Annotated in this window: 55 protein-coding genes and 3 pseudogenes (2 of these 58 only partly in view); 22 read left to right on the top strand and 36 right to left on the bottom strand. The window is 68.0% G+C overall.

Annotation, left to right across the window (positions count from 1 at the left end):
• The 5 genes and pseudogenes from P4826_RS19725 to P4826_RS10455 form a co-directional block, all read right to left on the bottom strand.
• Window positions 1-392: the 5' portion of an ATP-binding cassette domain-containing protein gene (locus P4826_RS19725; protein ID WP_425605262.1), read on the bottom strand. The gene continues 115 nt to the left of window position 1, outside the view; the window shows 392 of its 507 coding nt (coding positions 1-392); its start codon is at window positions 390-392; its stop codon lies beyond the left edge, outside the window.
• A pseudogene (locus tag P4826_RS19720) lies at window positions 378-758 on the bottom strand (ATP-binding cassette domain-containing protein); the annotation flags it as partial. The gene P4826_RS19725 and the pseudogene P4826_RS19720, both read right to left, overlap by 15 nt.
• 173 nt (window positions 759-931) lie before the next feature.
• The gene (locus P4826_RS10465) at window positions 932-2,641 is read right to left on the bottom strand and encodes a tannase/feruloyl esterase family alpha/beta hydrolase (protein ID WP_317700357.1); all 1,710 of its coding nucleotides are present in this window, start codon (window positions 2,639-2,641) and stop codon (window positions 932-934) included.
• Window positions 2,642-2,820: 179 nt separating this feature from the next.
• Entirely contained in the window at window positions 2,821-4,317 is a 1,497-nt protein-coding gene (locus P4826_RS10460; protein WP_317700356.1) for an AMP nucleosidase, read from the bottom strand.
• A gap of 25 nt (window positions 4,318-4,342) precedes the next feature.
• Window positions 4,343-6,448 (bottom strand): putative bifunctional diguanylate cyclase/phosphodiesterase, encoded by a 2,106-nt coding sequence (locus P4826_RS10455; protein ID WP_317700355.1) that lies wholly within the window; start codon window positions 6,446-6,448, stop codon window positions 4,343-4,345.
• A 77-nt stretch (window positions 6,449-6,525) separates the two neighbouring features.
• Between P4826_RS10455 and P4826_RS10450 the strand changes: the two genes are divergently transcribed.
• The 4 genes from P4826_RS10450 to P4826_RS10435 all read left to right on the top strand — a co-directional run bounded on the left by P4826_RS10450 (window position 6,526) and on the right by P4826_RS10435 (window position 9,684).
• Window positions 6,526-7,476, top strand: a complete 951-nt coding sequence (locus P4826_RS10450; protein ID WP_317700354.1) for a cation diffusion facilitator family transporter — start codon at window positions 6,526-6,528, stop codon at window positions 7,474-7,476.
• Window positions 7,473-7,925, top strand: a complete 453-nt coding sequence (dtd, locus tag P4826_RS10445) for a D-aminoacyl-tRNA deacylase (RefSeq protein ID WP_317700353.1) — start codon at window positions 7,473-7,475, stop codon at window positions 7,923-7,925. Before P4826_RS10450 ends, dtd begins: the two co-directional genes overlap by 4 nt.
• 167 nt (window positions 7,926-8,092) lie before the next feature.
• Window positions 8,093-8,440 (top strand): helix-turn-helix domain-containing protein, encoded by a 348-nt coding sequence (locus tag P4826_RS10440; RefSeq protein ID WP_317700352.1) that lies wholly within the window; start codon window positions 8,093-8,095, stop codon window positions 8,438-8,440.
• Window positions 8,437-9,684: a type II toxin-antitoxin system HipA family toxin gene (locus P4826_RS10435; protein WP_317700351.1), complete on the top strand. Its 1,248-nt coding sequence runs from the start codon at window positions 8,437-8,439 to the stop codon at window positions 9,682-9,684. The genes P4826_RS10440 and P4826_RS10435 overlap by 4 nt, the downstream gene beginning before the upstream one ends.
• A gap of 67 nt (window positions 9,685-9,751) precedes the next feature.
• Here P4826_RS10435 and P4826_RS10430 read toward each other — a convergent pair whose 3' ends face one another.
• The 3 genes from P4826_RS10430 to P4826_RS10420 form a co-directional block, all read right to left on the bottom strand.
• Window positions 9,752-10,498, bottom strand: a complete 747-nt coding sequence (locus P4826_RS10430; protein WP_317700350.1) for a sulfite exporter TauE/SafE family protein — start codon at window positions 10,496-10,498, stop codon at window positions 9,752-9,754.
• Window positions 10,499-10,582: 84 nt separating this feature from the next.
• Window positions 10,583-11,041 carry an rRNA maturation RNase YbeY gene (ybeY, locus tag P4826_RS10425; protein ID WP_317700349.1) on the bottom strand — a complete coding sequence of 153 codons (459 nt, stop codon included), beginning with the start codon at window positions 11,039-11,041 and terminating at the stop codon, window positions 10,583-10,585.
• Between the two features lie 51 nt (window positions 11,042-11,092).
• The gene (locus P4826_RS10420) at window positions 11,093-12,043 is read right to left on the bottom strand and encodes a PhoH family protein (RefSeq protein ID WP_317700348.1); all 951 of its coding nucleotides are present in this window, start codon (window positions 12,041-12,043) and stop codon (window positions 11,093-11,095) included.
• A gap of 47 nt (window positions 12,044-12,090) precedes the next feature.
• Here P4826_RS10420 and ruvA point away from each other — a divergent pair, with 47 nt between their 5' ends.
• Entirely contained in the window at window positions 12,091-12,663 is a 573-nt protein-coding gene (ruvA, locus tag P4826_RS10415; RefSeq protein WP_317700347.1) for a Holliday junction branch migration protein RuvA, read from the top strand.
• Between the two features lie 66 nt (window positions 12,664-12,729).
• Window positions 12,730-14,166 carry an endoproteinase ArgC gene (locus P4826_RS10410; RefSeq protein WP_317700346.1) on the top strand — a complete coding sequence of 479 codons (1,437 nt, stop codon included), beginning with the start codon at window positions 12,730-12,732 and terminating at the stop codon, window positions 14,164-14,166.
• 6 nt (window positions 14,167-14,172) lie between these two features.
• Here P4826_RS10410 and P4826_RS10405 read toward each other — a convergent pair whose 3' ends face one another.
• The 4 genes from P4826_RS10405 to P4826_RS10390 form a co-directional block, all read right to left on the bottom strand.
• Window positions 14,173-17,028 (bottom strand): Hsp70 family protein, encoded by a 2,856-nt coding sequence (locus P4826_RS10405; RefSeq protein WP_317700345.1) that lies wholly within the window; start codon window positions 17,026-17,028, stop codon window positions 14,173-14,175.
• 16 nt (window positions 17,029-17,044) lie between these two features.
• Complete coding sequence (locus tag P4826_RS10400; protein ID WP_317700344.1) at window positions 17,045-17,929, bottom strand: amino acid ABC transporter substrate-binding protein; 885 nt, start codon at window positions 17,927-17,929, stop codon at window positions 17,045-17,047.
• Between the two features lie 115 nt (window positions 17,930-18,044).
• Window positions 18,045-19,928, bottom strand: a complete 1,884-nt coding sequence (locus tag P4826_RS10395; RefSeq protein ID WP_317700343.1) for an Hsp70 family protein — start codon at window positions 19,926-19,928, stop codon at window positions 18,045-18,047.
• Window positions 19,925-20,542 (bottom strand): DUF2760 domain-containing protein, encoded by a 618-nt coding sequence (locus P4826_RS10390; RefSeq protein WP_317700342.1) that lies wholly within the window; start codon window positions 20,540-20,542, stop codon window positions 19,925-19,927. The genes P4826_RS10395 and P4826_RS10390 overlap by 4 nt, the downstream gene beginning before the upstream one ends.
• Window positions 20,543-20,658: 116 nt before the next feature.
• On the opposite strand from P4826_RS10390, the gene P4826_RS10385 reads away from it, so the two are divergent.
• A complete protein-coding gene (locus tag P4826_RS10385; RefSeq protein ID WP_317700341.1) occupies window positions 20,659-20,820 on the top strand; it encodes a hypothetical protein in 162 nt (53 codons plus the stop codon).
• Window positions 20,821-21,059: 239 nt separating this feature from the next.
• Window positions 21,060-22,385, top strand: coding sequence for a trypsin-like serine peptidase (locus P4826_RS10380; protein ID WP_317700340.1), 1,326 nt, complete (start codon window positions 21,060-21,062; stop codon window positions 22,383-22,385).
• Between the two features lie 87 nt (window positions 22,386-22,472).
• On the opposite strand, the gene P4826_RS10375 is transcribed toward P4826_RS10380, so the two are convergent.
• On the bottom strand, window positions 22,473-23,024 hold the full coding sequence (locus P4826_RS10375; protein WP_317700339.1) for a hypothetical protein: 552 nt from the start codon (window positions 23,022-23,024) through the stop codon (window positions 22,473-22,475).
• A gap of 182 nt (window positions 23,025-23,206) precedes the next feature.
• Here P4826_RS10375 and ruvB point away from each other — a divergent pair, with 182 nt between their 5' ends.
• Both ruvB and P4826_RS10365 read left to right on the top strand, forming a co-directional pair.
• Window positions 23,207-24,265 carry a Holliday junction branch migration DNA helicase RuvB gene (ruvB, locus tag P4826_RS10370; protein WP_317700338.1) on the top strand — a complete coding sequence of 353 codons (1,059 nt, stop codon included), beginning with the start codon at window positions 23,207-23,209 and terminating at the stop codon, window positions 24,263-24,265.
• A gap of 38 nt (window positions 24,266-24,303) precedes the next feature.
• Window positions 24,304-24,897, top strand: a complete 594-nt coding sequence (locus tag P4826_RS10365; protein ID WP_317700337.1) for a Uma2 family endonuclease — start codon at window positions 24,304-24,306, stop codon at window positions 24,895-24,897.
• 39 nt (window positions 24,898-24,936) lie between these two features.
• Here the strand turns inward: P4826_RS10365 and P4826_RS10360 are convergent, their stop codons facing one another.
• Window positions 24,937-25,974 (bottom strand): sulfate ABC transporter substrate-binding protein, encoded by a 1,038-nt coding sequence (locus tag P4826_RS10360; protein ID WP_317700336.1) that lies wholly within the window; start codon window positions 25,972-25,974, stop codon window positions 24,937-24,939.
• 325 nt (window positions 25,975-26,299) lie between these two features.
• On the opposite strand from P4826_RS10360, the gene P4826_RS10355 reads away from it, so the two are divergent.
• The 3 genes and pseudogenes from P4826_RS10355 to P4826_RS10345 all read left to right on the top strand — a co-directional run.
• The gene (locus tag P4826_RS10355; RefSeq protein ID WP_425605161.1) at window positions 26,300-26,431 is read left to right on the top strand and encodes a DNA-binding protein; all 132 of its coding nucleotides are present in this window, start codon (window positions 26,300-26,302) and stop codon (window positions 26,429-26,431) included.
• 133 nt (window positions 26,432-26,564) lie between these two features.
• Window positions 26,565-26,741 (top strand): hypothetical protein, encoded by a 177-nt coding sequence (locus tag P4826_RS10350; RefSeq protein ID WP_317700335.1) that lies wholly within the window; start codon window positions 26,565-26,567, stop codon window positions 26,739-26,741.
• A 282-nt stretch (window positions 26,742-27,023) separates the two neighbouring features.
• Window positions 27,024-27,971: pseudogene (locus P4826_RS10345) on the top strand (IS5 family transposase); the annotation flags it as partial.
• 35 nt (window positions 27,972-28,006) lie between these two features.
• Here the strand turns inward: P4826_RS10345 and P4826_RS10340 are convergent.
• From P4826_RS10340 to P4826_RS10310, 7 genes are all read right to left on the bottom strand, one after another.
• Window positions 28,007-28,651: a histidine phosphatase family protein gene (locus P4826_RS10340; protein ID WP_317700333.1), complete on the bottom strand. Its 645-nt coding sequence runs from the start codon at window positions 28,649-28,651 to the stop codon at window positions 28,007-28,009.
• A 16-nt stretch (window positions 28,652-28,667) separates the two neighbouring features.
• Window positions 28,668-29,132 carry a YjjA family protein gene (locus tag P4826_RS10335; protein WP_317700332.1) on the bottom strand — a complete coding sequence of 155 codons (465 nt, stop codon included), beginning with the start codon at window positions 29,130-29,132 and terminating at the stop codon, window positions 28,668-28,670.
• Between the two features lie 99 nt (window positions 29,133-29,231).
• Complete coding sequence (locus P4826_RS10330) at window positions 29,232-29,903, bottom strand: DUF4136 domain-containing protein (RefSeq protein ID WP_317700331.1); 672 nt, start codon at window positions 29,901-29,903, stop codon at window positions 29,232-29,234.
• A gap of 33 nt (window positions 29,904-29,936) precedes the next feature.
• Complete coding sequence (ttcA, locus tag P4826_RS10325; RefSeq protein ID WP_317700330.1) at window positions 29,937-30,884, bottom strand: tRNA 2-thiocytidine(32) synthetase TtcA; 948 nt, start codon at window positions 30,882-30,884, stop codon at window positions 29,937-29,939.
• Window positions 30,885-30,889: 5 nt separating this feature from the next.
• Window positions 30,890-31,282 (bottom strand): dihydroneopterin aldolase, encoded by a 393-nt coding sequence (locus P4826_RS10320; RefSeq protein ID WP_317700329.1) that lies wholly within the window; start codon window positions 31,280-31,282, stop codon window positions 30,890-30,892.
• 4 nt (window positions 31,283-31,286) lie between these two features.
• Entirely contained in the window at window positions 31,287-31,700 is a 414-nt protein-coding gene (locus P4826_RS10315; RefSeq protein ID WP_317700328.1) for a dihydroneopterin aldolase, read from the bottom strand.
• A complete protein-coding gene (locus P4826_RS10310) occupies window positions 31,697-32,491 on the bottom strand; it encodes an SDR family oxidoreductase (RefSeq protein WP_317700327.1) in 795 nt (264 codons plus the stop codon). The genes P4826_RS10315 and P4826_RS10310 overlap by 4 nt, the downstream gene beginning before the upstream one ends.
• Window positions 32,492-32,657: 166 nt before the next feature.
• Here P4826_RS10310 and P4826_RS10305 point away from each other — a divergent pair, with 166 nt between their 5' ends.
• From P4826_RS10305 to trxC, 4 genes are read left to right on the top strand one after another with little or no spacing between them, the layout of a single operon-like run.
• Window positions 32,658-33,743: a class I SAM-dependent methyltransferase gene (locus P4826_RS10305; RefSeq protein ID WP_317700326.1), complete on the top strand. Its 1,086-nt coding sequence runs from the start codon at window positions 32,658-32,660 to the stop codon at window positions 33,741-33,743.
• 18 nt (window positions 33,744-33,761) lie between these two features.
• Complete coding sequence (locus P4826_RS10300; RefSeq protein WP_317700325.1) at window positions 33,762-34,160, top strand: VOC family protein; 399 nt, start codon at window positions 33,762-33,764, stop codon at window positions 34,158-34,160.
• Window positions 34,161-34,355, top strand: a complete 195-nt coding sequence (locus P4826_RS10295) for a DUF2905 domain-containing protein (RefSeq protein ID WP_317700324.1) — start codon at window positions 34,161-34,163, stop codon at window positions 34,353-34,355.
• Window positions 34,356-34,415: 60 nt separating this feature from the next.
• Entirely contained in the window at window positions 34,416-34,856 is a 441-nt protein-coding gene (gene trxC, locus P4826_RS10290; protein WP_317700323.1) for a thioredoxin TrxC, read from the top strand.
• On the opposite strand, the gene P4826_RS10285 is transcribed toward trxC, so the two are convergent.
• Window positions 34,845-36,095, bottom strand: coding sequence for a multifunctional CCA addition/repair protein (locus P4826_RS10285; protein WP_317700322.1), 1,251 nt, complete (start codon window positions 36,093-36,095; stop codon window positions 34,845-34,847). The genes trxC and P4826_RS10285 overlap by 12 nt on opposite strands.
• A gap of 41 nt (window positions 36,096-36,136) precedes the next feature.
• On the opposite strand from P4826_RS10285, the gene P4826_RS10280 reads away from it, so the two are divergent.
• Both P4826_RS10280 and P4826_RS10275 read left to right on the top strand, forming a co-directional pair.
• Entirely contained in the window at window positions 36,137-37,030 is an 894-nt protein-coding gene (locus tag P4826_RS10280; protein WP_317700321.1) for an LOTUS domain-containing protein, read from the top strand.
• A gap of 35 nt (window positions 37,031-37,065) precedes the next feature.
• Window positions 37,066-37,527: a hypothetical protein gene (locus P4826_RS10275; RefSeq protein WP_317700320.1), complete on the top strand. Its 462-nt coding sequence runs from the start codon at window positions 37,066-37,068 to the stop codon at window positions 37,525-37,527.
• A gap of 85 nt (window positions 37,528-37,612) precedes the next feature.
• Here P4826_RS10275 and P4826_RS10270 read toward each other — a convergent pair whose 3' ends face one another.
• From P4826_RS10270 to P4826_RS10255, 5 genes and pseudogenes are all read right to left on the bottom strand, one after another.
• On the bottom strand, window positions 37,613-37,819 hold the full coding sequence (locus tag P4826_RS10270) for a hypothetical protein (protein WP_317700319.1): 207 nt from the start codon (window positions 37,817-37,819) through the stop codon (window positions 37,613-37,615).
• A gap of 83 nt (window positions 37,820-37,902) precedes the next feature.
• Window positions 37,903-38,187 (bottom strand): annotated as a pseudogene (locus tag P4826_RS19715) (heme-binding beta-barrel domain-containing protein); the annotation flags it as partial.
• Window positions 38,188-38,286: 99 nt separating this feature from the next.
• The gene (locus P4826_RS10265) at window positions 38,287-39,057 is read right to left on the bottom strand and encodes a metallophosphoesterase (protein ID WP_317700318.1); all 771 of its coding nucleotides are present in this window, start codon (window positions 39,055-39,057) and stop codon (window positions 38,287-38,289) included.
• A gap of 13 nt (window positions 39,058-39,070) precedes the next feature.
• Window positions 39,071-39,757 (bottom strand): glutathione S-transferase family protein, encoded by a 687-nt coding sequence (locus P4826_RS10260; protein WP_317700317.1) that lies wholly within the window; start codon window positions 39,755-39,757, stop codon window positions 39,071-39,073.
• 78 nt (window positions 39,758-39,835) lie between these two features.
• A complete protein-coding gene (locus P4826_RS10255) occupies window positions 39,836-40,408 on the bottom strand; it encodes a 5-formyltetrahydrofolate cyclo-ligase (protein ID WP_317700316.1) in 573 nt (190 codons plus the stop codon).
• Window positions 40,409-40,423: 15 nt separating this feature from the next.
• Here P4826_RS10255 and P4826_RS10250 point away from each other — a divergent pair, with 15 nt between their 5' ends.
• A complete protein-coding gene (locus P4826_RS10250; protein ID WP_317700315.1) occupies window positions 40,424-42,406 on the top strand; it encodes a lytic transglycosylase domain-containing protein in 1,983 nt (660 codons plus the stop codon).
• A 54-nt stretch (window positions 42,407-42,460) separates the two neighbouring features.
• Here the strand turns inward: P4826_RS10250 and P4826_RS10245 are convergent, their stop codons facing one another.
• The 6 genes from P4826_RS10245 to P4826_RS10220 all read right to left on the bottom strand — a co-directional run bounded on the left by P4826_RS10245 (window position 42,461) and on the right by P4826_RS10220 (window position 48,707).
• Window positions 42,461-42,988 carry a cytochrome b/b6 domain-containing protein gene (locus tag P4826_RS10245; protein ID WP_317700314.1) on the bottom strand — a complete coding sequence of 176 codons (528 nt, stop codon included), beginning with the start codon at window positions 42,986-42,988 and terminating at the stop codon, window positions 42,461-42,463.
• A complete protein-coding gene (locus P4826_RS10240; RefSeq protein ID WP_317700313.1) occupies window positions 42,988-43,257 on the bottom strand; it encodes a PepSY domain-containing protein in 270 nt (89 codons plus the stop codon). Before P4826_RS10240 ends, P4826_RS10245 begins: the two co-directional genes overlap by 1 nt.
• A 17-nt stretch (window positions 43,258-43,274) precedes the next feature.
• The gene (locus P4826_RS10235) at window positions 43,275-43,958 is read right to left on the bottom strand and encodes a Fe2+-dependent dioxygenase (RefSeq protein WP_317700312.1); all 684 of its coding nucleotides are present in this window, start codon (window positions 43,956-43,958) and stop codon (window positions 43,275-43,277) included.
• Entirely contained in the window at window positions 43,952-45,040 is a 1,089-nt protein-coding gene (locus P4826_RS10230; RefSeq protein WP_317700311.1) for an alpha-hydroxy acid oxidase, read from the bottom strand. Before P4826_RS10230 ends, P4826_RS10235 begins: the two co-directional genes overlap by 7 nt.
• A 283-nt stretch (window positions 45,041-45,323) precedes the next feature.
• Window positions 45,324-47,609, bottom strand: coding sequence for a TonB-dependent receptor (locus tag P4826_RS10225; protein WP_317700310.1), 2,286 nt, complete (start codon window positions 47,607-47,609; stop codon window positions 45,324-45,326).
• A 174-nt stretch (window positions 47,610-47,783) separates the two neighbouring features.
• Window positions 47,784-48,707, bottom strand: coding sequence for an esterase/lipase family protein (locus P4826_RS10220; RefSeq protein ID WP_317700309.1), 924 nt, complete (start codon window positions 48,705-48,707; stop codon window positions 47,784-47,786).
• Window positions 48,708-48,800: 93 nt separating this feature from the next.
• Between P4826_RS10220 and P4826_RS10215 the strand changes: the two genes are divergently transcribed.
• Window positions 48,801-50,486 carry an AMP-binding protein gene (locus P4826_RS10215; RefSeq protein WP_317700308.1) on the top strand — a complete coding sequence of 562 codons (1,686 nt, stop codon included), beginning with the start codon at window positions 48,801-48,803 and terminating at the stop codon, window positions 50,484-50,486.
• 25 nt (window positions 50,487-50,511) lie between these two features.
• Complete coding sequence (locus P4826_RS10210; RefSeq protein ID WP_317700307.1) at window positions 50,512-51,438, top strand: MBL fold metallo-hydrolase; 927 nt, start codon at window positions 50,512-50,514, stop codon at window positions 51,436-51,438.
• Between the two features lie 75 nt (window positions 51,439-51,513).
• Here the strand turns inward: P4826_RS10210 and P4826_RS10205 are convergent, their stop codons facing one another.
• The 3 genes in view from P4826_RS10205 to flhF are tightly spaced (at most 4 nt apart) and all read right to left on the bottom strand, a layout consistent with a single transcriptional unit that may run on beyond the window.
• Window positions 51,514-52,230 carry an RNA polymerase sigma factor FliA gene (locus P4826_RS10205; protein WP_317700306.1) on the bottom strand — a complete coding sequence of 239 codons (717 nt, stop codon included), beginning with the start codon at window positions 52,228-52,230 and terminating at the stop codon, window positions 51,514-51,516.
• A 4-nt stretch (window positions 52,231-52,234) separates the two neighbouring features.
• Window positions 52,235-53,035, bottom strand: coding sequence for a hypothetical protein (locus P4826_RS10200; protein WP_317700305.1), 801 nt, complete (start codon window positions 53,033-53,035; stop codon window positions 52,235-52,237).
• Window positions 53,025-54,583, bottom strand: the 3' portion of a protein-coding gene (gene flhF / locus P4826_RS10195) for a flagellar biosynthesis GTPase FlhF (RefSeq protein WP_317700304.1). Its footprint extends 49 nt past the window's final position; only the last 1,559 of its 1,608 coding nucleotides appear in the window; its start codon lies beyond the right edge, outside the window; it ends in the stop codon at window positions 53,025-53,027. Before flhF ends, P4826_RS10200 begins: the two co-directional genes overlap by 11 nt.

Below are 54,583 nucleotides of genomic sequence, written 5' to 3'. Positions count from 1 at the left end.
CGCGCATCCTGGGTGTAGAAGAACACCGTCTCGCCGCTGACCTCGATGCGCGCCGCCAGCGGGCGCAGCCGGGCGTCATGTGCCAGGGCCAGCGCGCCGTTGCCGTAGGCCTCGACCACCTCGCGTTCCAGGTGCTCGGCGATCAGCTCGCGCGGGCGGCCCTCGGCGATCTTGCGGCCATGGTCGAGCACCAGCAGGCGCGAGCACAAGCGCTCGGCCTCGTCCATGAAATGCGTGGTCAGCAGGATGGACTTGCCCTGCTGCAGCAGCGTTTGCAGCCGCTCCCACATCAGGTGGCGCGCCTGCGGGTCCAGGCCCGTGGTGGGCTCGTCCAGCAGCAACAGGCGTGGGTCGTTGACCAGGGCGCGCGCCAGCGACAGGCGCCGGCGCATGCCGCCCGAGAGCTGGCCCGGGCGCGCGTCGGCCTTGGGCGCGAGCGCGGCAAACTCCAGCAGCGGCGCGATGCGCGCGTCCATGGCTGCACCCTTGAGGCCAAAGTAGCGCCCGAACACGCGCAGGTTCTCGGCGCAGCTGAAATCGGGGTCCAGGCTGTCGAACTGTGCCACCACGCCCAGCTGCGCCTTGATGGCCAGCGCGTCACGCGGCATGGCCAGCGGCGCGGCGCCATGGCCGGGGTGGAAGTGCACGCTGCCGGCGTCGGGTGCGGTGAGCCCCAGGCAGATGCGTATGGTGGTGGTCTTGCCCGCGCCGTTGGGGCCGATCACGCCCAGGCATTCGCCGGGCGCGATGGTGAACGACACGCCGTCCACCACGGTGGCGGCGCCGTAGCGCTTGCGCAGGTTCTGGGCTTCGAAGAGCACGCTCATGCCCGTGATTGTGGGGGAAAGCGGCGCGCCTGGTGTTTGAAGCAAAAATAGCTGTTTGCGCCCATCCACCAAGCGCAAACAGCTATTGTTTTAATAGCTTTCTGTCAGTTGGTCACGCAGCTGAAGCTCTCGGCCTTGTTCACGTCGCCGCTGCCGCCATAGCGCGGCCAGCTGGGGTATTCGCACAGCGGCCGGGTGCGGCCGGGGACGCCGGCGGTGTCGCTCACCACCTGGGCGGTGGGCGCCTGGCCCTGGGTGACCCAGGCGTCCAGGGCCTTGAGTGAGTCCCAGTTGGCGTTGAAGGCCGTGCTGGCGGCATGGCCGTAGCCCGGCACCTCGTAGTAGCGGGCAAAGTTCCTCACCGCCGCTTCGCCCATGGTTTGCTTCAGGCGCTCGTAGTACTGGGCGGTGGCGCGCGTGCTCACCAGCACATCGGCGGTGCCATGGGCCATCAAGAGCTTGCCGCCGCGCTGGTTGAAGGCCGCCAGGTTGGTGCTGTTGATGTCCTGCAGCCGGGTCAGATCGTTGATGCGCGTGGCCCAGGCGCCGGGGTTTTGCGGGTCGAGCGAGAGCGAATCAAAGCCCGCGTCGCGCGTCACGAAGTAGCGCACCCATTGATCCCAGAATACGGCCCAGTAGGGTGCGCTCAAGGGCGCCGGGCTGGCCGGGGGCGTCGTGTTCATGGCCAGCAGGGTCACGGTGGGCTGCAGCGGGCTGCTGCCGTCCTCGCCCAGTTCGGCGCCCCAGACGTTGAAGCCCGGGTACTGCGTCTCGCCGCTGCCCAGCGGGCTGGCGAAGGTGATGGCGCTGTTGTAGACCTTGAGCGCGGCGATCATGGCGTCGGACAGGCAGCCATCGCCCTCGTTGGCGCCGCTGGCGCAGCGCAGCGCCTTGCCGTTGTGTTGCGCCGTCGCCGGGTCGAACTGGGCGTTGCAGGCGTTGACGTTGCTGATGAGGCCATCGGAGACGCCGTCCAGACCATCGCATTGGGCCAGGGCCGCCTGGCGCACAAGCTTGCGCTGGGCAAGGCTGGGGTAGGCGCCGGGCTGGGCGAAGGCGCGGCTCAGGCGGCCGAATTGCAGGTCCAGGCTGGCGGCGTTCCAGGCCGGGTACCAGGAGATGACGCCGTCCCATTCGGCCGGCCATTTCTGCGCCACGGCCAGGGCCTCGCGCCCGCCGGTGGAGCCGCCGATGAAGTAGCGCCGCTCGGGCTTGCGGCCATAAAAGCGCGTGACGAGCACGTCGGCCACGTCGCTGACTTTCTTCAGCGCCGCGCCGGAGAAGTTGGCCACGGCCTCGTCATTCGTGCCAAAGCTGCCGTCGCGGCTGCCGGCGGCGCCCGCCTGGTGGCCGGAGTCGCTGGCGAACACGGCGTAGCCCTGGCTTAACAAGGGGTAGGGGGCCTGGGCCGCTGGTGCCGCGGCGTAGGTGTAGAGGCTGGGGATGCTGCCGTTGTAGCCGCCGCCGCCAATCATGACCACCTTGCCATTCCATTCCTTGGGCAGAAGCAGTCCCATTTTGATAGCTGGCGCCGCTGTATCCACGGGCGAAATGGCGATGTTTGCGCGTATCGACGCGGGGGGCTGCGCTCCGGTGGCGGCGGTGGGTGTCTCCACCGAGGTGACGGCCGCGCCCGTGGTCGGCAGGCCGATCTGGGCGGCGGCGACCTTCTGCCCCGCCAGATCCTTGCTGGAGCGGTCGAAGTCGAAGTGGTCCGAGCCGCCACAGGCGGCCAGAGCCAGTGCCGCGCCGGCCGTGGCCAGCAGCCGCATGCGGCGTGTCGATGGGGGGTGGAAGGCGAAGGCTTGCTGCATCTGCTTGTCTCCTTTGAAATGTGGCGGGCCGGGCGCATGCCGGCCGGCGGCCATTCTTGGAGTGATGCAGCACCCCGGGCAAGCGGGGTTTGCCGTTACGTAGTTCTCCATACCCCAAAATTGATGGGGTATGGTTTGGCTTCAAACGCTTGTCAGTTGTGCGCGGATAGCTATCAAAATTACTGAAACGCCACCTCGGCAAAGCTACGCAGCTTGCGGCTGTGCAGGCGCTGCGGGCCGCCGGCGCGCAGGATGTCGATGGCGCGCATGCCAATGCGCAGGTGCTGATCCACGCGCTCGCGGTAGAAATGGTTGGCCATGCCGGGCAGCTTGATCTCGCCGTGCAGCGGCTTGTCGCTGACGCACAGCAGGGTGCCGTAGGGCACGCGGAAGCGAAAGCCGTTGGCGGCTATGGTTGCGCTTTCCATGTCCAGTGCCACGGCGCGGCTTTGGCTGAAGCGGCGCTGGGGCAGGTTGTCGGGCAGCAGCTCCCAGTTGCGGTTGTCGGTGCTGGCCACGGTGCCGGTGCGCATGATGCCCTTGAGGTCGGTGCCGGCCATCTGCGTCACATCGGCCACGGCCTGCTGCAGCGCGACCTGGATCTCGGCCAGAGCCGGGATGGGCACCCACAGCGGCAGTTCGGCGTCCAGCACATGGTCTTCGCGCACATAGGCATGGGCCAGCACGTAGTCACCGAGCTGCTGGCTGTTACGCAATCCGGCGCAGTGGCCCAGCATCATCCAGGCATGCGGGCGCAGCACGGCGATATGGTCGGTGATGGTCTTGGCGTTGGCCGGGCCGACGCCGATGTTGACCATGGTGATGCCGCTGTTGTCGGCGCGCACCAGGTGGTAGGCGGGCATCTGCGGCAGGCGCGGCGGCGGCGTGCCGAGTTCGTCGCCGGCCTCGGGCGACAGGCCGGTGCGGCGCGTGACCACGTTGCCGGGCTCGATGAAGGCGATGTAGTCGCTGTCTGCCTTAGCCATCTCGGCATGGCCCAGGCGCACGAACTCGTCGATGTAGAACTGGTAGTTGGTGAACAGCACGAAGTTCTGGAACCATTCGGGAAGCGTGCCGGTGTAGTGGCGCAGGCGGTGCAGCGAGTAATCCACGCGCGGGCCGGTGAACAGCGCCAGCGGCTGGGCCTCGCCCGCGCGCGGCGTCCAGGTGCCGTTGGCGATGCCGTCGTCCATGGCGCCCAGATCCGGCAGGTCGAACAGGTCGCGCATCAGCGTGCGCCGCTCGGGGCTGAGCTGGCCCTCGATATGGTCATGCTCGGCAAACGAGAAATGCACCGGGATCGGCTGCTGGCTCAAACCCACCTCCAGCTCCACCCCGTGGCTGGCCTGCAGCAGGCGGAACTGCTCCAGGTAATAGTCGGCAAACAGATCCGGGCGGGTGAGCGTGGTCTCGTAGTCGCCCGGCCCCTCGATGAAGCCGTAGGCCAGCTGCGTGGCGGCGCGCGCCACGCTGGTGATCTGCACGCGCACATAGGGGTAGCAGGCGCGCACATGGCCGGTGGGCGATTCACCGGTGACAAAGCGCTGCATGGCGGCGCGCAGGTGCTCGATCTGCTGCTGGTAGATCTGCTGCACCCGGGCCAGGGCGGCGGCGGGGTCGCTGTGCAGCGTGGCTTCGGAGAAGGGGGCGGTGATGGGTGGGGGGATGCAGGCCATGGGCATGATTGTCCATGGCCCGCTGTCACGCTTCTGTCATGGTTTGCGCGGGCGGCTGCATCTGCAGCCAGGCATGCGCGCTGCCCGCATCCATGGGTGCGGCAATGCCAAAGCCCTGGGCCAGCTCGCAACCCAGGCGCTGCAGCAGGCCCAGCTGCTCGGGCGTCTCCACGCCCTCGGCCACCGACTGCAGCTGCAGGCTGCGCGCCAGCTGCACGATGGCGGTGACGATGGCCACGTCCTCGCCGTCGCTGGGGGTGTCGATGACGAAGGATCGATCCACCTTGATCTTGTCCAGCGGGTAGCGTTTGAGGTAGGCCAGCGACGAGTAGCCGGTGCCGAAGTCGTCCACCGTCACGCCCACGCCCAGGGCCCGCAGCTCGTCCAGCGTGGTGCGCGCCTGCTCGGGCTGCTGCATCAGCGTGGTCTCGGTGATCTCGATCTCCAGGTACTGCGCGTCCAGGCCGGTGTCGGCCAGCACCTGCTTGATTTCACCGACGAGGTCGCGCTGGCGAAACTCCATGGCCGACACGTTCACCGCCACCGGCACGCGCGCCAGTCCCTCGTCCTGCCAGGCCTTGATTTGGCGGCAGGCCTCGCGCAGCACCCAGCGGCCTATGGGGGTGACCAGGCCGCGCGACTCGGCCAGGGGGATGAACTCGTCCGGCCCCAGCAGGCCGCGTTCGGGGTGCTGCCAGCGCACCAGGGCCTCGAAGCCCGTCAGCCGCCCGGTGCTGACCTCGATCTGCGGCTGGTAGTGCAGGCGCAGCGCGTCCTGCGGCACGGCCGCGCGCAGCAGGTGCTCCTGCTGCAGCGCCTCGGCCGGCTGCCCCAGCATGTAGGGCGCGTAGAACAGGTGCGTGCCGCGCCCGCCCTCCTTGGCGTAGTGCATGGCGGCGGCGGCGTGGCGCAGTAGCTCGTCGGGGCTGTAGCCGTCCTCGGGCAGCATGCTGATGCCTACCGTGGCCGAGATCGACAGCTGCGTGCCGCCAATCTCATACGCGGCGCTCAGGCGCCGGATCAGCGCATCGGACATGTCGGCCGCCGAGCCGCGGTAGCGCAGGTCTGGCAGCAGCACCACGAACTGGTCGCCGCCGGCGCGGGCGATGAAGTCGTTGCCGTTCACGCCCTCCTGCAGGCGCCGCGCCATCTCGCACAGCAGCCGGTCGCCGGCCTCGTGGCCCAGCGAGTCGTTGACGGTCTTGAAATGATCCAGGTCGATGAACAGCACAGCCATGCGCGCCTGGCGCTGCTCGGCCTCCACGGCCTCGCGCGCCAGCTGGCGCATCAGGTGGCGGCGGTTGGGCAGCTGGGTCAGGGTGTCGTGCTGGGCCAGAAAGCGGGCATGCTCCTGCTCCTCGCGCCGCGCCGTGATGTCGCGCATGATGACCACGCGCTGCGTGCCATCCTGCTGCGGCAGGGTCTTGCCCACGGCCTCTATGGGAATGGCGCGACCGCTCTTGTGGTTCAGCGCCAGCTCGTACGGGTGTTCGCGCGCGCGGCGCGTGTACTCCATGGACACCGCGCGGTACTCGGGCAGGATGAAGTCGAAAATCGAGCGGCCCAGGACTTCGGCCAGCGTGTAGCCGGTCATGCGCAGGGCGGCGGCGTTGGCGTCCAGGATGTTGCCGTCCCGATGGAACACCAGACCCTCCTCAGTGACCTCGGCAAACCGGCGCATGCGCTCCTCGCTCTGGCGCAAGGCGTTTTCGGCCTGGCGGTGGCGGCTGATGTCGTTCACCAGCACCATCAGGCCGACGACGGCCGGCTGGCCATTGCGCATGCGCTGGTAGGGGTGCAGGCTGAACTCCAGCATGCGCATGCTGCCGTCGCTCTGCTGGCGTTGGCAGACATGCTGCACGGCCTCGCCGGCGAGTGCGCGCTGCACACAGGGTTGCATTTGTTGCCAGGTTTCGCTGTCCAGCACCTCTTGTGCCGAGGTGCCGGGCAGGCTGTCCAGCGCCCGGCCGACATAGTCGGCAAAACGCTGGTTGGCAAAGCTGCAGCGCAGTTGGTGGGCGTCGTAATACGCCAGCATCACCGGCACCGTGTCGGCCACCAGGCGCAGCAGCGTATCGCAGGCGTGGCTACCCGTGCCGGTCAAGTCCGAGGTGGAGGAGGTCGGTGACATGGGTGGTGGGCGGTGTAACCGCCATTTATAGCGGATTGCCGGCGCTTTGACGATGTGGCAAGTGCATACTTTGCGCCATGCCACCTACTGTTACCGGATTGTTGCAAGTCCCTGCCTGGATGACGCCGCACAACCTGCTGCGCGCCTCGGTGGGCGTGGCGCTGCTGACCATCGTCCTCAAGACCCTGGCCTGGTGGGTCAGCGGCTCTGTGGGGCTGTTGTCGGATGCGCTCGAATCCTTTGTGAACCTGGCCGGCGCGCTGTTCGCCCTCACCATGGTCACGGTGGCGCAGCAGCCGCCGGACGCCGAGCACCCCTATGGCCACCACAAGGCGGAGTATTTCTCGGCAGGCTTCGAGGGCATCCTCATCGTCGGCGCCAGCATGGCCATCCTGTGGGCGGCCGCGCTGCGCCTGCTGCACCCGCAGCCGCTGGAGCAGCTGGGCTGGGGCCTGGGCCTGTCCCTGGTCAGCACGGCCTGCAACGGCCTGCTGGCCTGGGCCATGTTCCGCTCGGCGCGCGTCTACCGCTCGGTGGCGCTGGTGGGGGATGCGCGCCATCTCATCACCGATGTCTGGACCTCGGTGGGCGTGGTCGTCGGCCTGGTGGCCGCCGGTGCCACCGGCTGGCTGTGGCTCGATCCGCTGGTGGCCATTGGCGTGGCGCTGAACATCCTGAAGGAGGGCGTGCAGCTGGTCTGGCGCTCGGCCCAGGCTCTGATGGACGAGGCCGTGGAGCAGGAGCTGCTGGCACAGATCGAGGCCGCGCTGCAGCGCCACGCGCAGGCCGCGGGTGGCCATGTGTACTTCGACAACCTGACCTCGCGCCGGGCCGGCGCGCGCAGTTTTCTCGACCTGCACATGCATGTGCCGGCGCATTGGACGCTGGGCCGCGCCGCCGCCGCGCGCGCCGCCGTCGAGGCCGAGCTGATGGACATGGTGCCCGGCCTGTACGCCACCATTGAGCTGCTGCCCGAGGGTGCGGAAACCGTTTTTGAGCAAACCGAGGCACAGGAGAAGGCGACGTGATGGGACTGTTGCAGCGCGTGCGCCAGGCGCGCGTGGAGGTGGCGGGCGAGGTGGTGGGCCAGATCGGCCCCGGCCTGCTGGCCCTGGTATGCGCCGAGCAGGGCGACGGCGAGGCCGAGGCCGACCGCCTGCTGGCCAAGCTGCTCAAGCTGCGCATCTTTGCCGACGCCGCCGGCAAGATGAATCTGAGCCTGCAGGACGTGGCTGGCGGCCTGCTCATCGTCAGCCAATTCACCCTGGCCGCCGATACCACCAGCGGCAACCGCCCGGGCTTCAGCCAGGCCGCCACCCCGGCCGAGGGCGAGCGCCTGTACGACTACTTCGTCGCCCAGGCGCGCGCCGTTCACCCGCAGGTGGCCACGGGCCGCTTTGGCGCCGACATGCAGGTGCACCTGGTCAATGACGGGCCGGTGACGATACCGCTGCGCATGGTGCCGACAGGCACTTGATTGCTATTCAAAATATAGCTTGATGCGCTTTATCCACAAGTGCTTGAGGCACTTTTGCTGCGCGGCCTGCTGCTGTGGCAATTGTCTTAAACAAACATATATATGTGGTTTTTTCGCTTTGCACTAACATATATGCAATGTCAAAGCGATCTTCTAGCCTGGTTGCCATGCCGCCCGCCGTGCTGGCGCAGCTGCGCGCGCTGGGCGAGAACCTGGCCATTGCGCGCAAGCGCCGGCGCGAGAGCGTGAAGTCGTGGGCGCAGCGCATCGGTGTCTCGGAGCCCACGCTGGCGCGCATGGAAAAGGGCGACCCCAGCGTCTCCATGGGCGTGTATGCGACGGCCCTGTGGCTGATGGGGCGCTCGCCGGCGCTGCCCGAATGCGCCGCGCCCGAGCATGACCGCGGCGCGCTGGAAGACGCCGTGCGTGCCGCCCGGGCGCGCTCGGTGCGCCGGCGGCCGTCGCTCTACGGCGCGGCGCCCAAACCCCCGGCGGATGAAGGCGGAACGCCATGACGGCCTTTGACCTGCAGCACTACCAGCCTGGCGAGCAGCTCTACCTGTGGTGGCTGGCCAACCCGGCGGCGCCGCGCCTGATCGGTGAGCTGCGCATGGCGCGCAGCCTCAAGGGCGTGTCGCTGGTCTATGCGCCAGCGTGGCTGGCCAGCGGCTTTGCGCTCAGCGAAGACCTGCCGTTGATGCCGGGAGAGTTCTTCCCGCACGATAAGGAAAGCGCCGCCGGCGCCGTCGACGACGCCCGGCCCGACCGCTGGGGCGAGCGCGTCATCCGCATGCTGGACAAGCCGCCGCGCCTGGCCGTGCTCGACTTCTTGTTCTTTGCCGGCGACGAGCGCTTTGGCGCCCTGGGCGTGTCCGTCTCGGCCAGCGACTACCTGGCGCGCGTCACCGGCCCGCTGCCGCGCCTGGCCGATGCGCAGGAAGTGCACAAGCTGGTGGCGCAGATTCTGGCTGGCGAACCCGTGGCGCCAGACAGGCGGCGCCTGATCGCGCCGGGCGCCACCCTGGGCGGCGCACGCCCCAAGGCGCTGCTGGAGCTGGACGGCCACCCCTGGGTGATCAAGTTCAACGAGCCGGGCGAGGCCGTCGACATGCCGCTGGTCGAGCACGCCGCCATGACGCTGGCGGCGCACGCGGGCATACACGCCGCGCCCACGCGACCCGTGCCGCTGCAGCGGGGCCACGCCGTGGCCGTGCGCCGCTTCGACCGCGTGGGGGGGCTGCGCCGCCACGCACTTTCGGCCAACGTGGCGCTCAAGGCCGCGGGCGAGGCGCCGGGCTACCCCGAGCTGGCCCAGTGGCTGCGCCGGCGCGGCGTTACGGCAGGCGGGCACAACCTGCAGCAGATGCACGAGCTGTTTCGCCGCATGGTCTTCAACATCCTCATCGACAACACCGACGACCACGAGAAGAACCACGCGCTGCTGATGACCGACAGCGGCGAGTACATCCTGTCGCCCGCGTTCGACGTGTTGCCCTCGGGTCAGGCGCTGGGCTATCAGCAGATGCGCGTGGGCGCGGCGGGCGCGGATGCCACGCTGGACAACGCCCTGTCGCAATGCGCGCAGTTTGGCCTGAAGCGGCCCGAGGCCGTGGCCCAGCTGCGGCAGGTGTGCGCGGTCGTGCAGGGCTGGCAGGCGCACTTTGCCAGCGTGGGCGTGACGGTGGCCGACATCGAATCGCTGGCGGGCCAGATCGACCGGCCGTTTTTGCGCGACCAGCGGCTGGCATTTCAGCGCTGATGCTCTGTAAACAATAGCTTTCAGCGCTTGTGTATTGGCGCTGATGGCCGGTTTTTATTTGGGGAGGCTACTGCTTCCAGAAAAACAGCCCCGCCATCACCAGCCCGGTGGCGACTATGCCCCAGCGCAGCGCCGGCGCCGGCAGGCGGCGCGCCACGCGGGCGCCCCAGTAGCCGCCCAGGGTGGCGGCAATCATCATGATGAGCGCCTGCTGCCACTGCACGATGCCGCCGGCGGCGTAGATGGCCACGGCGATGGCGGTGAGCAGGGCCGAGACCAGGTTCTTCATGCCGTTCATGGCGTTGAGCTGGGTCTGGCCCAGCAGGCCGAACAGTGCCAGCAGCAAGATGCCCAGGCCACCGTTGAAGTAGCCGCCGTAGGCCGCCACGGCCAGCGTGCCCAGGCCGGCCTTGGTGGCGCTGGCCGGGTGCGCGCCGGCGCCCAGCCACTGGCGCAGCTGCGGGCCAAAGGCAAACAGCGCGGTGGCGGCGAGCAGCAGCCAGGGGATGATCTTCTTGAAGGTGGCGTCGGGCGTGACCAGCAGCAGCGCCGCCCCGGCCGAGCCGCCGACGAGCGACAGCAGCACCACGGCGCGCATCGACAGCCCCGGCGGCGGCGCCATGTCCTCGCGAAAGCCCCAGGCGCTGGCCATGTAGCCGGGCAGCAGTGCCACGGTGCCGGTGGCGTTGGCGACCACCGGCGGCACACCGGTGAAGACCAAGGCTGGCAGCGTCAAAAAGCTGCCGCCGCCGGCGACGGCGTTGAGGGCGCCGGCGACGAAGGCAGCGGCAAGCAGGAGGGCGGTGTCGAGCATGGGGGGTAAGTGCTCAATGGTCAGTAGTAAGTGGTTGGTGGCGGCGCTGTCGTTATTCACGACTTGCCACTCACCATTTACCACTTACCCAAGCGACAGATATGGATCCGCAAACCCCAACTCTTCCATGATGGCCGTCTCATACGCCTCCATCTCCCGCGCGTCCTCGTCGCTGGTTTCATGATCCCAGCCCTGGGCGTGCAGGGTGCCGTGCACCAGCAGGTGGGCGTAGTGTTCTTCCAGCGTCTTGTTCTGCTCGCGCGCCTCGCGCTCGACCACCGGGGCGCAGAGCACCAGGTCGGCGGCCACGGTCGGCTCCTGCTGGTAGTCGAAGGTCAGCACGTTGGTGGCGTAGTCCTTGTGGCGGTAGTCGCGGTTGAGCTGCTGGCCTTCCTCGGCTCCGACGATGCGCACGGTGATTTCGGCGTCCATGGCCAGGGCGTGGCGTATCCAGCGTGCCACCTTGTGGCGCGGCAGCTGGGCGCGGTGCTGCGTGGCATCGCGCGCGAACTGCAGGGAGAGGGTCAGTTGATTCAGTGCCAAATTGGCCTCCAACGCCTGTGTATCAAGCGCAAATAGCTATTAAAACAGGAGTTAGTTGCCGGTGCGGCGGCGGCTGCCCTGGGCGTCGTAGGCGTCCACGATGCGTGCCACCAGCGGGTGGCGCACCACGTCGGCGCTGGTGAAGCGCGTGATGGCGATGCCCTGCACGCGCCGCAGTACCTGTTCGGCATCGATCAGGCCGCTCAATGTGCCCTTGGGCAGATCGATCTGGCTCACGTCGCCCGTGACCACGGCGCGTGCGCCAAAGCCGATGCGCGTGAGGAACATCTTCATCTGCTCGGGCGTGGTGTTCTGGGCCTCGTCCAGGATGACGAAGGCGTTGTTCAGCGTTCGGCCGCGCATGAAGGCCAGCGGCGCGATCTCCAGCGCATTGCGCTCGAAGGCCTTCTGCACGCGGTCAAAACCCATCAGGTCGTACAGCGCGTCGTACAGCGGGCGCAGGTAGGGGTCTACCTTTTGCGTCAGGTCGCCGGGCAGAAAGCCCAGGCGCTCGCCGGCCTCCACCGCCGGGCGGGTGAGCACGATGCGCTGCACCTGGCTGCGTTCCAGCGCATCGACGGCGCAGGCCACGGCCAGGTAGGTCTTGCCGGTGCCGGCCGGGCCTATGCCGAAGGTGATGTCGTGCGCGGCGATGTTGGCCAGGTAGCGGCCCTGGGTGGGCGTGCGCGCGCGCAGGTCGGCGCGGCGCGTGGTCAGCGGGGCCGGGCTGCCCTCTTCGTCCATCATGCTGGCGTCGCCGGCCAGCATCAGCTGCAGGTGATCCTCCTTGATGGCGTGGTCGGCCATTTCGTACAGCGCCTGCAGCAGTTCCATGGCCTGGGTGGCGCGGGCCTTGGGGCCGTCCACCTTGAACTGCTCGTGGCGGTGGGCGATCTTGACCTGCAGCGCGTTCTCTATGGTGCGCAGGTGTACATCGGCCGGGCCGCACAGGTGCGACAGGCGGGTGTTGTTGTGGGGGGTGAAGGTGTGGCGCAGGATCACGCTGATAATTCCCTGGATGGCCGCGTTGACTGCGGTAAAGGATTGGGATGATAGGCAAATTGACGGGCCAGCTGCTGGAGAAGAACCCCCCCGAGGTGCTGCTGGACTGCCGCGGCGTGGGCTACGAGGTGCTGGTGCCCATGAGCACCTTCTACAACCTGCCTGGCGTGGGCGAGCAGGTCAGCCTGCTGACCCAGTTCATCGTGCGCGAGGACGCGCAGCTGCTCTACGGCTTTGCCACGGCGCAAGAGCGCCAGGCGTTTCGCGAACTCATCAAGATCAGCGGCGTGGGGCCGCGCACGGCGCTGGCGGTGCTCTCGGGCATGGGCGTGGCTGATCTGGCCCAGGCCGTGTCGCTGCAGGAGGCCGGGCGCCTGGTCAAGGTGCCGGGCATAGGCAAGAAGACGGCCGAGCGCCTGCTGCTGGAGCTCAAGGGCAAGCTGGGTGTGGACATCGGCGTGCGGCAACATCTGGTTAACGATGCGCAGGCCGACATCCTGCAGGCGCTGCAGGCGCTGGGCTATAACGACAAGGAGGCCGCCGCCGCCCTGAAGGCGCTGCCGGCCGACGTAGGCGTGAGCGAGGGCATCAAGCTGGCGCTGAAGTCGCTGGCCAGATAAATCATGTGGCAGGGCCATGGAGGTGTAACGATGGTTGTCGGCAAAACAATCGGGTGGGCGCTGCCGGTGGCCGCCCTTCTGGCCGCGTGCGGCGGCGGCGGTACCGATGTCGATGGTGGTGGTGGCGGTGGCCCCGGCCTTGCCATCCCGACCTGGAGCCAACGCATAGAGCCTTTCGAGCCCAAGGCCGCAGCCCTCAAAGGCGTGGCCCAGGGCTCTACGTCAAGCCGCGCCATGGCCCAGGCCGGCGCCACACGGGTGATTGCGCTGGCGCCGCTGCAGCGCGCGACGCCAGAGCGCGCCGCCGCTGCGGGCAGCGCGGCCGTGCCGCGCCAGATCGGCACGGCGCGCGCCGTGGCAGAGACGGTCGATGTGGCCCGCACCGCCGCCCTGCTGCCATGGCGGCCCACGGCGCGCGGCACGCAGGTGGCGGCGCTGCGCTTTGAGTCGCCAGGCGCGCGCGGTCTGCGCCTGGGCGTGCTGGTGCAGGCGCTGCCGCCGGGGGCGGTGCTGCGCTTTCATGGAGCGGCGCCCGAAGACGCAGTGCAGCTGAGCGCCGAGCAGCTGCAGGCCGTGGCCGAGCGCAACGCCAGCGCGGGTGCCGACGCCACGCTGGCGCGCACCTACTGGAGCCCGGACTTTGGCGGCGCGCAGACCACGCTGGAGGTGGAGATTCCCGCAGGCGCGGCGCCCGCCGCCGTGCGCCTGGCCGTGCCGCGGCTGTCGCACTTCACATCGACGGCGGCCGAGGCCGAGGCCGCCTTTACCACCAAGGCCGCAGTCGCCGGCTGCCTGGTGGACGTGAGTTGCCACCCCGATTACCTGGAGCAAAGCCGCTCCGTGGCGCGCATGACCTATGTGGCCGAGGACGGTGGCGCCTTTTACTGCACCGGCACGCTGCTCAACGACATGGCCGCCAGCGGCACGCCGTACTTCCTGTCGGCCCAGCACTGCATCCCCAGCCAGGTGGTAGCCTCAACGCTGGTGACCGACTGGCTGTACCGCTCGGCCAGCTGCAACAGCGCCGCGGAGAACCCGGCCAGCCGGCGCCTGACGGGCGGCGCCCGGCTGCTGTACGCATCGGCCGGCACCGACACCGCCTTCATGCGGCTGAACGACCCGCTGCCCGCCGGCGTCGTCTACGCCGGCTCGTACTACGGCGGCGTGCCCATTGGTACGGCGCTGGCCAGCCTGCACCACGCGGAGGGCGGCCTGCAGTCCATCAGCCTGGGCAGCGTGCTGCGCTACAGCAACTGTGGTGACGAAAGCTGCACGGCCACCAGCGGCGAGACCGGCAACTACCTGGCGCTCACCTGGCAGCAGGGCAGCACCGAGGGCGGTAGCAGCGGCTCGGGCGTGTTTGTCACCATTGGCGCCCGGCGCTACCTGGCGGGTCAGCTGCATGGCGGCTCGGCCAGCTGCGCCAGGCCCGATGGCACGGACTATTACGGGCGCTTTGACCTGAGCTACCGCGCTGCGCTCAAGAACTGGCTCAATCCCTGAGGGCCTTCACCCCACCAGCACCAGCCCCGGCGGCAGGCTGTCGCCCAGGCTGAGGCGGCGGTCCTCGGCGTTCATTTCCTGCACCTGGGCGACCTGGGCCAGCCAGCGCTCGGGCGCGCCGCTGGCGCGCAGCTTGTCCAGGACCCGGGCGCGCTGGGCCTCGTCCAGATCCAGCAGGCGCTCGCCCGTCATGCGCGCGATCTGCACGGCGGCGAACATGGCGGGCTCGTTCTTGCGCCAGTCCTGGGCCAGCGTGGCCTGCAAGAACTCTTGTGCGGCCTCGGGCGGCATGACCAGATGGGCGTTGGCCGCCAGCGGCGCGCGCGCCGCCAGGCGGCCTATGGCCCACCAGGTGTGGGGCGGCTCGTCGGGGCGCTTGAGGCGCTCAAGCATCCACCGGCCCATCTCCTGGCGGTACTGCCAGGGCACGGCCTCCATCGCGGCAAACAGGCGCAGCATGTCGTCGTAGCTGCCCCAGCGTGACTTGGCGCCGCGCTGCACGGTCTGTTGCATGCGGCCGGCCACGTCTTCGAGCACCTGCATCTGCTGGGCTTCATCGAGGCCCGCGGCCACGCGGCGCCACAGCACCCACCATTCGGTCCAGTTGGCGCCCTCCTGGCTGTGGCCCAGGCCCTGGGCGTAGAGCGGCCACAGCTGCTGCAGGCGCCAGCCGTCCAGCTCGGCGCCCAGGCCGGGGCGCAGGCACCAGCCGGCCAGGTTGAGCCACACGCGCTCATGCTCGGCGCTGCGCCGGCGGCGCTTGGCACGCGCCAGCAGGGCGTCGAACAGCGTGCGCAAGAGCGGCAGCGGCCAGGATTCGCGCGGGCCCAGGGTCTTTTCCAGCGTGGCGCGCAGCTGGCGCACCTCTTTGGGCGATACGTCCTGGCCCTGGTTGCCGAAGATGCGGTCGATGTGGGCGATGGCTGCGTCTAGCGGCGAGCCCCTCACCCCTCCCTCTCCCCAGAGGAGCGAGGGCGACCGGTCGGCTGTGGGTTTTGCTCCCTCTCCCTCTGGGAGAGGGTGGGGGTGAGGGCCTGCCGCGCGCACCGCAAACGGCAGCAGCCAGGACTGCGCCTCGTCCCGCGTGTCGACGCAGCGCAGCTCCAGCACGCCCACCTCGCTCATGCAGGCCTGCAGCTGCACCTCGACCTTGGCCGTGGCGCGGCCCTCGGGTGCGGGCAGTACGGTGGCCAGCGGCGGCAGTTCCACCCAGCCCTCGCCCGCCAGTGGCACGATCTGCCCGGCCTGCGCGCTGCCCTGGCTGCGCGCCACCAGCGCAAAGCGCACCGGCTGGCCCAGCCGCAGCGCAAAGCGCCGCCCGGCCAGCACCATGCGGGTGCCCTCCTCGGTGCCGCGCGGCAGCAGGCAAATGCCCTGGGGCGCGGCGCCAGCCTGGCCTGGCAGCACCAGCCAGTAGCTGCGCGCCGCCCCGCCACCTATGTGGGGTACTACGGTTTTTGTAGCTGTTTGCGCTTGTCCAGTAAGCGCTGGTGGCCTTTTTGACTGATATTGCGCCAAGCCGTGGGCGGCTGCGCCGCGCGCCACGGCCCAGTCCGGGTGCGGGTTGTGCAGCAGACGCAGCGGCTGGCCGCGCCACAGCGCGAGCTGCTCGGTCAGGCGCTGCACCAGCGCATGGGCGTGGAACACGCCGCCGTTGAGCAGCAGCGTGTCGGGCAGCTGGTCGCCCGCATGCCGGGCCAGGAACAGCGCCAGATGGCGCGAAATGGCCGCGTCCGCCGGGTAGGGCAGGCTTAAGGTCCGCAGCGCGCCCTGGCGCCGCGCGGGCTGGTCGGTGATTTGCGCGGGCGGTAAAAAGCCTTCGACCACCGCCTGGCGTACCGCGTCGCGCGTCAATGTGGCGGATCGTGTCTGCGCCAGCAGTTGCGAGCCGCCGCCCAGCAGCGTCACGGCCACGGATTCGGGTGCGTTGGCGGCCAGCAGCTGCTCCTTGGCCAGGCGGCAGCGCTGCACCAGCTGGGCAAAGCGCGCGGCGGGCAGGCGCTGGCCTTCGCCGGCAAACTGCGGCTCCAGGCCATGCGCCAGGGCCAGATCCATGTTGTCGCCGCCCAGCATCAAATGCTCGCCCACGGCCGTGCGCGTCAGCAGCGGCAGGCCGCCGCCTGGTGCTGCTTCCACCCGGATCAGCGTCAGGTCGGTGGTGCCGCCGCCCACGTCCAGCACCAGCACCAGGCGGCTGTCTTGCAGTTGCTCGGCGAGTTGAGAGCCCTGCAGCACCAGCCAATCGTGAAACGCGGCCTTGGGTTCTTCGAGCAGCTGCACCCGGGGCAGGCCGGCCAGCTGCGCCGCCTGCAGCGTGAGCGCGCGCGCGCCCTCGTCGAAGGAGGCGGGCACCGTCAGCACCACCAGCTGCTCGGCCAGCGGCGCATCGGGGTGCGTTGCATCCCAGGCGGCGCGCACATGCGCCAGGTAGCTGCTGGAGGCCTGCAGCGGCGAGACCTTGGCCACATCCTGGCCCGCGCCCCAGGGCAGTATCGGCGCGGTGCGGTCCACACCGGCGTGCGACAGCCAGCTCTTGGCACTGGCCACCAGCCGCCCCGGCACGGCCGCGCCGAGGTCACGCGCCCAGCGGCCGATGACGGCCGGGGTCTGCTCGGTTGCGTCCTGCGCCGGCCAGGGCTGGCGCCAGGCATCGCCCAGCTCGCCGGGCGCGGCCTGGTAGCGCGTGGAGGGCAGCAGTGGCTGCTCTTGCACCTCGGCCGCCGAGATGCGCTGCGCCAGCGGCAGCAGCGCGATGTCGGCCACGCCGCCATCCAGCGGTACATGGGCCACCACGGTGTGGCTGGTGCCCAGGTCTATGCCGACGGCGTGGCGCGCGGCCGCTGGTTGGGGCGGCGGGGTCATGGCCTGCGTTCAGCGCCTACAGCACCGTCCAGTCGGTGACAAAACCGTCGGGGCGGCGGAAGGTGTCGTTGAGCAGCATGTCGGGCGGCAGATCCAGCGAGTAGCCGCGCCCGGGCAGCGGCTGCTCAAACCATTTCTTGTAGATCTGGCGCGCCGTGCCGTCGCGGTACAAGTCCTTCATGGCCTGGTTGACCAGGTTTTGAAAGTCCGGCGCGTACTTGGACACCAGCGGCGCCAGCGGCTCCACCGACAGGCGCGCGCCCACCACCTTCACCGTGCCCTTGAGCAGGCGGGCCTGGTCGATGAGGGAGATGTCGTCCGATACAAAGGCGTCGGCGCGCCCCTGGGCCACGGCCTTGGCGCCTTCCTCGGTGCTGGCCACGGTGACCAGGGTCAGCCCCGGCTGGCGCTCGCTGACCTGCTGGCCGGTGCTGCCGTTGATCACCGCCACGCGCGCCTGGCCCATTTGCGCCAGTTGCTGGCGCGTGTCGTTGGCGCGCACCAGCATGCGCGCGCCGGCGTAGTAGTAGGTCAGGCCAAAGGCCACGCGCTCGCGCCGCGCCTTGGTGTTGGTGGAGTCGGCGCATTCCAGCTGGATCTTGCCGTCGGCGATGCGGTCAAAGCGCTCGGCGATCGTCACCGGCACATAGTGCAGCTGCAGCGCCGGCAGCTTGAGCTGGCTTTGGATGCGCGCGGCCAGCTGCTGGCACAGCTCGACCGCATAGCCCACGGGCTTGCCGCCCTCGCCGGCGTAGGACAGCGGGGCGGCGTCCAGGCGATAGCCAATGGTGAGCTGGCCGCTGGACTGGATCTTGGCCAGCGTGGCGTCGGCGGCCCAGGTGGGCAGGGCCAGGGCGGCGATGGCGCCCGCGGCCAGCCAGTGCTTGAAGAAGGAATGCATGTGGTACCTGCTTGAACGGTGGTTCAGGTTGGGAAAATTGCTGCTTCCCGGGTGGGGATATGCCGCGGGCGCCGGGTTTGAGTAGCGTGCGGCAGTATCAAATGTAACCGTACGTTCAGGCTTCCTCGGCCTGTGCCCGTACGTCGAACTCCACCTTCCAGCGCTCGCTGCCCCCCACCGGCACGGCCAGCAGCTCCAGCGTGCCGATGTCGGTCACGCGCGCGAGCAGTTGCACGGCCACCACCTCGCCCGGCGTGCGGCCTTCGGCGGGCAGCTGGGCTTCGATCTGCTGCAGCTCCACCAGCTCCTCGGGGCCCCAGAAGTCGAGCACGCTGCCCACGGCGTCCTGGCGGCGCATGCTGGAGCCAAAGAAGCGCAGGCGCACCGGCTGGCCCACCACCAGGCCGAATTCCTGGGCGTCCAGCGCCACCTCCGTGCCCTCCTCCATGCCAAAGGGCGCCAGGCACAGGGCGCTGATGGGCGGCTCCATGCCGGGGATGGCGGGCATGTTGCTCTCCACGCCGACGTAATAACTCTGCGCCGTGCCGCCGCGTATGCGCACGCCGCGGCCGCGCCGCACATGGCCGTAGTAGGCGGCGCCACGCGCCACGGCCAGGTCCAGGTTGGCGCCCTCCAGCAGGCGCGCGGGCGGCGCGCCCTCGGCGCTGAGCCAGCCGTTCACGACCTCCAGGATGCGCTGCTCGATCTGTCGCGCCTTCAGCACGCCGCCGTTGAACAGAATGGCCGTGGGGTGCAGAAAGCTCGCGCCCGGCTGGCCCTGCAGGCCCTCGACCTGCTCCACGGCGCCGGCCTGGCGCGACAGAAAGGCCGCCAGGTGGCGCGTCACCGCCGCGTCCTGCGCATAGGGCAGGCCCAGCTGCGTGAGCGCGGCGCGGGCGCGGGTCTGCGGCTTGTCGCTGACCGCGACCGGGGGGAAGAAGCCCTCCACCAGCAGTGCCAGCACCTCGGCACGCGTGACCTCGGTGCGGATGCTGCCGCCGATCAGTTTGCTGCCGCGGCTGGGCACGACCACGGGCACGGCCTGCAGGGCGTCATCGGCCAGCAGCTGTTCCTTGGCGGCGCGGCAGCCGTGCGCCAGGGCGCGGGTCTGCCAGGCGTCCAGCTGCCGGCCCTCGGCCGCCAGTTTGCGCGCCACGCCGTAGGCCAGGGCCAGATCCATGTTGTCGCCGCCGAGCAAGATGTGCTCGCCCACGGCCACGCGCTGCAACTGCAGGTTGCCGCCCTGCTCCAGCACGGCGATCAGCGACAGGTCGGTGGTGCCGCCGCCCACGTCCACCACCAGGATCACGTCGCCATGCGCCACCTGCTTGCGCCAGCCGCCGCCGCTGGCCTGAATCCAGCTATAGAGCGCGGCCTGGGGTTCCTCCAGCAGGGTCAGCTGCTGGTAGCCGGCGGCGCGGCAGGCCTCGGCCGTCAGCTCGCGCGCGGCCGGGTCGAAGGATGCGGGGATGGTGACGGTGATGTCCTGCTGGTCGAACGGCGCCCCGGGGTGGGCCGCGTCCCAGGCCTGGCGCAGGTGCTGCAGGTAGCGGGTGCTGGCGGCCAGGGGGGATATGCGCTCTACCTCGGGCGGCGCGTCGGCCGGCAGCAGCGGCGCGCGCCTATCCACGCCGGGGTGGCAGAGCCAGCTCTTGGCGCTGGCCACCAGGCGTATCGGCGTGGCCGCGCCGCGCTGGCGCGCGAACTCGCCGGCTACGGCATCCTGACTGGCGCCCCAGGGCAGGGCCAGGTCGGCGGGGCTGAGCTCGCTCTCGTGCGGCAGGTACAAAAAGGAGGGCAGCAGCGGGCGGCCTTCCACGCTGGCCGGGGCCGTGAGCTGGGGAATGTCCAGCACCCGCTGCACGACCGTCTCGCCGTCGCTGGCCTGCATGTCCACATAGGACAGGGCGCAGTGCGTGGTGCCCAGGTCGATTCCAATGGAAAATACGGCTGCAGCGCCCGTGGATGGTGCGCCATTAGCTATTGTTTTTATAGTCACAGCTCCACCTCCGCCTGGGCGATGATGGCGGCGGCCCTGGCATCGGTCAGCTGCGGCAGGCGCACCTCGGCCACGCGCCAGCCGCGGTGGCTCAAGGTGCCGGTGAATGGCGCCTGGCCCACCACGTTGCCCGTCAGGCGCACGGCCGTGGCGTCAAAACCGGCCTGCAGCGTGATGCGGCTGCCCTCGGCCTCGGCTCGCACGGGCGCCAAAGTGAAATGCTCGGCCAGCAGCTTGCGGCAGCCGCCATGCACCACGCGCGCTGCCGCGCCAATCTCGGCGTCGCTGTAGGGTGCCACGTCTTCCTGGATGAAATCGACAAAGCGCGCCTCGCGCTGCAGCAGGCCCAGCAGTTGCAGGGCGGCGGTGTTGGTGGCCACCTCCACACGCTTCTCGACGATCTTCTCAACCGGCACCTCGACGCGGGTCTCGATGATTTTCTCTACCGGCACCTCCACGCGCACCTCCTTGGGCGGCACGTCGGCGGCCAGGGGGTCGCCCGTGCGCAGGCGGTGGACGTCGCCGGCCAGGCGGGCGTTGGCCAGGATGGCGAAAAAGCTGCCGATGGCGATGGCCATGCGGTTGAGGAAGGAGGGGTGTATGGGGGTGCTCATGCGGTTCTCGCTGCGAGGGCAGGCGGCGGGCCGGGGGCCGCGGGTGCTGAAAAAAGAGTCACGGGCGCGCGCCCGTGAAAGGGCCGATGTTACCGAAAGGCCGCCAGGTCGGCGTCATGCAAGGCCTCGCGCAGTACGCGAGCAACGGTTCGATGGGGGACAATGCGCGCGCCGTTTCCTGGTTTTGTTCTTGCATCGCAGGACTGTCGTTGCTCAAGGCCTTGTCACGGGATGTAGTGGTGAGTGAGGGCATCAAGCCGGCATTTGGCGTTGTCTGAATCATGGCCTTGTTCGAATCGTGGGGGAACAGATGCCCGGATACTGGAAAGTTATCGGTCGTACCGCAGCCGCGCTGCTGGGGAGCGTGGTGGTTGGTTGCGGCGGGGGTGGGCAGTCCACAGCGGACTTGGCCGCTGCGCCCGTGTTGCGTGTGGAGGGCACGGTGGCGCAGGGGGGAGAGGCAGCCCCCGTGGCTGCGGCAGTGAAAGCGCGGGAGGCAACGGCATCACCAGAGCCCGTGCGCATCACCCTGGGCGCGCTGCAGTCGCTCAAAGAGGCTGCGGTTCAGGCGGGCACGGGTCCCAAGTTGGTTGGAGAGGCGCGAGCGGTGTCTGCTGCTGCCACCCCTGATCAGACCCAGCGGCTGTTGCGGTGGGAGGGCACTGCCACAGGAGGGCGGGTGGCAGCCCTTAGTGTGAGCGCCGAGAACGCCTTAGGCCTGCGACTGGGGGTGCAGGTGAACGCGCTGCCTGAACAGGCTGTGCTGCGTGTTTATAGCCAGGCACGCCCCGCAACGGTTTACCAGATTCTGGGCAAGGATGTGCTGCGGCATGTGTTGCGCAACACCCAGGCCGAAGGGAGTACCTCGGACGCGCGCACATGGTGGACCCCGGAGATGAGATCCGATGAGGTCACACTCGAAATCGAATTGCCGATGGGTGTGCCCGCACAGGCGGTGGACATAGCACTGCCCTCCGTTTCGCACATTTTCGCCGAATTGGAACCTTCTGCCGAACCAACCGTGGAAGCTAAGATCAACGAATCGGGATCATGCAATCTTGATGCCGTGTGCGATGCGGGCTTGGCCACCCAGAGTAATGCGGTGGCGCGCATGCTGTTCACGGTAGGAGGCAAGACATACAGGTGCACCGGCACGTTGCTCAACGATGCGAGGGGTTCCGGTACGCCATATTTTCTAAGCGCCAACCATTGCATTTCGTCCCAGGCTGCCGCTTCGTCCATGCAGACCGATTGGTTTTACCAGTCGTCCGGGTGTAATGCGCGGGCGCTATCAAGCCGCGCGACTACGCTCTATAACGGCGCCGTGCTGCTCTATGCCAGCGGCAGCACGGATGTTTCCTTCATGCGCCTGAACGACGCGGCACCCGCAGGCGCTTTTTTCGCCGGGTGGGACGCCTCTGCAACGGCGCAACCCGGTCAGGCGCCCGTTGTGGGTTTGCACCATCCCGCCGGTGACATGCTCAAGACGAGCAAAGGCCTGGTAGTTGGGCAGACCAGTTGCTTCAGCACAACTGGTAGCCAGTTCGGGTGTATTGGCGATACCGGGAATTTTTACAGAGTAGCCTGGAGCGCAGGTACCACGCAAGGTGGAAGCAGCGGCTCGGCATTGTTCACCAGCGACGGTCGCTACGTGGTGGGAACGTTGTTTGGTGGAGCGGCATCGTGCTCCAGCACCAGTAGTCCAGATTACTATGGACGGTTCGATGTGTCATACAACCAGGCACTCAAAAACTGGTTGGGAGTGCAAAGCTCGGGCGAATCAAGCTCTGCTGCTTTGATTACGCCGTTTGAGGAAATCCTGCGCGTTTTGCGAACCTTGTGAAGCGTTGCCTCACGTCCGCCGGGGGGGGGCTGTGACTTGTCCAAGGGTGGCGCTACAGGCCCGCAGGCGCAGGCCATGAGCGCATAATCAATTTCTCGGAACCCATTTATCCAACAAGAATATTTCTTGTGTGGTCATGTTCTTCATGCCGACGGTCATGAATGTGATGTCGGTGAAGGCGACGCTCACTTTTTTCAGGGAGGTGCTGCTGACTTCCTTGGAAAAGGCGCAGATGGCATCACCCGGTGGGATGAGCACCAAGGTGGCGGAATCGTTTGATCGACCAGGAGTCCTGCCCACGCTGGCGGTATAGAGGCTGGCAAGGTCAGAACCCGGGGTGTCCAGAGGCGTCCCATTTATGTATGTTGGGCCTTGCCAATTGTCGTTTTCGTACACAAGGTTGTAGTTGAGCGCTCGCACGCGCAGCGTGGGGTTGGAGTCAGGGGTGAGGCCCTCAGCAAAAGCCAGCAGTACTTTGTAGCCCTGATAGGTAGGGCCTCCCGTAGCGATGATCGTGCAGGCAATAGCTTCTTCTGTCGAAGATTGTAACGATGTGCTGCTGATGTTTAAAAGATCGGCATGAGCAGAGAACGCTATGAATGCCGATGCGGTCAATCCCATCCACTGGTGGTATTTCATTTGATTCCTTCTTGCATCAATAAATAGATACGCAACTCGCCTCTGTCCTGAGGGATGCTACGTGCAGTAATAGTATCAAATTACTGCAACGCAAGATAAAGCCCGTTCCGTGCAAAAATCGTTTGCAAGTTTCCTTTAAAACGTTGCACCTTTCACCTACGCGGCCGACGCCGCTTTGCAAAGTGATCATTCACACCGACGACTTCGCCCCCACATTGAGCAAGCGCATGGTCTCGGCCGCGCCGGCCTCGCCGCAGGAGGAGGCGCAAGAGCGCGCCCTGCGCCCCAAGCTGCTGCAGGAATACGTGGGCCAGGCCAAGGCGCGCGAGCAGCTGGAAATCTTCATAGGCGCCGCCAGGAAGCGCGCCGAGGCGCTGGACCATGTGCTGCTATTCGGCCCGCCTGGCTTAGGAAAAACCACCCTCAGCCACATCATCGCCGCCGAGCTCGGCGTGAACCTGCGCCAGACCAGCGGCCCGGTGCTGGAAAAACCCAAGGATCTGGCGGCGCTGCTGACCAACCTGGAAAAGAACGACGTCCTGTTCATCGACGAGATCCACCGCCTGTCCCCGGTGGTGGAAGAAATCCTCTACCCCGCGCTGGAGGACTACCAGATCGACATCATGATCGGCGAGGGCCCGGCCGCGCGCTCGATCAAGCTGGACCTGCAGCCCTTCACCCTGGTAGGCGCCACCACGCGCGCCGGCATGCTGACCAACCCGCTGCGCGACCGCTTCGGCATCGTCGCGCGGCTGGAGTTCTACACGCCCGAAGAGCTGACGCTGATCGTCATGCGCTCGGCCGGCCTGCTGGGCGCGCCGATAGACGAGGCGGGTGGCGCGGAAATCGCCCGCCGCTCGCGCGGCACGCCGCGCATCGCCAACCGCCTGCTGCGCCGCGTGCGCGACTACGCTGATGTGAAGGGCGACGGGCGCATCACCCTCGATATCGCCCGGCGCGCCCTGGCCATGCTGGACGTGGACCCGCAGGGCTTCGACGTGATGGACAGAAAGCTCTTGGAGGCCGTGATCCACCGCTTCGACGGCGGCCCCGTGGGGCTGGACAACATAGCGGCCAGCATCGGCGAGGAGTCGGGCACCATCGAGGACGTGATCGAGCCCTACCTGATCCAGCAGGGCTACCTGCAGCGCACCCCGCGTGGGCGCATCGCCACGCTGGCCGCCTACCGCCACCTGGGCGTGGCGGCGCCGCAGCAGGGGCAGGGGGGCGGGTTGTTTTGAGACAATGGGCCGCACCGCCCTTCGCAACGGAGTCGATCATGGGAGCACCGAAGCACGCCGCCGCCCGCTACACCTATGGCGAGTACCTGCATTGGCCGGACGATGTGCGCTATGAGCTGATCGACGGGCAGGCCTGGATGATGGCGCCAGCGCCCACCATTGAGCATCAGGACATTGCGGGGGATATTTACTTTCAGCTACGGCAAGCGCTCGAAGGCGCTCCCTGCCGTGTGCTGATTGCCCCGGTGGACGTGCGCCTGCCCCGCAGCGGCGAGGCCGACGACGACATAGACACCGTGGTCCAGCCCGATGTGCTGCTGGTGTGCGACAGCGCAAAAATAGACCGCCGCGGCGTGCGCGGCGCGCCCGACTGGGTGGCGGAGGTGCTCTCGCCCAGCACGGCGGCGCGCGACCAGATCGCCAAGCGCCGCATCTACGAGCGCGCCGGCGTGCGCGAATACTGGCTGGTGCACCCGACGGATCGCACGCTCACCGTGCACTGGCTGGTCGATGGGCGTTACGGCATTCCCGAAATATCCGAACTCAAGGGCAGCACGGCGCTGGCCATACTGCCCGAAGTCGCCATCGCCTGGGATGCACTGGTGGCGCGACTGCCGCCGGTGGAGCCTTGATCGGCCCCAGCGACCAGGGTGGCGCGGCCCGTTGCAGGCTCAATGCTTGTTGTAGATCTGGTCAAAGCTCGCGCCATCGGCAAAGTGATCCTTGTGCGCCTGGGACCAGCCGCCGAAGGCCTGGTCTATGGTCGCCAGCGTGAGCCGGGGGAACCGGGCCGCGTATTGGGCGCGTACCTTGTCGCTGCGCGGGCGGTAGTGGTGGCGCGCGGCGATCTCCTGGCCCTCGTCGGAGTACAGATGCTGCAGATAGGCCTCGGCCAGCGCGCGCGTGCCTTTTTTCTGCACCACCCTGTCCACCACGGCCACGGCGGGCTCGGCCAGCATGGAAACGGAGGGCGCCACGATCTCGAAGCGATCACGGCCGAATTCCTTGAGCGCCATGAAGGCCTCGTTCTCCCAGGCCAGCAGCACATCGCCCATGCCGCGCTGCACGAAGGTCATGGTGGCGCCGCGCGCGCCGCTGTCCAGCACCGGCACGTTGCGGTACAGGCGGGCGACGAAGTCGCGGGCCTGCGCCTCGCCCGCGCCATTGCCAGCGCCGCCGCCCGCGGCGTTGCGCCGGGCGAACTCCCAGGCCGCCAGATAGTTCCAGCGCGCGCCACCGCTGGTCTTGGGATTCGGCGTGATGACCTGTACGCCGGGCCTGGCCAGGTCGTCCCAGTCCTTGATGGCCTTGGGGTTGCCCTTCTTCACCAGAAACACGATGGTCGAGGTGTAGGGCGCCGAGTTGTGCGGCAGGCGCTTTTGCCAGTCGGCCGCCAGCAGGCCCTGGCGCGCCAGCGCGTCGATGTCGCCGCCCAGCGCCAGCGTGACCACGTCGGCGTCCAGGCCGTCGATGACGGAGCGCGCCTGCTTGCCCGAGCCGCCGTGCGACTGGCGCAACTGCGGCCTCTGGCCGGTCTTGGCGGCCCAGTGGCGGGCGAAGGCCTGGTTGAACTCAGCGTACAGCTCGCGCGTCGGGTCGTAGGAGACGTTGAGGAACTGCGCGTCCTGGGCCAGGGCGGGCAGGGGCGGCAGGGCCGCTGCGACCGCTAGGGCCAGGGAATGGCGGAGAAGGTGGCGACGTTGGGTCATGGAATGCGCTTTCTGGGTTGTCTGCATCGGCGTCGGGCACCGAAGAAGCGCATTCTGAAAATCAATCGTCAAAACTGGAAGGAATAAAAATTCAGTTGCTAATTCAAATTCGTACTAAAAAGCGTTTGATCTCAGTGGCGTCCGATTAAAAATCAAACAAAATCAATTGCTTAGAATCTTTGAGCTGACTTTGCGGCAGCGAACGCTACGTCAACCTCAAGCTGGACTTCCTAGAGAAGAATGCCAAGGACGCCTGACTAGGCACATACCTCAGACTGGGCCGCGAACCCTCACCCCCATCCATTTTTTCGCCCGTGCGCTGCATGTGTTCGGTGAACTTCAGGCCTTGGAGCATCTGCTGGACACGCCCAAGGATGAAATCGGCCTGGCGCTGATGGATGAGCAGCTGCCCAAGCGGGTGCGCGGCAAGTCGGGCACCCCCTCGGGAGCCCTGTGATGGCGGCCCCCACGGCGCTGCAGCAGGAGTTTTAGGTCGGCACTGGCAAGGCGGGGCTGGCGCTGGGCACGCTGGTGTACGCCCGGCAGGGGCGGCGCGAGCACTCTATGACCAGGCCTGGCTGAACAACCCGGTGCGCTTTGGCGTATCGGCCGATCTGCCGCTGGTGGCGGGCTACCAGGCGCACAAGGCGGCCAGCGCGCACGATTCAGTCTTTTACGGCGCGCTGGCCGATATCGCCCCGGATGCCTGGGGGCGGAGCGTCATCGCCCGCGACCACGCCAAGCGCCGCCGCGCCGCCCGCAACTGACAGCGCTGGACTATGTGCTGGCGGCCGAGCCCGTGACTAGCGACACAGGCAGGCCCGCAGTCTAGACCGTCCGCCCTGAAAAATCCCCAACCTCTTGATTCACATAGGGAATTTCCTGTTTTCTGAGCGTCAGATTTGCAAGATGATGAATGGCAGATATTGGTTTTCTTGCAAATTTCTCCACGCATCCCGATGGGCCCTCAACCTTCCCAGCCGCAAACCGCCGAGTTGTTCCGTCCACGCCTGGATGAGCTGCTGAACATGCAGCATCCCCTCATCCGCCTGATCAAGAGGGCGAGCTGCGAGCAGGTGATCGTGGACACCACGGTCATGCCCAAGGCCATCGCGCACCCCACCGACAGCCGCTTGCTGGAGAAGAGCCGCCAGCATCTGGTCAAGGCCGCCAAGGCCCATGGCTTGAAGCTGCGCCAGAACTACAACCGCTGCGCCCCCAGGCTGGCCGTACAAGCAGGGCGCTACGCCCATGCCAAGCAGTACAAGCGCATGCGCGAAACCCTGCGCAGTTTGCGCAGCCGGGTGGGCCGGGTGCACCGCGACATTGAGCGCCAACTGCACCAACTGCCCGAGCAGGCGCGCATCAAGGTACGGGAGTTGCTCCAGCGCACGGGCCGCATCCTCACCCAGCAGCGCAAGGACGAGAACAAGCTGTACGCGCTGCATGCCCCCGAGGTCGAATGCATCGCCAAGGGCAAGGCCAGGACGCCCTACGAGTTTGGCGTCAAGGTCAGCATCGCCACCACCTTGAAGGAAGGCCCGGTGGTGGGCATGCGCAGCATGCCGGGCAATCCGTATGACGGTCATACCCTGGCCGAGACGCTGGAGCAGGTGGGCATCCTCACCGGAGCGGACAAGCCCCCGAAGACGGTCATCGTGGACAAGGGCTACCAGGGCGTTGAGGTGCCAGGGGTGCGCATTTTGCGCTCGGGCCAGAAACGAGGCATCACCAAGACCCTCAAGGCGATGATCAAGCGGCGCAGCGCCGTGGAGCCCACTATCGGGCACATGAAGGTGGATGGCCGATTGGCGCGCAACCCGCTCAAGGGCGCCCTGGGCGATGCCATCCATGCCGTGATGTGCGGCGCAGGCCACAACCTGCGCCTGATCCTGGCCGCGCTGCGGCTTTTTTGCGCCCGATTGGGGGTGGCGGTTCAGGAAATTATCGGGCTATTAGCCGACCGGCTGCGCTTTGCGGGGGCGGTCTTTGCTTGAAAACTGAATTGTTCAGGGCGGACTAGACCAGCGCATCAGGAGTGAATCTCATCGCGGCTGTGCTGTTCCAGGTGCTGGGTGTCCGCCCAGCCCACCAGCGTCAGGCCGTTGCCGCCCGTCCACAGCAGGCGGTTGATGGCGGCGTTGGTCAGCTGCCAGGTGCGCGGCGCCTGCAGGTCCAGGCGCGTGGCCAGGCGGTACAGCACGTCCATCACGCCGCCATGGGCCACCAGCACGACCTGCTGGCCACAGTGTCGCGCGGCGATCTCATCGACGGTGCAGGCGATGCGCTCGCGCAGCGTGACGAGGGACTCGCCGCCGCCATCGGGCACGAAATGTGGGTCGCGCTTGCGCCAGCGCAGCGCCTGTTCGGGCGATTCGCGCTCGATCTGCTGGAAGGTGCGGCCCTGGAAGTCGCCAAAGCCGCGCTCGCGCAGGCCGCGTTCGGGCGTGAGGGGCGCGCCCGTGGCCTGGGCCACGGCCTGGGCCGTGGCGTAGGCGCGCTGCAGGTCGCTGCTGTAGATGGCGGCCACGGGCTCGTCGGCCAGCGCCTGGCCGACCTGGCGCGCCTGCCACAGGCCGGTGTCGTTCAGCGGAATGTCCAGATGGCCCTGGATGCGCGTGTCCACGTTCCAGGCGGTCTCACCGTGGCGTATGGCGATGATGCGGGTGGTCTGCATGGTGGCTCTCGGGTGTTCAGAGCAGCGACTTGGCGTTGTCGAGCACGTAGTCGCAGGCCTTTTCTTTCAGGTCGCCCTTGACCTTGTCGAGGCTGAAGCTCTTGCCGCCCGAGCCCGTGACCATGCCCGACAGGCCGCTCAGGTAGCCCTCGTCCTTGGGTTCTTCCTTCTGGCCCAGGCCCATCTTGCCCAGCAGCTGGTTCTTGACCTGTGCGGCCTTGTCGGCGTTCAGGTAGTTGTTCTTCATGCAGTAGGTGATCACGCCGGCAGCGTTGCTGGCCGTGCCCGAACTGGTCAGCCCCAGGGCCGACAGGGCCGACAGGTCGGCGCCGCCGCCGAGCGCGCCGCCCAGGGCCGTGGCGCCAGAGCCGCCCGCGCCCCCGATCTGGCCGCGCAGGGCGTCGCCCAGGCCGGCCGCATGGGTGTTGACGGTCAGGCCGCACAGGCCGGCCAGCAGCAGGCCGCAGAGGGTGTTCTTCATGGTGATTCCTTCCAACAGGGTAGCGGGCGACTCGCCCGGTGCGAGTGCGACACACCACGTTATCACGCCACCGCGGGCGCGAATGTCCCAGTTTGCAAACTACCGTGCGCTCGCCGGTGCTGCAGCCGGAGCCGGGTTTGCGGGCGGCGGCGCGGGGCGGCCCGTGTCGGGCATGACCTCGGTGCGCACGCTGCGCTGGCCCTGCGGCGGCTGCGGAAAGCCGCTGAGTGCCTGGTCGAACAGCACGCCGTAGATGGCGGGGTCGCGCGTCCACACGTCCTCATAGGTGGCCGAGGTTTCATACACCACCTGCTGCGTCGCCGCGTCGCGCAGCACCAGGCTGACCTTGCGGTGGTACAGGGTGGGCGGGGCATCCATCATCCAGTTCATGCCCCAACCCCAGCGCCCGCCGTAGCCCAGGCTCCAGCCCCAGCGGCCGTAGAACGGATCCGGGCCGTAGTAGGGCCAGTTGCGCGGCATGGCGTAGCCGCCCTCCACGCCCAGCAGGGCGATCAGGCGCGGCTGGGTATCGTCGCGGCGCAGGCCGACGCGGGCCAGGGCGGCTTCGGCCTGCGTTTCGATCGCGGCGAAGGCTGTCGCGTGCATCTGCTGCGAGGGCAGGCGCTCGAAGCGGTAGGTGGGCGGGCTGGGCAGGGCGGTCAGGGTGGAGTAGCTGCTGACGTCGCTTTGCACCAGGCGCGGGCCGGCGCAACCGGCCAGCAGGGCCGCGGCAAACAGCAGCAGTGCGGCAACAGGGCGTGACCAGGGCATGGCGAACCTCCGTGGCGGATGGCTATGCCAGCACTATGCCACCGCGTCCGCGCGCCTGCGCACCACCTGCAGCGGCATGGGTAGCTCTTCCTCGTCAAAGGCCGTGTCGCCGTTGGGGTCGGCAATGCCGGTGGCGCGGGCGTTCTTGAAGTCGTGCAGCTTCGGGTCCATCAGGTGGGTGGTGACCACATGGCCCATGGCGCGCAGCATGCTTTCGATGCGGCCGGGGTGTTTTTTGTCCCACTCGCGCATCATCTCGCCCACCACCACGCGCTGCAGGCCCTCCTGGCTGCCGCACAGGTTGCAGGGGATGATGGGGAATTGCTGGTACTGCGCCCAGCGCGTCGTGTCTTTCTCGGGCACATAGCACAGCGGGCGGATCACCACATGCTTGCCGTCGTCGCTCACCAGCTTGGGCGGCATGCCCTTCATGCGACCGCCGTAGAACAGGTTCAACAGCAGCGTGGCGACGATGTCGTCGCGGTGGTGGCCCAGGGCGATTTTTGTGCAGCCCAGCCGGTCGGCCACCGAGTACAGGATGGCGCGGCGCAGGCGGCTGCACATGCTGCAGGTGGTCTTGCCCTCGGGCACCACACGCTTGACGACGCTGTAGGTGTCCTGGTTCTCGATGTGGTACTCGACGCCAATGCTCTTGAAGTACTCGGGCAGCACATGCTCGGGGAACCCGGGCTGCTTCTGGTCCAGGTTCACGGCCACGATGCCAAACTTGACCGGGGCGCGTTTTTGCAGCTTGCGCAGAATGTCCAGCAGCGTGTAGCTGTCCTTGCCGCCGGACATGCAGACCATGATGCGGTCGCCCGCCTCGATCATGTTGTAGTCAAGCACCGCGCGGCCGACCTCGCGGCACAGGCGCTTCTCCAGCTTGATCTGCTCGCGCTCGATCTTGCGGTTGTCGGTGGCGGGCTCTTCGCCAATCCAGTCGGCGGCCTGCAGGGGGGTGTTTTCGGTGATGGTGTTCATGGGGCTTACCACTGTCCGGTTTCGACGCGAATGGCAACTTCGCAGTCATCAAAGATTTCGAGTTTGGCGATTTTGACGCGCACGCCCAGCACGCCGGGCAGCTGCATCAGGCGCTGCGCCAGCTTGCCGATCAGGCTCTCCAGCAGGTTCACATGCTCGGCCGTGCATTCGTCGATGATGATCTGGCGCACCTTGCGGTAGTCCAGCACATGGCGTATGTCGTCGTCGCGCGGTGCCAGCGGCTGGGGGCCCAGATGCAGCTCGGCATCCACCTGTATCGGCTGCGGAGCGGCCTTCTCGTGGGCCAGGATGCCCAGGTTGGCGTCAAAGCGCAGGCCGGTCAGCGTGAGGGCCTGCCGCCCCTCGCCAGGGCGCGAATGATAGGGAAGTTCGGTCACGGCTTCACCAGGGCTTGATGCATACCCGCTCCACGCCGATGGATGCGCTGTCGGGGTAGATGTCGGGCTTGCGCGTGGCCACGCGCACGGCGTGCACGCCATTTTCTTGCAGCAGGGCGGTGGCGATGGCGTCGCACAGGGTTTCCTGCAGCTCGTGGTGCTGGCCGCCGACCTCGCGCGCGATCACCTCGCGCACGAAGTCGTAGTCCAGCGTCTGCGAGATATGGTCACGATCCGCCGGCGCCTGGGCCAGCTTGACGCACAGATCCACGTCGAACCACATGCGCTGCGCGCCCTGGCGCTCGTGCGCATGCACGCCTATGCGCACCGGCACCTCGTGTCGGCGCAGGCTCAAGGCGCGGCATTGCGTGGCCAGGCGCGCGTCCAGGGCGCCGAAGGCGAGCAGTATGGAATTCATGGGCGCGGATTTTCGCCGATGGCAAACATCACGTCGCGCGCCAGGGGCACCAGGTGCTGGCCGTTGTCGGTCTGCAGCGTGCAGCCGTTCAGGCTGGCGTTGCTGGCGATGAACACCGCGCAGCGCGCCACGTCCAGCGGCGCAATCGGCTCGCGCAGCAGGTTCACGCGGCTGGCCTGGTCGAAGTTGTCCTGGGTCTGCGGGCCGCTCAGGTACATCAGCCCCGGCGACAGGCCGCACACGCGCACCAGCGGCGCCAGCGCCTGGGCCTGTAGCTGCACGCTGCGCTCCAGGGCCAGCTTGCTCACGGTGTAAGAGAAATAGTCGGGGTTCAGGTTGTGCACCTTCTGGTCCAGCACGTGGATCACGCTGTGCTGCCCGTGCGTGGCCTCGCCCTGCGCAATCAGCCACGCATGCAGGGCATTGCCCAGCAGCAGCGGCGTGGCGGTGTTGGTCTGGAAATGCCGCAGCAGCATGTCGGCGCTGGCCGTGCGCGCGTCGTCGGCCTCGAAGATGGAGGCGTTGTTGACGATGCAGCGCGGCGCCCGGCCGGTGACGGCCACGCACTGCTGCAACAGGGCAGTGGCGGCATCGGGCCGCGCCAGGTCGGTCGGCACCAGCAGGCATTCGCGCCCCAGGGCGCGCACTGCGGCTTGCGTGCCTTCGGCGCCGGCGAGCGAGGCGCGGTAGTGGCACAGCACATCCCAGCCCGCGGCCGCGAAGGCCAGGGCGATTTCGCGCCCCAGGCGGTGCGCGGCGCCGGTGACGAGGACCCAGTCGGTGTGGTTCATGCGGTCGCTCCTTGGTGCCTATGGCCGGGAAATACAATGCCCGCCATGCCGCGCAGCCCGGCACGCCATGGGCACCACGGCCCCCACAGAGGCGAGGGTCGCGGGGGAAATGAGTTGAAACAATCGCTCATCAGACCAGCGCATGACGCGCGCAAAACCGCAAATTATGACCACCCCCACCGACGCGCTTATCCACCATATCCACCAGCAGATCACCGCCGCCGGCGGCTGGCTGGGCTTTGACCGCTTCATGGAGCTGGCCCTCTACACCCCCGGCCTGGGCTATTACGCGGGCGGTCTGCGCAAGCTGGGCCGCATGCCCGAGGACGGCAGCGACTTCGTCACCGCACCGGAACTGTCCCCCGTCTTTGGCCAGGTGTTGGCCGCCCAGGTGCGTGAGGCGCTGGACGCCACCGGCACGCAGGAGGTCTGGGAATTCGGCGCCGGCAGCGGCGCGCTGGCCGAGCAAGTCCTGGGCGAGCTGGGCAGCAGCCTGCGCCGCTACACCATCGTCGATCTGTCGGGCGAGCTGCGCGCACGCCAGCAGGAGCGCCTTGCGCCCTGGGGCGACAAGGTGGCCTGGGCCGAGCGCCTGCCCGCGTCCATCGAGGGCGTGGTCGTCGGCAACGAGGTGCTGGACGCCATGCCCGTGCAGCTGCTGCAGCGCACGGACGATATCTGGCACGAGCGCGGCGTGGTCACGGGGCAGGATGGCGGCTTTGCCTGGCAGGACCGGCCCACCGATCTGCGCCCCCCCGTCGAGATCGAAGGCGGGCACGACTACCTGACCGAGATCCATGCGCAGGCCGAGGCCTTCATGCGCACCCTGGCCGCGCACCTGAAGCGCGGCGCGGCCTTTCTCATCGACTACGGTTTTGGCGAGGACGAGTACTACCACCCCCAGCGCCACATGGGCACGGTGATGTGCCACCGCGCCCACCGCGCGGACGACGACCCACTGGCTGACGTGGGCCAGAAGGACATCACCGCCCACGTCAACTTCACGGCCATGGCCGTGGCGGCGCAGGACGCGGGCCTCCACGTGCTGGGCTACACCAGCCAGGCGCGCTTTCTGCTCAATTGCGGTTTGCTCCAAAAAATGGAGCTGTTGACGCTTGTCCAGCGTGTGCCAACGGCCAAATTGATACTAGAACATGAAATGGGCGAGCTGTTCAAGGTACTGGCCGTGGCGCCGGGCGAGCCCTGGACGCCCATGGGCTTTGCCCAGGGCGACCGCACGCACAGGCTGTGATCTGGAAAGGATGACCCCATGACCCTCGAAATCGACCGCATCGACCACATCGTCCTCAACGTCGCCGACGTGCAGGCCAGCGCCGCCTGGTATGCCAGAGTGCTGGGCATGGAGCGCGAGGTGTTCGACTCGCGCACCGGCCCGCGCGTGGCGGTGAAGTTCGGCCGCCAGAAGATCAACCTGCGCCCCATGGGTGAGGACACCGTGGCCTGGTTCACCGGCGCCAACCCCATGCCGGGCAGTGACGACCTGTGTTTCATTACCGCCCAGCCTATGCGGCAGGTGCTGGATCATTTCGCCAGCGTAGGCGTTGCGTTGGAGGTGGGACCCGTGGAGCGCACGGGGGCGTTGGGCACCATGCAATCGGTCTATTGCCGCGACCCGGATGGCAACCTCGTCGAAGTTGCCGTTTACTGAATGCTGCGCTGGCTCATCGTCGTCTTTCTGGCCCTGGTGCTGATCAACGGGCTCACGCCCTGGCTCAAGCGCCTGGGGCTGGGGCGGCTGCCGGGGGACTTCCAGTTTCGGCTGTTCGGGCGCGACTGGTTCATTCCGCTGGCCAGCACGCTGCTGTTGAGTTTTTTGCTGAGCCTGGCCGTGAAGTGGCTCTGAGCTTGAAATCTGCGCGATCTGGCCGCAGTTAGGCGGGCAACACGTTTCAAACCCACAGCCATGACCACCCCAGAAGCCCTGCACATCGTCTGCCCTCACTGCCACACCACCAACCGCGTGCAGGCCGCGCAATTGGCGAGCAGCCCCGACTGCGGCAGCTGTCACCAGCCGCTGTTCACCGGCGCGCCTTTGGAGCTGGACGCGGCCAGCTTCGACAAGCAGGTGGGGCGCAACCACATCCCCGTGGTGGTGGACTTCTGGGCGCCATGGTGCGGGCCCTGCCGGCAGATGGCGCCGGCCTTCGCCCAGGCGGCGCGCGACCTGGAGCCGGGCGTGCGCCTGGCCAAGCTCGATACCGAGGCGCATCCAGCCATCGCCGGGCGCTACGGCATCCGTAGCATTCCGACGATGATCATGTTCCGTGGTGGACAAGAGGTGGCGCGCGTCTCGGGCGCCCTGGGCGCGGCCGACATTGCGCGCTGGGTGCGCTCAGTGGGTTGAGGTCGTGCCCAGCCAATCGGCCACGGCGCGCACGCGTGCGGCGTGGATGCGCTCGCCCACCTTGGCGCCTTGCAGGCCCTGCGCGGCGGCCTGCGCGGCAATGCTGCTGGTGACCACCGACTGCACAGCCACCAGCGCCGCGTTGATGCGCGCGCGCTGCGGGTAGGGCGCGTCTTCATAGCCCAGGCGCCCGCGCGCATCGCACTCGCAGGCCAGCAAAATCTCGTCCAGCCGCGCCGGCTTGCGGATCGCGTCGCAGCGCTCCAGCAATCGCACCAGCGTGGCCGCGCCCAGTTCGCCGCTGCGGTGGATGTTGCCGTGCTCGCGCGCCACCACGTCGGCCAGTTCGCGGCAGTCCACGGGCACGCGCAGGCGCTCGGCCACGGCCTGTAGCAGCCGGCTGCTCCTCTGCTCGTGGCCGATGTGGCGCGGCAACATGTCCTGCGGCGTCGTGCCTTTGCCCAGGTCATGCACCAGGCAGGCAAAGCGCACGGCCAGCGGTGCCGAAAGGCGCGCGGCCATGTCCAGCACCATCATGACGTGCACGCCGGTGTCCACCTCGGGGTGGTATTCGGGGCGCTGGGGCACGCCCCACAGGCGGTCGAACTCGGGCAGCACCACGGCCAGCGCGCCACATTCGCGCAGCACCGCGAACATGCGCGACGGCTGCGGCTCCATTAGCCCGCGCGACAGTTCTTGCCACACACGCTCGGCCACCAGGTGGTCGGCCTCGCCGTGCTGCACCATCTCGCGCATCAGTTGCATGGTCTCGGGCGCCACCGAGAAATCGGTGAAGCGCGCCGCAAAGCGCGCCACGCGCAGGATGCGCACCGGGTCTTCGCGGAAGGCATCGGTCACATGGCGCAGCAGGCGCCGTTCGATGTCTTGCCTGCCGTTATAAGGGTCAAAAATGGCCTCAGCGCCCGTACTGTCTGCGCCAACAGCTATTGCATTGATAGTGAGGTCGCGCCGCGCCAGGTCTTCCTCCAGCGTCACGTCGGGCGAGGTCTGCACGACAAAGCCGCGGTAGCCGCGCCCGCTCTTGCGCTCGGTGCGCGCCAGCGCGTATTCCTCGTGCGTCTTTGGGTGCAGAAACACCGGAAAATCGCGCCCCACGGGCACAAAGCCGCGCGCCGCCATGTCCTCGGGCGTGGCGCCGACGACGACCCAGTCGTGGTCATTGACGGGGCGGCCCAGAAGCCTGTCGCGGACGGCTCCGCCTACCATATAGATTTGCATCGAGCGAGTTTAGAGGCGCCGGATTTCCGGCCATCAAATGCATGGAACCTATCGATCAACCTGAGCCCGCATACGCGGAGCCGCAGCGCCAAGTGCAGCGTTGGCTGGGGCGTTGCATGCTTTCATTGCAGCAGTCGGAACGGCTGTTGAAGGCGTTGTTGCATGACGCGGACTTTACGGCAGTCCATTCGGGACGGGCGGGCGAGGGCGCCGCTGCGTTTGAAGTAAGCCGCACGTTTGATAACGAACGCTTGGCCTCCATGACGCTGGGGGGCGCAGTGACGGCCTTTTTTGGCGATGTTGTCACCAATACCGAGGCGCCTTCTGACACAAAGAGAGAGCGCGACTTGCCTGATGACCGCATGTCGATGAAGTTCAGTTTTCGGCAATCGATTTCTTCTGAAGCATTCGAAGCGCTGCAGGCTTCAATGCGCGAAATGGTGGCCCTGCGCAATGAATGGGTGCATCACCTGGTCGATCAGTTTGATCTGTGGAGCCTGGAAGGCTGCGCGCTGGCGCTGGAGGATTTACAAGCGGGCTATGAAAAGGCGGAGCGCTTTCGCCTTGAAATCCAGGGGATTGGCAAAGACATGGTCGCAGCGGGAGAGCAGATGACTGCATTTTTCGCTAGCCCCCAGGGGCGGGCGGCGTTGTTCGGCGACAAGATTCCTTTGGAATCGACCATGTTGCTCGGCGCCCTGCGCGATGCAGTAGCAGGCACTGCACCGGCCAGTGACGGAACCCTGCTGCTCAGTGCCGTGCTGGAGAAATTGCATGCCTTGCATCCACATGAAAAGCCGGAGAACTATGGCTATGCCAGTTGGCCGCAGGTGATTCATGAATCCCGTGTTTTTGGCATCGTGAGGCACGATGCCGAGGGGCGCAAAATTCCACCACGGGTGCGGCTTATCGGAAGCAACAGCCGGCGCGAATGACGAGCACATTGCGAGAATTGCCAAGAACCCCATCCATGTCCATTGCATCTTCACTCACCATCACACAGCTCAATCCCGACGGCAGCGTGCCAGTGCCTACGGCGCCCGATGCTGCGGCTGACGCCGCCGCAGAGGCCCTGCAGCGCGAGGCTCAGTTCGAAGCCTTGAAGGCGCAGGTGAACGGCCTGCAAGAGGTGCTGGCCAAGCCGCTCAATGAAATCCTGGCCGAGCACGACAAGGCGCTGGAATCAGCCGCCGCCTGGGATGCCTATGGCGCCCAGTGGCTCCTGGCGCAGCGCGCCATGCGCCGCGTGGCGCTGGACCTGGCGGCCGCGCAAGGCCTGGACGAGGCGGCGGTGGTGGCCCGGGCCATGGCGTACGCCAACGCGGTGTTGAACACCGAGGAAGAAGACCTGGCCGGCTCCATCGCCCCGCAGCAACTGGCGCATATCGCGCGCCACAAGGCGTACTTGCGCAGGCAGTTCCGCCAGGGGTGACGACGGCTGTCGTTGGTGGCGCGCCTTGCGTTGGGTGCGTCACCTCATGGTCCCGCGACGCATGGCCGCGTGTGGCGCGGCTGGCTCACTTGACCCGGTGCAGCGTGTTGCGATCCGTGTGGTGCATCTCGCCGCCCGTCGCGGCGAGCTGGAGCAGCAGGTCGGATTCGTAGCTGAAGGTGCCGTCGCCGTGCACCTTGAAGGTGGTGACAAAGTCCTTGATCTCGGCGCGCTGCAGCAGGTATTTGTTCTGCACCAGCCCATAGGACGGTGACCCCGGCGTGGCGCGCAAGGTGAAGACCTTGTCGCGTGCATTCGCGTGCCCCCGGCCAGTGCCGCGATGCCGCGGCCGAAGACCACGGCGCGCATGATCTCGCCGGTGGCCTTTTCCCACAGCAGGTAGCCGACCTCGTCGTGGAAGGGGTTCATCGCCTCCTCGCCATGGCGCCAGGCGGTCATCTGGTAGGTCAGGCCTTCCAGCGACTGCTTGCCGTTCTCCTGCTTGGGGATGGGGCGAAACCAGGCCTTTTCAAAGTAGCCGGTCTCGCCCGTCAGATCGTCTTCGTTGTGGTAGGACAGATCCACGCCGACGTTGCCTTCCCATTCACCCACCAGCGGTGTCAAAGGGCCCAGGCGCTGCGGTCCAAGAATTTCTGCCATGGCGTACTCCTTGTCGTTGCGAAAGGTGTACCCAACGTATTCCTTGTGCGTGCGTGTTGCAAACGGCTTGCATGCATCACCGCGCTGACACCCTGGCTATCAGGCGGTCACTTCCACCACCAGCCGCGCGTCGAACAGCGCGTTCTCCACCTTGCCCTCCTTGGCGTAGCCGCGCGGGTTGCACAGCACGCGCGTGCCCTGTACCTGGTAGTCAAAGCTGTCGTGCGTATGCCCGTGTATCCACAGCCGCGCGCCGCTGGCCGCCACCAGGTCCTGCGCGTCCGAGACGAAGATGCCGTTCAGCGGCGAGCCGGCAAAGCGCGGATGGATGCTGTTGAGCGTGGGCGCATGGTGCGTGATGACCACCGTGGGGCCGTCAAACGGCTCGGCCAGCGCAGCGCGCAGCCACAGCAGGTTGGCGTCGTACAGGGCGGCGGCGTCCTGCGGGGTGAACAGCGCGTCGCCGGGCTCGGGGCCCATGCGGATGCGGCTGAAGTCGTACATGAAGCGCTGCGCCTGCTCCATGGCCTGCTGGCGCTGTTCTTCGCTGGCAAAGATGCGAAAGTCGCTCCACAGCGTGGAGCCCACAAAGCGCACGCCGGCCAGCGTGACGCTGCGGTTGTCCAGCAGTTGCACCCGCGTGCCCTGGCTCAGCCGCTGCAGTTCGGCCAGCACCTGGGCGTGGCTGGCGCCGTAGAACTCGTGGTTGCCCGGTACATACAGCACCGGCTTGCCAAAACCCTGGGCCCAGGCGACGGCCTGCGCGGGGCGGGCAATGTCGCCGGCCAGCACGACGATGTCGGCATCGGTCTGCGGGTGCTCCATGCCCTGCACGCCCAGGTGCAGGTCGGACAGGATGTGCAGTTTCATGGACGATGGGCCGTCAGGCGCGGCGGATACGGTAGGGCTCCTCGAAGTCCAGGAAGTCCCGCTCGGCCAGCGCGCCGTCGATCCAGGCCTTGACGCCCGGCAGCTGCTGCACGCGCCGCACATAGTCGGCGATGGGCTGCGGCACGGGCAGGGCGTAGGTCGCCAGGCGCATGCACACCGGCGCGTAGAAGGCATCGGCAATCGTGAACTGGCCGAACAGCATGGGCCCGCCATGCTGCGCCAGCAGCTCGCCCCACATGTCCACCAGGCGCTGCACGTCGGCGCGCACGCCGGCCTGGTCGCGCCAGAGGATGGCGCCGACCTCGGGCAGCCGCGCCTCGATGTTCATGCCGCAATGGCTACGCAGCGCGGCGAAGCCGCTGTGCATCTCGGCCGTCACGCTGCGCGCGCGGGCGCGTGCGGCCTTGTCCTGGGGCCACAGCTGCTTGTCGGGGTAGGTCTCGGCCAGGTATTCGGCAATCGCCAGGCTGTCCCAGATGGCGGTGTCGCCATCCACCAGCACCGGCACCTTGCCCGCGGGGCTGACGGCCTGCAGCTGACGCTTGAACTGCGAGCCGGCATCAAAGCTGTCAAAGCGCACCGACACCTCCTCGAAGGCAATGCCGGCCTGGCGCAGCAGTACCCAGGGCCGCATGGACCAGGAGGAATAGTTCTTGTTGCCTATGTAGAGCTGGAGCATGGGGCATCCCTTTGTGTTGACGCTTCAAAAACAAGAGCTGTCGGCGCTTTGCTGTATTGCGTTACAGCCACTTTTCTTTCACACCGGCCAGACCACGCCGTTGTCATTCAGTATGGCGTCCAGCGGCAGGTCGTGCGCCTCGGGCTCGAATTCGTCCAGGTAGCCGTGGGTGTATCCCAGGCCCACGGTGGTGGGGCGCGGCTGCAGCGTGGCCAGGGTACGGTCGTAGAAGCCGCCGCCATAGCCCAGGCGGTAGCCGCCCGGCCCGTAGCCCACGCAGGGCACGAACAGCAGCGTGGGGTGGATGGGCTCGGTGTCCTTGGGCTTGGGGATGCCGTAGGCGTCCTCCTCCATCGGGCAGCCCGGGTACCAGGCGTGGAAGGTGAGGGTCTTGTGCGCCTTGTTCACCACCGGCAGGCCGATGCGGCGCAGCTGGGGCTGGTCCAGCAGCTCGCCGTCCTCCTTCCAGCGGTGCAGGGCCGGTAACGGGTCGAACTCGCCCTTGATGGGCCAGTAGGCGCCGATGACGGTGTCTGGCCGGTCCACCAGCCAGATGCGCATGACGCTTTGCAGCTGGTCGGCGCGCAGCAGCCGGTCGGGCAGGCTCAGGCGTTGTGCAATCAAATCGCGGCGTAGGGCTGCTTTGTCCATCCGATAATTCCCCCCATGCAATGGCTCAAGATTCTGACACCCCTTCTGACCACGGCGGTGCTCGCCGCCTCCGCCCCCTGGGCGGCGGCGCAAAACCGTGGCGACGACACCTTGCTGGAGATGCAGCAGGCCTTTCGCAAGGGCGACAGGCAAAGGCTGACCACGCTGCTTCCTGGCGCGCGCGGCCATGTGCTGGAGCCCTGGGCCGCCTACTGGGAGCTGCGCGCACGTCTGGACATGGCCCAGCCCGCCGAGGTGAATGCCTTTCTGCAGCGCTGGGCCGGCAGCTACCAGGAAGACCGGCTGCGCAACGACTGGCTGCTGCTGCTGGGTCAGCGCCGTGACTGGGAGCAGTTTGCCGAGCTGCACCCCCACTACCGCATGGGCGACGACCGCGAGGTGCGCTGCTACGCCCTGGCCATAGACCAGATCAGGGGCCAGGCCGCGCAGGACGCCGGCGCCGAGGTGCTGCGCAACTGGTACGCCCTGCGCGACATGGACGACGGCTGCGCCAACGCCGCCGCCGAGATGCTGGCCGCCAGGCAGGTCAAGCCGCTGGATATATGGCGCAAGGCGCGCCTGGCCGCCGAGGCCAACCGCCTGCGCGTGGCGCGCAAGGCGGTGGAGGTCGTCGCCCCCGAGGCCCTGGCGCCGCTGCGCGAGGCGCTGGACGCGCCCGCCAAATACCTCAAGGGCCACGCCACGGCACGCGGCCGTGAGCGCCAGGAGCTGGTGGTGCTGGCCCTGATACGCATGGCCGTGAGCGACGCCGGTGTCGCAGCCGGCCTGCTGGAGAACAAATGGGGCGTGCACCTGTCGGCCGAGGAGCGCAACTGGCTCTGGGGTGTGATTGGCAAGCAGGCGGCGCTGGCGCTCTCGCCCGATGCCGCCGGCTACTTTGGCAACGTCAGCCGTGACGCGGATCTGAACGATGACCTGCTGGCCTGGAAGGTGCGCGCCGCGCTGCGCGCCGGCCAGTGGAAGCAGGTGGGCCGCGCCATCGACGCCATGAGCCCCACAGCGCGCCAGGACAGCACCTGGACCTACTGGAAGGCGCGCTCGCTCACGGCGGGCCGTGCCGGCGACGAAGAGCGCGCCCAGGCGCGTCAGCTGTATGAGCGCATCGCCGCCAGCACGGGTTTTTACGAGCAGCTGGCGCTGGAGGAGCTGGGCGAGCGCGTCACGCCGCCGCCCGCGCCCGCGCCGCTCACCGATGCGGAGAAGGCCGCCGCGCGCGCCAATCCTGGCCTGCAGCGTGCCCTGTACGCCATCGCCATGGGCCTGCGCGCCGAGGGCGTGCGCGAATGGAACTACAGCACCAACCTGCACCAGGCCGGCGGCATGGCCGAGCGCGAGCTGCTGGCCGCGGCCGACCTGGCCTGCCAGCAGCAGGTGTGGGACCGCTGCATCAACACCAGCGAACGCACCAAGACCGTGATCGACGCCGGCCAGCGCTTTCCGATGCCGTTTCGCAGTGCCGTAGTCGAGCGGGCGCAGGGCGTCGGCCTGGACCCGGCCTATGTCTATGGCCTGATCCGGCAGGAAAGCCGCTTCATCATGGACGCGCGCTCCGGCGTGGGGGCCTCGGGCCTGATGCAGGTGATGCCGGCCACGGCGCGCTGGACGGCCAAGAAGATCGGCCTGACGGGCTTTACGCCCAGCCAGATCAACGACCGCGACACCAACATCACCATCGGCACGGCGTATCTGAAGCTGGCGCTGGACGACTTTGACGGCTCCATGCCGCTTGCCGCCGCCGCCTACAACGCCGGCCCGGGCCGCCCGCGCAACTGGCGCAACGGCCCGGTGCTGGACGCCGCCATCTGGGCCGAGAACGTGCCCTTCAACGAGACGCGCGACTATGTCAAGAAGGTGCTGGCCAACACCGTGAACTACGCCGCCATCCTGACCGGCGCGCCGCAGTCGCTCAAGAGCCGCCTGGGGCAGGTCGGCCCACGCGGATCGGGCGAACCGGAGCCGAACAAGGATTTGCCTTGATTACTATTTAATTTATAGCTTTTGGCGCTTTGTGGGTGGGCGCTGCGCCTGGTTTCAAGCCACATCGTCGCCGCGCGCTGCGGCCTTGCGGCCGGTGAACATGGCGCGCACCAGGTTTTCGCGGTGCGCGCGGCTGGTCCACAGCATGCCGGCGATGTGCAGGGCGACGAGCGCCAGCAAGGCCCAGGCCAGCGCCTGGTGCAGGTCGGCCAGCCAGCCGTAGCCCCAGAACATGTCGGTGGTGTAGAGCCAGCCGGTGAAGCCCAGCGCGCCCAGGTTGGCCAGCAGCGCCAGCACCATCCAGCCGCCCAGCGGGTTGTGGCCTATGTAGCGCGGCGCGCGGCCGGCGACGGCGGTGCGGGCGTAGGCCAGCGTGACGCGCGGACTGCGCACGAACTGGGCAAAGCGCGCGTAGTGGCTGCCGGCAAAACCCCAGGCCAGGCGCGCGGCCAGCAGGGCGATGGCGCCATAGCCTATGTATTCATGCAGCGGGCCGGTGTCGTCGCTGCACCACCAGGCCAGGGCCACGGCCGCCACCTGGCCCCAGTGCAGCAGGCGCACCGGGGCGTCCCAGACGCGCATCACTCCTCGACGCGCTCAAGCGTCTTGGGGTCGAAGAAGGCCTCCACGCGCTTGCCGTCCGGGGTCTTGGCGTAGACCTCGTAGCAGCTGTCGGTCTTCTCCATGCGGCGGATCTTCCAGCCCTCCTTGACCAGCTTTTGCTCCAGCTCGGTGTGCGGGCGCCATTCGGACTTGGGGTGGGGCGGGCATTCGACCTTGCCGTGGGCAAAGGCGGCGCTGGCGCTGGCGGTCAGCGCCAGGGCGGCGATGGTGTGGATGATGGTTTTCATGGGATTTCCTTGTGGGGTCAGGGCCTGGCCCAGCGGCGCAGCAGGTTGTGGTACACGCCGGTGAGCTGGATCAGCCGCATGTCATCGGGCGCGACCAGCGGCGTCATCTGCTGGATCGACTGATCCAGGTCGAACAGCAGGGTGCGTTCGCCCTCGTCGGCCACCAGGCTCTCGATCCAGAAGAACGAGGCCACGCGCGCGCCGCGGGTGACCGGCGTCACGCGGTGCAGGCTGGTCGATGGGTAGAGCACCATGTCGCCGGCGGCCAGCTTCACGCTTTGCACGCCAAACGGGCCTTCCACCTCCAGCTCGCCGCCCTCGTATTCCTCGGGCTCGGCCAGGAACAGCGTGCATGAGAGGTCGGTGCGCATCTGCTGGTTGCTCCCGGGCAGATACATCAGCGCGCTGTCGACATGCGCGCCGTAGGTGCCGCCGCCTGCATAGCGGTTGAACTTGGGCGGGTAGATGGTGCGCGGCAGCGCGGCGCTGATGAACAGCGGCGTGGCGCCCAGGCGGCGCAGTATCTGCTGGCCCAGGCGCTGGCAGAGTTCGCTGCGGTCGTCGATCTGCTGGTTGTGCTTGACGGCCTTGGACAGCGTGCCGGCGGTGGCGGCGCCGTCGTCCCAGTGGGCGGCGTCCAGCTCGGCGCGAAACTGGCGCACTTCTTCCTTGGTGAGGACTTGGTCGATGGAGATCAGCATGAGGGTGTCAGGCAGTTGGGGGTGGTATCGGCAAGGGTGGCGCAGCCGGCCTGGGCCATGGCGGCCTGCAGCTCCTCGACGAGCAGCTGCAGCATATGCGCCACGCCCAGGGCGCCGGCCACGGCCAGGGCGTAGATCTGCAGGCGGCCGACGAGCACGGCGTTGGCGCCCAGGGCCAGGGCCTTGAAGGCGTCCTGGCCGCTTCTCACGCCGCCGTCGAGCAGCAGCGGGTAGTCCGCGCCCACGGCGGCGCGGATGGCGGGCAGCTGTGTGAGAGAGGCCGGTGCGTCGTCCAGGCTGCGCCCGCCGTGGTTGGAGACGATCAGGCCGGCGCAGCCCGCTGCCTGCAGCTGGCGTGCGTCGTCGGGGTGCAGCACGCCCTTGACCCACACCGGCAGCGGGCTGGCCTGCAGCAGCCAATGCAGATCGTCCCAGGTGGGGGCGTGGCGCATGGCGCCCTGGAAGATGCGGCTGCTGCCATCCTGCAGCGCCACCGGGGCGCTTGGCGGATAGCCGCGCAGATTGGCCGCCACGCAGTCAGCGGGCAGCACAAAGCCGGCCGCCAGCGCGGCGCGGCTGGCCAGCTGGATGCTGGCGTCCAGCGTGACGACGATGGCCGCGTAGCCCGCGGCCTGGGCGCGCGCGAGCAGATCCAGCGTGTGCGCGCGCTCGGGCTGCAGGTACAGCTGGAACCAGCGCGCCGGCCCGCTGGCGGCGGCAATTTCTTCGAGCGTGCAGGACGAGAGCGTGCTGGCCACCAGGCAGCTGCCGGTGGCGGCGGCGGCGCGCGCCGTGGCGATTTCGGCGTCGGCATGCGCCAGGCGCTGGTGCGCCACCGGGGCCAGCAGCAACGGGTGGGGCAGATCCAGGCCGCCCAGCGTGATGCGGCTGTGGCCGGAGCGCATGTCGCGCAGCAGGCGCGGCAGTACGGCCCAGCGGGCAAAGGCGGCGCGGTTGGCTGCCACCGCCCGGTCCCAACCGCAACCGCCGGCCACATAGGCGTAGCGGCCGGCGTCCATGGATTGGACGGCCAGCCGCTCGTAGTCGATGGCGTTCCAGACGCCGGGGGGAATGCTGTTCATTCAGGTTGGGCGTTCAGCGTCTTGCGTTGAGCGGTATTGCGCAAAACGCCCAACGCATCACGCTTAACTATCAAAAATATAGCTTTCAGCGGTTATCCAGCAACCGCTGGAAGCCGATTCGCCTGACTATGGACATGTCGCAGATGCCCCTCACCCCTCCCTCTCCCCAAAGGGGCGAGGGCGACCGGTTGCGCCGGCATTACTCCCTCTCCCTCTGGGAGAGGGTGGGGGTGAGGGCTCGCGGCTCCGTCTGAGACATGTGCCTAGTCAGGTCGATTCGATCTTAGAGATCCAGGTTGAGCGTCAGGCGCACGGCGCGGGCGTCACCCTTGTACAGGAAGGCGCCCGAGCGGTACACGGCGGTGTAGTAGTCCTTGTCGGTCACGTTCAGCACGTTCAGGCGCAGGTCGGCATGCTTGTTGATGCGGTAGGTGGCGAACAGGTCATAGACGCTGAACGACGGCACGGGCTGCGAGCAATGGCCCTGGGCGTTGAAGCCGGCGCCGGTATCGGGCTGGCCGCCGCAGCGGTTGCTCTCGTAGCGCGCCACCGCGCCCAGCGCGAAGTTGCGCGTGAACTGGTACTTGCCCTGCACGGCGAAGCTGCGGTCGGCAAAGTTGGCCAGCGGCCGGCCGACGTTGCTGGCGGTGGCCGACTTCAGCACCTTGGACTTCATGAAGGCCGCGCCGGCCTGCACCTGCAGGTCGCGCGTCAGGTTGCCGGCCAGACCGAACTCGATGCCGCGCACGCGGTTCTTGCCGGTGTTGAAGGTGCCGGCGGTGTTGTAGTCCGCCCCCTCCATCACGTCATCCTTGGTGGTCTGGAACATGGCGGCGGTGGCCAGCAGCTTGTCGTCCAGCAGGTTCCACTTGGTGCCCAGCTCGATGTTCTGCGAGGTCTCGGGCTTGGCGCCGGCGGCGCTGCCGTTGAAGATCACCAGGCCGCCGTAGCCGGCGCTGGTGCCGGTGTCGGGCTCGCCGCCGTTGATGTCCTGCGCCGTGCCGTAGCTGGCGTAGACCATGCCCATGGGGTTGATCTTGTAGCTCACGCCCAGGTGGCCGTTGACCAGGGTGTCGTTGAAGCCGTAGTTGCCCGTGATGGCGCCGGTCTGGTTGTTGCGCGTGTCCAGCGTCAGGTCGTAGTGGTCGGCGCGCAGGCCGCCAAATAGCGTCCACCTGTCCGTCAGGTCCACCGTGTCCATGGCCGACAGGGCAAAGGTCTTGACGCGCCAGTCGCGCGTCCAGCCGAGGCGGTCGTAGCTGCGGCCGGCCAGGTTGCCCAGGTTGGGCAGGACGTTGCCGCTGGCGTCGGTCAGGCAGAAGCCATTGTTGGGGCCGGCGCCTGCGGCGGTGCGGCAGTTGGGCGTGCCGCTGGTGGTGACGCCGTAGTTGCCGGACACCACCTTGTGGTCGGTGTACTCGAAGCCGAAGATGAATTCATGCTTGAGGCCGGCGATCTCCTTGTCCCAGCGCAGATTGTCCTGGTGGGCAAAGTACTTCACCTCCTGCCAGCCGGTGTGGCCGCCGTCCAGGGCCGGGCGTTGGGCGTTGGCGTTGAACGAGGCGCCGGTGGTGGCGTAGCCGTTGTCCGACTGGCCGTAGCGTGTCAGGCTGGTCAGCTTGAGGTTGGGGGCGAAGCGGTAGGCGATGCGCGCGGTGACCGTGTCCACGTCGGAGTTCACGAAGTCGTTGCTTTGCGCATAGACCGGCACGCCGCTGGCCGGGCGGCGGTTGGGCGTGGTGCCCATCAGGAAGCCACCCAGATCCGGGCGCTTGTCCTTGGCGCGCAGGCCGTAGTAATCCAGCGTGACCGACAGGTCGCTGTTCAGCTCCCACAGGCCGGACAGCGCCAGGCCGTCGCGGCGGCGGCGCGACGGCGAGCGGTCGGGCACGTCCTCGCCCGCGGTCAGCACATTGGCGCGCAGGGCGAAGCTGTCGCTGAAACCCTTGTTGGCGTCCATCGTCAGGCGGTGGTGCTTGTCGGTGCCCACGCCGGCCGAAATGCGCGTGAAGTCATAGTCCAGCGTGGCCTGCTTGGTCACGGCGTTCACCGCGCCACCGGCCGAGCCGCGCCCGGCAAAGCTGGAGTTGGGGCCCTTGGAGATTTCGACCTGCTCGATGGCAAAGCTCTCGCGCGTGGTCATGCCGGGGTCGCGCAGGCCGTCCACGAACACGTCCGAGCGCGCCTCCTGGCCGCGGATGATGTAGCGGTCGCCAAAGGCGTTGCCGTTCTCGCCCGTGCCCAGGGTGATGCCGGGCTGGGTGGCCAGAATGCTCTTCAGGTCGGTCTGGCCGGAGTCGCGGATGGCCTCGCCCGTCACCACCTGGATGGTCTGCGGCGTCTCGGCCAGCGGGCGCGTGTGGCGCGTGTCGGCCGAGGTCTTGGCCTTGTAGGGCGCGCCCACCTCGGCGTTGGGGTTGGGGTCTATGGCCTGCTCCTGCACCGTCACGGCGGGCAGGGTGTGCACCGGCGCGGGCGCCGGTGCCTGCTGGGCCATGGCCGACAGCGGCAGCAGCGCGGCGGCCATGCGCAGGCTTTTGGGTTTCTTCAGGGCGGAAAAGGGTGGCATGTGCGTCTCAACAGTAGCGGAATTTCGGGCCGGATTATTATTGCAAATCAATCGCATTTGCAATAATCGACGCGAATAAGTCGCATTCACCGGGTGATGGCTGGTTCGTCGGCGGTGTGATGTTGCTGTCAGGCAACGTGGGTTGACGCCTGGGGTGCTTGCTTTGATTGCCGGTTAATTAGAATCTGACCCCAATTTAATCAGCTCCAGGCAATCGGCCAGCACGCGTGGGTCAAAGGCCAGCTCCACATGCGCCAGGCTGGCGACGAAGCGGTTGTCCGCGCCCGCCAGCGTGGCGGCAGCCGGGGGATAGACGGCGTTGTCGCCGTTGCTGTACCAGCACCGGAACAGCGCCCTGCGCGCGGGCGGCTCGTGCGCCGCAAGCTGCTGCACCCAGGGGCCGTGCAGGCGCATCTGCTGGCCGGGGATGCTGCGCGCATGGGCGGCAGGCCAGGTGCCGTGGTGTGGCGAACCAATCGTGACCACGCGGTGCACGCGCGCATCGCCATCGGGCGTGGCGCGCAGCCAGGCGCGTATCGCCAGGCCACCCATGCTGTGGCCGACGATGAGCGGGGCCTGACCGGTGGCCTCGGTGACGCGGCGTACGGCGGCTTCTATGGCTGGCGCGTAATCGTCGATGGAGCCGAAGGCCGGCTCCAGCGTCACGGCGACAAAGGCATGGCCGCGCGCGCGCAGCGGTGCGAACCAGGGCGTCCAGAAGGCCCGGTTGCACAGAAAGCCATGCACCAGCACCACGCCGCGCGGCGCAGGCCTATCGGCCGCACGCGGCGGCAGCCAGTCGGGCACGGCATGCATGCGAAACGGCTGCCACCAGCCAAACACCAGGGCGGCCCAGCGCGACTCGGCCCACCAGGCGCGCAGCAGCCGTGCGGCGCCCAGGCGTGGCGCCGCATCGTGCCGGCAGACCCAGGCCATGAGCAGGAATTGCGGCAGCATGGTCAACCGCGACAGCAGCGGCACGGCCACCAGCCCGGCCAGCGCCAGCGGCACCGAGCGCTGCCAGAAGCCCTGCAGCCAGACCAGCACCAGCACCCCGTGCCAGGCCACCAGCCAGCGCTGCCAGCGCGCGTTCGTCACCGGCTGTCTCCGGAGTGACCAAACATAGGACAAGCCCGGTAGGGCGGCGCGGCGCCCACTTTGACAATGCGTGCGATCTTCACAAGGCTCCTCATGGACAGAATCTGGCTCAAGAATTACCCCCCGGGCGTGCCCCACGATGTTGATGCCGACCAATACCAGTCGGTGGCGCAGATGCTCGACGAGTCCTTTGCGCGCCACGCCGACAGGCCGTTTTCGGTGTGCATGGATCGCTGGCTGAGCTATGGCGCGCTCGACCGCCTGTCCGGCCAGCTGGGCGCCTGGCTGCAGGGCCAGGGCCTGGCGCCGGGCGCGCGCGTGGCCATCATGCTACCCAATGTGCCGCAGTTCGCCGTGACCATGGCGGCCGTGCTGCGCGCCGGCTACACCTGCGTGAACGTGAACCCGCTGTACACCGCGCGCGAGCTGCAGCACCAGCTGCAGGACTCGGGCGCCAGCGCCATCGTGATCCTGGAGAATTTCGCACACACGCTGGCCGAGGTGGTAGAGCACAGCGCCGTGCAGCATGTGGTGATCGCATCGATGGGCGACCTGCTCGGTCCCTGGTACGGGCGCTGGATCAGCTTTGCCGTGCGCCACCTGGCGAAGATGGTGCCCGCCTATGAGCTACCGCTGGCCGGCGGGCGCCAGGTGCTGAGTTTCAAGCGCGCCCTGGCCCTGGGCGCGCGCCGCAGGCTGCGGCCGGCGCAGGTCACGCCCGATACGCCGGCCTTTCTGCAGTACACGGGCGGCACCACCGGGCTGTCCAAGGGCGCGGTGCTGACGCAGCGCAACATCATCGCCGCCACGCTGCAGGCAGAAAGCTGGTTCAGCCCGGCGCTGGCCCGGGTGGGTGACGCCGGTCGCATCAACAGCATCGCCGCGCTGCCGCTGTACCACATCTTCGCCCTCACGCTGTGCCTGCTGGCGCTGCGCCAGGGCTCGCGCCTGACGCTGATTCCCAACCCGCGCGACATACCGAAGTTTGTCGAGGTGCTGAAGAAGCGCCCCTTCCACCTGCTGCCGGCGGTGAACACGCTGTTCAACGCACTGCTGCAGAACGACAGGTTCCGGCAGCTCGATTTTTCGCAGCTCTGCGTCTCCCAGGCCGGCGGCATGGCCGCCAGCGAGTCCACGGCGCAGCAATGGCACAGGCTCACCGGCAGCACCATGATCGAGGGCTGGGGCATGAGCGAGACCTGCGCCATAGGCACCAACAACCCGGTCAACGCCAGCAGCTTCAGCGGCAGCATCGGCCTGCCGCTGCCGGGCATAGACATCGCCATCAAGGACGACGCCGGCGCCAGCCTGGCGACCGGCCAGGCCGGGGAGATCTGCATCCGCGGCCCCAACGTCATGCCCGGCTACTGGAATCAGCCCGAGGAAAACGCGCGCACCTTCACGGCCGACGGCTTCATGCGCACGGGCGACATCGGCATCATGGACGAGGGCGGCTACACGCGCATCGTGGACCGCAAGAAGGACATGATCCTGGTCAGCGGCTTCAACGTCTATCCCAACGAGCTCGAGCAGGTGGTGGCGCTGTGCCCCGGCGTGCTCGAATGCGCGGCCGTGGGCGTGCCCGACGAGGCCCAGGGCGAGGCCATCAAGATCTTCGTCGTGCGCAGCGACCCGGCCCTGACCGAGGACGAGGTGGCGCGCCATTGCCACGACCAGCTGACCGGCTACAAGCGCCCCCGGTACATAGAGTTCCGCGACGAGCTGCCCAAGACCAATGTGGGCAAGATACTGCGGCGCGAACTGCGCGCCCACGCCTGAAATTTTACTATCTATTTAATAGCTGATGCCGCTTACCCATATTGCCCTACCACCAGAAATCATTGTTATGGAGCGCAGCTGGCTGTCGGCCAACAACCTGCTGTTCCTGGGGCGCGACGCCACGGCCCTGGTCGATAGCGGCTATTGCAGCAACGCCGCGCAGACCGTGGCGCTGGTGCAGTCCAGCCTGGGCGGGCGGCCGCTGGATCTGCTGCTCAACACCCATCTGCACAGCGACCATTGCGGTGGCAACGCCGCGCTGCAGGCGCGCTGGCCGGCCGTGCAGACCTGGATCCCACCGGGCCAGTGGGATCAGGTGCAGGACTGGGACCCGGTGGCGCTGAGCTACGCACCCACGGGCCAGGACTGCCCGCGCTTTCGCGCCGAGGCGCGCCTGATGCCCGGCAGCGAGGTGCAGCTCGGAGATCGCGCCTGGCAGGTGCACGCCGCGCCGGGCCACGACAACCACGCCGTGCTGCTGTTCGAGCCGCGCGCACGCCTGCTGATCTCGGGCGACGCGCTATGGGAAAACGGCTTTGGCGTGGTGTTCCCCGAGCTCGACGGTGAAGACGCCTTTGCCGAGGTGGGTGCCACGCTGGATCTGATAGCGCGCCTGCAGCCGCTGACCGTCATCCCCGGCCATGGCGGCGTGTTTGCCGACGTGCCCGAGGCCATCGCGCGCGCGCGCCGGCGCCTGGCGGGCTTCGAGGCCGACCCCGTGAGACATGCCCGCTACGCCGCCAAGGTACTGCTGAAATACAAGCTGCTCGAATGGCAGCAGGCCCCGCTGACCCAGGTCCACGCCTGGCTGGCCGCCACGCCCTATTACGCGCGGCTGCACCAGCGCTACTTTGCCGATCGCATGGCCGGCCAGTGGACAGAGGAGCTGGTGCAGGAACTCATCGCCACCGGCGCCGCGCGACGCGAGGGCGAGACGCTACACAACGCTTGATCGCATTAATTGCGCATTAATTGGGGTCAGATCCATATTTAACCAATTAATTGGAATCTGACCCCAATGAGGCTTTCAGTGCCCGCGCATCTTGGTGCGCAGGCGGGCGATGGCCTGGCTGTGCAGCTGGCAGACGCGCGACTCGGTGACGCCCAGGACGGCGGCGATTTCCTTCAGGTTCATGTCGTGCTCGTAGTACATGCCCATGATGTGCTGCTCGCGTTCGGGCAGCAGCTTGATGGCGGCAACCAGGGCGGCGCGCAGGCGCTGGTCGCGCAGCACGGCCATGGGGTCGGCGTCCTCGTCGGCCGCGTGGCGGTCGAGGAAGCCTTCCTCGCCCTCGTCGCTGCCGCCCATGTCCTCCAGGTACACCAGCTGCGTGCCGCGCACCTTGCCCAGCAGCGACTGGTACTCGTCCAGCTGCATGCCCAGCTCGGCGGCGATCTCGGATTCCAGGGGGCTGCGCCCCAGGCGCTGCTCGACGCGGTGCATGGCCTGCTCGATGTCCTTCTGGCTCTTGCGCGCGCCGCGGCTCATCCAGTCGCCGCCGCGCAGCTCGTCGAGCATGGCGCCGCGGATGCGCTGGCTGGCGAAGGTCTCGAACTGCACGCCCTGCGTGACCTCGTAGCGTGTGAGCGCGTCGGTCAGGCCGATCAGGCCCACCTGTATCAGGTCGTCCAGCTCCACGTTGGGTGGCAGCTTGGCGATCATGTGGTGGGCAATGCGACGCACCAGCGGCATATGCTGGTGAAACATCGCGTCGCGGTTGAGCTGGCCTTTGGCGGTGTACATCGTCTCAGTGGCTCCAGTCCGGGTGCGTGGCCGTGGCGCAGGCGCCGGGCGGCTGCAGCAGGGGCGTGGCGGGGTCCAGGGTGGCGGCATTTTCCAGCAGCTGCAGCGCCAGGCGCTGGATGTCCTGGGCGCGCGCCGCAGCCACGCTGGTGGTGTGGATATGCTGCCCCAGGTGCTGGCGGGCACTGCGCGCCAGCGTGGCCAGGGCCTCGGCGGTCTGGCGCGGCTGCGCCTGGGCGTCAGGCGCCACGATGGCGGCGACCGTGCAGCGCACGCCGGCATGCAGCGCCATATGCTTGAGCTGGCGATAGCTGCGCACCATGCCCTGCGCGCCCGGGCCGGTCATGACCAGGGGCACGCTGGTGCTGCCGTGCAGCAGCGGTGCCAGCTGCTCGGGTGGCGCGTACAGCACCACGGCGGCATAGGCGCGCAGCAGTGGCTGCAGGCGCTGCAGGGCGCCGGCCTGGCCCAGCTCTGCCTGCCCGGCAAGCCAGGCCAGGCCGCGTGCGGCGGGCAGCACGGCCAGGGAGCCGTCGTCGCTCGCGTCGTTCAATGCCTCGGCACCGGGCCAGGGGCGGGCGCCCAGCAGTTGCGCAAGGCCCGGGCTGCGGTGGCTTTCCTGGGCCGTTGCGTCCAGCACCACCACGGGATAGCCCAGGCGCTGCAGGTGCCAGCACAGCTGCCACAGCATCTCCAGCCACGGGCCACCATCGGGCTGGCTGACCACGGGCAACAGGCGCAGCTCGCGCTGCGGCGTGATGCTGTTCAGGCCCATGGCCTGGTGGATGGCGGTGTCAAGCAACATGGGCCAGTCCCTGGTCGTGTGCCGTCTCGGTGGCGGGCGAGAAGAAGAAATTCAGCTCGCCGACCTTGGGGTCGAAGGCCGAGCTGACCTTGCTGCGCATCGAGGTGGCGATCAGCTTGTGCGCGTCGGCCGCCTCCCAGTCCTCGGGCACGCGCTGGCCGTTGGTCACGCCGCGCAGCTCCAGCTGGTGGCGAATCAGCGCGTCCAGCGCCGGGCCGAGCTTCACGGCCTCGTCCACCTTGGACAGGATGGCCTGCTGCGCGCCGCTGGTCTTGAAGGCCGTGAGCACGTCGTCCAGCGTGTCGCCATGGCTGCTGGCGTTGAGCACCAGCAGGCGCTGCACCTCGGGCAGATCCAGCACGTCCAGCAGTTCGCGCTTGCGCGGGTCGCGTGGCGCCACGCCGGTGGTGTCGATCAGCACCATCTTCTTGCCCGCCAGCAGGCCCAGCAGGTCCTGCAGCGCGGCGCGGTCATGCGCCAGGTGCGCCACCACGCCCAGCATGCGGCCGTAGCTGCGCAGCTGCTCGTGCGCGCCGACGCGGTAGGTGTCCAGCGTGATCAGGCCCACGCTGCCGGGGCCGTGAATGCGCGCGCAATGCGCGGCCAGCTTGGCCGCGGTGGTGGTCTTGCCCACGCCGGTGGCGCCGACCATGGCGTAGATGCCGCCCTGCTCGTACAGCGGCTGTGTCTGCGCGTCGGTGCGCAGGTTGCGCTCCAGCACCTCCATGAGCCAGCGCACGGCCTCCGGGGCTTCGATCTGCTCGGGCAGATGCTCCAGCACCGCGCGCGACAGCGCCGGCGAGTAGCCCGCGCGGATCAGCTTGAGCATGAGCTGGGTCTGTATCGGGTTCTGCCGCGCCTGGCCGAGCCAGGTCAGGGTGTTGAAGCGATCTTCGATCAGGTTGCGCATGGACTGCAGCTCCTGCATCAGCTGCTGCTGCCCGGCGCCGGCCGCCAGCGTGGGGGCGGCCTCGGTGCGGCGCGGCGTGAGCTGCTCCGCGCCAAGGGCGGCATGCATGGTGCGCAGCGGGTTGTGGCGCACCACGGGCATGGCCGCGGGTTGGGCGGCTGGCGCCTGCGGCGCGGCTTCGGCGTGGACTTCAAATGCGCGGTTCGGCGCGGGGTTCAGCGGGCGCTCAAACTGTGTCTCGGGCAGGCCGCGCTCCAGCGCGGCGCGCTCAGTCAAGGGCGTGGCACTGCCCGTGCCCTGCAGCGCCTCGTGGCGACGGCGCAGCATGCGCTCGCGCACATAGTCCTGGAACGACAGCGTGCTCATGGCCAGCTGCTCGGTGTCCTTGGCCACGCTGGTGCGCGCCGGTGCGGCGACGGGCGTGGCGGCGGGGCGGGGCTGGTCTTTCAGCCGGCGTTGCGGCTTGCTTGCGGCCAGGTCGTCGGCACGCTGCTGCAGGCGGCTGCCGGGCTCTGCATCGGCGTCGCCCTGCAGGCTGGACGACAGGGTTTCCTCGGCCGTGGCCATCACCTCCACGCCCTCGGCCGTGGGGCGGTTGGACAGGATCAGCGTGCCGTCGCCGAAGGCCATGCGCGCCT

The organism is Diaphorobacter limosus (assembly GCF_033100095.1).
Taxonomy (GTDB): domain Bacteria; phylum Pseudomonadota; class Gammaproteobacteria; order Burkholderiales; family Burkholderiaceae_C; genus Alicycliphilus; species Alicycliphilus limosus.
This window is presented reverse-complemented; position numbering and strand designations above follow the sequence as displayed.

What these genes read in the sequence shown, in the direction of transcription:
- P4826_RS10305 (WP_317700326.1), top strand. Translation starts at nt 32,658, where the DNA reads ATGACCACCCCCACCGACGCGCTTATCCACCATATCCACCAGCAGATC.
- P4826_RS10250 (WP_317700315.1), top strand. Translation starts at nt 40,424, where the DNA reads ATGCAATGGCTCAAGATTCTGACACCCCTTCTGACCACGGCGGTGCTC.
- P4826_RS10280 (WP_317700321.1), top strand. Translation starts at nt 36,137, where the DNA reads ATGGAACCTATCGATCAACCTGAGCCCGCATACGCGGAGCCGCAGCGC.
- P4826_RS10405 (WP_317700345.1), bottom strand. Translation starts at nt 17,028, where the DNA reads ATGACCCCGCCGCCCCAACCAGCGGCCGCGCGCCACGCCGTCGGCATA.
- P4826_RS10255 (WP_317700316.1), bottom strand. Translation starts at nt 40,408, where the DNA reads ATGGACAAAGCAGCCCTACGCCGCGATTTGATTGCACAACGCCTGAGC.
- P4826_RS10285 (WP_317700322.1), bottom strand. Translation starts at nt 36,095, where the DNA reads ATGCAAATCTATATGGTAGGCGGAGCCGTCCGCGACAGGCTTCTGGGC.
- P4826_RS10275 (WP_317700320.1), top strand. Translation starts at nt 37,066, where the DNA reads ATGTCCATTGCATCTTCACTCACCATCACACAGCTCAATCCCGACGGC.
- P4826_RS10440 (WP_317700352.1), top strand. Translation starts at nt 8,093, where the DNA reads ATGCCGCCCGCCGTGCTGGCGCAGCTGCGCGCGCTGGGCGAGAACCTG.
- P4826_RS10375 (WP_317700339.1), bottom strand. Translation starts at nt 23,024, where the DNA reads ATGAAATACCACCAGTGGATGGGATTGACCGCATCGGCATTCATAGCG.
- P4826_RS10465 (WP_317700357.1), bottom strand. Translation starts at nt 2,641, where the DNA reads ATGCAGCAAGCCTTCGCCTTCCACCCCCCATCGACACGCCGCATGCGG.
- P4826_RS10225 (WP_317700310.1), bottom strand. Translation starts at nt 47,609, where the DNA reads ATGCCACCCTTTTCCGCCCTGAAGAAACCCAAAAGCCTGCGCATGGCC.
- P4826_RS10435 (WP_317700351.1), top strand. Translation starts at nt 8,437, where the DNA reads ATGACGGCCTTTGACCTGCAGCACTACCAGCCTGGCGAGCAGCTCTAC.
- P4826_RS10240 (WP_317700313.1), bottom strand. Translation starts at nt 43,257, where the DNA reads ATGAAAACCATCATCCACACCATCGCCGCCCTGGCGCTGACCGCCAGC.
- P4826_RS10210 (WP_317700307.1), top strand. Translation starts at nt 50,512, where the DNA reads ATGCCGCTTACCCATATTGCCCTACCACCAGAAATCATTGTTATGGAG.
- P4826_RS10430 (WP_317700350.1), bottom strand. Translation starts at nt 10,498, where the DNA reads ATGCTCGACACCGCCCTCCTGCTTGCCGCTGCCTTCGTCGCCGGCGCC.
- P4826_RS10335 (WP_317700332.1), bottom strand. Translation starts at nt 29,132, where the DNA reads ATGAAGAACACCCTCTGCGGCCTGCTGCTGGCCGGCCTGTGCGGCCTG.
- P4826_RS10265 (WP_317700318.1), bottom strand. Translation starts at nt 39,057, where the DNA reads ATGAAACTGCACATCCTGTCCGACCTGCACCTGGGCGTGCAGGGCATG.
- P4826_RS10245 (WP_317700314.1), bottom strand. Translation starts at nt 42,988, where the DNA reads ATGCGCGTCTGGGACGCCCCGGTGCGCCTGCTGCACTGGGGCCAGGTG.
- ttcA (WP_317700330.1), bottom strand. Translation starts at nt 30,884, where the DNA reads ATGAACACCATCACCGAAAACACCCCCCTGCAGGCCGCCGACTGGATT.
- P4826_RS10360 (WP_317700336.1), bottom strand. Translation starts at nt 25,974, where the DNA reads ATGACCCAACGTCGCCACCTTCTCCGCCATTCCCTGGCCCTAGCGGTC.
- P4826_RS10460 (WP_317700356.1), bottom strand. Translation starts at nt 4,317, where the DNA reads ATGGCCTGCATCCCCCCACCCATCACCGCCCCCTTCTCCGAAGCCACG.
- P4826_RS10260 (WP_317700317.1), bottom strand. Translation starts at nt 39,757, where the DNA reads ATGCTCCAGCTCTACATAGGCAACAAGAACTATTCCTCCTGGTCCATG.
- P4826_RS10235 (WP_317700312.1), bottom strand. Translation starts at nt 43,958, where the DNA reads ATGCTGATCTCCATCGACCAAGTCCTCACCAAGGAAGAAGTGCGCCAG.
- P4826_RS10390 (WP_317700342.1), bottom strand. Translation starts at nt 20,542, where the DNA reads ATGAGCACCCCCATACACCCCTCCTTCCTCAACCGCATGGCCATCGCC.
- P4826_RS10455 (WP_317700355.1), bottom strand. Translation starts at nt 6,448, where the DNA reads ATGTCACCGACCTCCTCCACCTCGGACTTGACCGGCACGGGTAGCCAC.
- P4826_RS10450 (WP_317700354.1), top strand. Translation starts at nt 6,526, where the DNA reads ATGCCACCTACTGTTACCGGATTGTTGCAAGTCCCTGCCTGGATGACG.
- P4826_RS10365 (WP_317700337.1), top strand. Translation starts at nt 24,304, where the DNA reads ATGGGAGCACCGAAGCACGCCGCCGCCCGCTACACCTATGGCGAGTAC.
- P4826_RS10385 (WP_317700341.1), top strand. Translation starts at nt 20,659, where the DNA reads ATGCAAGGCCTCGCGCAGTACGCGAGCAACGGTTCGATGGGGGACAAT.
- P4826_RS10230 (WP_317700311.1), bottom strand. Translation starts at nt 45,040, where the DNA reads ATGAACAGCATTCCCCCCGGCGTCTGGAACGCCATCGACTACGAGCGG.
- P4826_RS10200 (WP_317700305.1), bottom strand. Translation starts at nt 53,035, where the DNA reads ATGTTGCTTGACACCGCCATCCACCAGGCCATGGGCCTGAACAGCATC.
- P4826_RS10295 (WP_317700324.1), top strand. Translation starts at nt 34,161, where the DNA reads ATGCTGCGCTGGCTCATCGTCGTCTTTCTGGCCCTGGTGCTGATCAAC.
- P4826_RS10215 (WP_317700308.1), top strand. Translation starts at nt 48,801, where the DNA reads ATGGACAGAATCTGGCTCAAGAATTACCCCCCGGGCGTGCCCCACGAT.
- P4826_RS10340 (WP_317700333.1), bottom strand. Translation starts at nt 28,651, where the DNA reads ATGCAGACCACCCGCATCATCGCCATACGCCACGGTGAGACCGCCTGG.
- P4826_RS10315 (WP_317700328.1), bottom strand. Translation starts at nt 31,700, where the DNA reads ATGAATTCCATACTGCTCGCCTTCGGCGCCCTGGACGCGCGCCTGGCC.
- ruvA (WP_317700347.1), top strand. Translation starts at nt 12,091, where the DNA reads ATGATAGGCAAATTGACGGGCCAGCTGCTGGAGAAGAACCCCCCCGAG.
- P4826_RS10400 (WP_317700344.1), bottom strand. Translation starts at nt 17,929, where the DNA reads ATGCATTCCTTCTTCAAGCACTGGCTGGCCGCGGGCGCCATCGCCGCC.
- P4826_RS10205 (WP_317700306.1), bottom strand. Translation starts at nt 52,230, where the DNA reads ATGTACACCGCCAAAGGCCAGCTCAACCGCGACGCGATGTTTCACCAG.
- P4826_RS10330 (WP_317700331.1), bottom strand. Translation starts at nt 29,903, where the DNA reads ATGCCCTGGTCACGCCCTGTTGCCGCACTGCTGCTGTTTGCCGCGGCC.
- P4826_RS10310 (WP_317700327.1), bottom strand. Translation starts at nt 32,491, where the DNA reads ATGAACCACACCGACTGGGTCCTCGTCACCGGCGCCGCGCACCGCCTG.
- trxC (WP_317700323.1), top strand. Translation starts at nt 34,416, where the DNA reads ATGACCACCCCAGAAGCCCTGCACATCGTCTGCCCTCACTGCCACACC.
- P4826_RS10300 (WP_317700325.1), top strand. Translation starts at nt 33,762, where the DNA reads ATGACCCTCGAAATCGACCGCATCGACCACATCGTCCTCAACGTCGCC.